Source organism: Laceyella putida, from assembly GCF_042665195.1.
Taxonomy (GTDB): domain Bacteria; phylum Bacillota; class Bacilli; order Thermoactinomycetales; family Thermoactinomycetaceae; genus Laceyella; species Laceyella putida.
The window spans coordinates 1-56744 of the sequence record NZ_JBHTBW010000045.1 but is presented as its reverse complement, the minus strand read 5'-3'; the positions used below and the strand labels follow the sequence as shown (position 1 = coordinate 56744).

General features: G+C 45.4%; 59 protein-coding genes, 7 pseudogenes and 1 riboswitch (1 of these 67 running past the window's edge). Of the genes and pseudogenes, 39 read left to right on the top strand and 27 right to left on the bottom strand.

Annotated features, from left to right (window positions below):
• The 8 genes and pseudogenes from ACFQNG_RS13435 to ACFQNG_RS13400 all read left to right on the top strand — a co-directional run.
• Positions 1-396: the 3' portion of an acyl-CoA dehydrogenase family protein gene (locus ACFQNG_RS13435; RefSeq protein ID WP_379865739.1), read on the top strand. It extends 786 nt beyond the left edge of the window; only the last 396 of its 1182 coding nucleotides appear in the window; its start codon lies beyond the left edge, outside the window; the stop codon is at positions 394-396.
• 398 nt (positions 397-794) lie between these two features.
• Positions 795-1619: a MetQ/NlpA family ABC transporter substrate-binding protein gene (locus tag ACFQNG_RS13430; protein WP_379865738.1), complete on the top strand. Its 825-nt coding sequence runs from the start codon at positions 795-797 to the stop codon at positions 1617-1619.
• 343 nt (positions 1620-1962) lie between these two features.
• Positions 1963-3012 carry a methionine ABC transporter ATP-binding protein gene (locus ACFQNG_RS13425; protein WP_379865737.1) on the top strand — a complete coding sequence of 350 codons (1050 nt, stop codon included), beginning with the start codon at positions 1963-1965 and terminating at the stop codon, positions 3010-3012.
• Positions 3009-3665, top strand: a complete 657-nt coding sequence (locus tag ACFQNG_RS13420; protein WP_379865736.1) for a methionine ABC transporter permease — start codon at positions 3009-3011, stop codon at positions 3663-3665. The genes ACFQNG_RS13425 and ACFQNG_RS13420 overlap by 4 nt, the downstream gene beginning before the upstream one ends.
• 431 nt (positions 3666-4096) lie before the next feature.
• On the top strand, positions 4097-4987 hold the full coding sequence (locus ACFQNG_RS13415; protein ID WP_379865735.1) for an ROK family protein: 891 nt from the start codon (positions 4097-4099) through the stop codon (positions 4985-4987).
• A 19-nt stretch (positions 4988-5006) separates the two neighbouring features.
• Positions 5007-5150 (top strand): annotated as a pseudogene (locus ACFQNG_RS13410) (ADP-ribosylglycohydrolase family protein); the annotation flags it as partial.
• A gap of 47 nt (positions 5151-5197) precedes the next feature.
• A complete protein-coding gene (locus tag ACFQNG_RS13405; RefSeq protein WP_379865733.1) occupies positions 5198-6142 on the top strand; it encodes an ADP-ribosylglycohydrolase family protein in 945 nt (314 codons plus the stop codon).
• A 42-nt stretch (positions 6143-6184) separates the two neighbouring features.
• Positions 6185-6954: pseudogene (locus tag ACFQNG_RS13400) on the top strand (tRNA(His) guanylyltransferase Thg1 family protein).
• A gap of 46 nt (positions 6955-7000) precedes the next feature.
• Here ACFQNG_RS13400 and ACFQNG_RS13395 read toward each other — a convergent pair.
• A complete protein-coding gene (locus ACFQNG_RS13395) occupies positions 7001-7459 on the bottom strand; it encodes a hypothetical protein (protein ID WP_379865732.1) in 459 nt (152 codons plus the stop codon).
• A gap of 725 nt (positions 7460-8184) precedes the next feature.
• On the opposite strand from ACFQNG_RS13395, the gene ACFQNG_RS13390 reads away from it, so the two are divergent.
• From ACFQNG_RS13390 to ACFQNG_RS13370, 5 genes are all read left to right on the top strand, one after another.
• Complete coding sequence (locus ACFQNG_RS13390) at positions 8185-9042, top strand: cupredoxin domain-containing protein (RefSeq protein WP_379865731.1); 858 nt, start codon at positions 8185-8187, stop codon at positions 9040-9042.
• A gap of 285 nt (positions 9043-9327) precedes the next feature.
• Positions 9328-10197 (top strand): 3-methyl-2-oxobutanoate hydroxymethyltransferase, encoded by an 870-nt coding sequence (gene panB, locus ACFQNG_RS13385; RefSeq protein WP_379865730.1) that lies wholly within the window; start codon positions 9328-9330, stop codon positions 10195-10197.
• The gene (gene panC, locus ACFQNG_RS13380) at positions 10194-11066 is read left to right on the top strand and encodes a pantoate--beta-alanine ligase (protein WP_379865729.1); all 873 of its coding nucleotides are present in this window, start codon (positions 10194-10196) and stop codon (positions 11064-11066) included. The genes panB and panC overlap by 4 nt, the downstream gene beginning before the upstream one ends.
• Positions 11051-11437 (top strand): aspartate 1-decarboxylase, encoded by a 387-nt coding sequence (panD, locus tag ACFQNG_RS13375; RefSeq protein WP_379865726.1) that lies wholly within the window; start codon positions 11051-11053, stop codon positions 11435-11437. Before panC ends, panD begins: the two co-directional genes overlap by 16 nt.
• A gap of 112 nt (positions 11438-11549) precedes the next feature.
• The gene (locus ACFQNG_RS13370; RefSeq protein ID WP_379865724.1) at positions 11550-12920 is read left to right on the top strand and encodes a tetratricopeptide repeat protein; all 1371 of its coding nucleotides are present in this window, start codon (positions 11550-11552) and stop codon (positions 12918-12920) included.
• Between the two features lie 291 nt (positions 12921-13211).
• On the opposite strand, the gene ACFQNG_RS13365 is transcribed toward ACFQNG_RS13370, so the two are convergent.
• Entirely contained in the window at positions 13212-13580 is a 369-nt protein-coding gene (locus ACFQNG_RS13365) for a hypothetical protein (RefSeq protein WP_379865722.1), read from the bottom strand.
• Between the two features lie 107 nt (positions 13581-13687).
• Between ACFQNG_RS13365 and ACFQNG_RS13360 the strand changes: the two genes are divergently transcribed.
• Complete coding sequence (locus ACFQNG_RS13360) at positions 13688-13975, top strand: Mpo1-like protein (RefSeq protein WP_379865720.1); 288 nt, start codon at positions 13688-13690, stop codon at positions 13973-13975.
• Positions 13976-14166: 191 nt separating this feature from the next.
• Positions 14167-14253 (top strand): annotated as a pseudogene (locus tag ACFQNG_RS13355) (hypothetical protein); the annotation flags it as partial.
• Positions 14254-14480: 227 nt separating this feature from the next.
• Here the strand turns inward: ACFQNG_RS13355 and ACFQNG_RS13350 are convergent.
• Positions 14481-15130 (bottom strand): annotated as a pseudogene (locus tag ACFQNG_RS13350) (ArsR/SmtB family transcription factor).
• Between ACFQNG_RS13350 and ACFQNG_RS13345 the strand changes: the two are divergent.
• Positions 15036-15596, top strand: a complete 561-nt coding sequence (locus ACFQNG_RS13345; RefSeq protein ID WP_379865883.1) for a tetratricopeptide repeat protein — start codon at positions 15036-15038, stop codon at positions 15594-15596. The pseudogene ACFQNG_RS13350 and the gene ACFQNG_RS13345 sit on opposite strands and share 95 nt — an antisense overlap.
• Before the next feature lie 369 nt (positions 15597-15965).
• On the opposite strand, the gene ACFQNG_RS13340 is transcribed toward ACFQNG_RS13345, so the two are convergent.
• Positions 15966-16163, bottom strand: a complete 198-nt coding sequence (locus tag ACFQNG_RS13340) for a CDGSH iron-sulfur domain-containing protein (protein ID WP_379865718.1) — start codon at positions 16161-16163, stop codon at positions 15966-15968.
• A gap of 237 nt (positions 16164-16400) precedes the next feature.
• Between ACFQNG_RS13340 and ACFQNG_RS13335 the strand changes: the two genes are divergently transcribed.
• Positions 16401-16904, top strand: a complete 504-nt coding sequence (locus ACFQNG_RS13335) for a PCYCGC motif-containing (lipo)protein (protein WP_379865716.1) — start codon at positions 16401-16403, stop codon at positions 16902-16904.
• Between the two features lie 236 nt (positions 16905-17140).
• Positions 17141-17500, top strand: a complete 360-nt coding sequence (locus ACFQNG_RS13330) for a hypothetical protein (protein ID WP_379865714.1) — start codon at positions 17141-17143, stop codon at positions 17498-17500.
• 66 nt (positions 17501-17566) lie between these two features.
• On the opposite strand, the gene ACFQNG_RS13325 is transcribed toward ACFQNG_RS13330, so the two are convergent.
• The 3 genes from ACFQNG_RS13325 to ACFQNG_RS13315 form a co-directional block, all read right to left on the bottom strand.
• On the bottom strand, positions 17567-18748 hold the full coding sequence (locus tag ACFQNG_RS13325) for an aminotransferase class I/II-fold pyridoxal phosphate-dependent enzyme (protein WP_379865712.1): 1182 nt from the start codon (positions 18746-18748) through the stop codon (positions 17567-17569).
• Between the two features lie 138 nt (positions 18749-18886).
• Positions 18887-20257 carry an MATE family efflux transporter gene (locus ACFQNG_RS13320; RefSeq protein WP_379865711.1) on the bottom strand — a complete coding sequence of 457 codons (1371 nt, stop codon included), beginning with the start codon at positions 20255-20257 and terminating at the stop codon, positions 18887-18889.
• Positions 20258-20677: 420 nt separating this feature from the next.
• Positions 20678-21154: a glutathione peroxidase gene (locus tag ACFQNG_RS13315; protein ID WP_379865709.1), complete on the bottom strand. Its 477-nt coding sequence runs from the start codon at positions 21152-21154 to the stop codon at positions 20678-20680.
• Positions 21155-21320: 166 nt separating this feature from the next.
• Positions 21321-21510: riboswitch (cobalamin riboswitch) on the top strand.
• A 145-nt stretch (positions 21511-21655) separates the two neighbouring features.
• Here ACFQNG_RS13315 and metE point away from each other — a divergent pair.
• Positions 21656-23926: a 5-methyltetrahydropteroyltriglutamate--homocysteine S-methyltransferase gene (gene metE / locus ACFQNG_RS13310; RefSeq protein WP_379865707.1), complete on the top strand. Its 2271-nt coding sequence runs from the start codon at positions 21656-21658 to the stop codon at positions 23924-23926.
• 122 nt (positions 23927-24048) lie between these two features.
• Here metE and ACFQNG_RS13305 read toward each other — a convergent pair whose 3' ends face one another.
• The 3 genes from ACFQNG_RS13305 to ACFQNG_RS13295 are packed head-to-tail and all read right to left on the bottom strand — an operon-like array spanning position 24049 to position 27144.
• Positions 24049-24867 carry a carbohydrate ABC transporter permease gene (locus ACFQNG_RS13305; RefSeq protein WP_379865706.1) on the bottom strand — a complete coding sequence of 273 codons (819 nt, stop codon included), beginning with the start codon at positions 24865-24867 and terminating at the stop codon, positions 24049-24051.
• Positions 24864-25685, bottom strand: coding sequence for a carbohydrate ABC transporter permease (locus tag ACFQNG_RS13300; protein WP_379865871.1), 822 nt, complete (start codon positions 25683-25685; stop codon positions 24864-24866). Before ACFQNG_RS13300 ends, ACFQNG_RS13305 begins: the two co-directional genes overlap by 4 nt.
• Complete coding sequence (locus ACFQNG_RS13295; RefSeq protein ID WP_379865704.1) at positions 25579-27144, bottom strand: ABC transporter substrate-binding protein; 1566 nt, start codon at positions 27142-27144, stop codon at positions 25579-25581. The genes ACFQNG_RS13300 and ACFQNG_RS13295 overlap by 107 nt, the downstream gene beginning before the upstream one ends.
• A gap of 153 nt (positions 27145-27297) precedes the next feature.
• Here ACFQNG_RS13295 and ACFQNG_RS13290 point away from each other — a divergent pair, with 153 nt between their 5' ends.
• The 4 genes from ACFQNG_RS13290 (at position 27298) to ACFQNG_RS13275 (ending at position 31875) form a co-directional block, all read left to right on the top strand.
• Positions 27298-29028 carry a sensor histidine kinase gene (locus ACFQNG_RS13290; RefSeq protein WP_379865702.1) on the top strand — a complete coding sequence of 577 codons (1731 nt, stop codon included), beginning with the start codon at positions 27298-27300 and terminating at the stop codon, positions 29026-29028.
• On the top strand, positions 29025-30530 hold the full coding sequence (locus ACFQNG_RS13285; RefSeq protein WP_379865700.1) for a response regulator transcription factor: 1506 nt from the start codon (positions 29025-29027) through the stop codon (positions 30528-30530). The genes ACFQNG_RS13290 and ACFQNG_RS13285 overlap by 4 nt, the downstream gene beginning before the upstream one ends.
• Before the next feature lie 261 nt (positions 30531-30791).
• Positions 30792-31253: a GntR family transcriptional regulator gene (locus ACFQNG_RS13280; protein WP_379865699.1), complete on the top strand. Its 462-nt coding sequence runs from the start codon at positions 30792-30794 to the stop codon at positions 31251-31253.
• A 232-nt stretch (positions 31254-31485) separates the two neighbouring features.
• Positions 31486-31875 (top strand): hypothetical protein, encoded by a 390-nt coding sequence (locus ACFQNG_RS13275; RefSeq protein ID WP_379865698.1) that lies wholly within the window; start codon positions 31486-31488, stop codon positions 31873-31875.
• A gap of 2 nt (positions 31876-31877) precedes the next feature.
• Here ACFQNG_RS13275 and ACFQNG_RS13270 read toward each other — a convergent pair whose 3' ends face one another.
• The gene (locus ACFQNG_RS13270) at positions 31878-32579 is read right to left on the bottom strand and encodes an N-acetylmuramoyl-L-alanine amidase family protein (protein WP_379865697.1); all 702 of its coding nucleotides are present in this window, start codon (positions 32577-32579) and stop codon (positions 31878-31880) included.
• 553 nt (positions 32580-33132) lie between these two features.
• On the opposite strand from ACFQNG_RS13270, the gene ACFQNG_RS13265 reads away from it, so the two are divergent.
• From ACFQNG_RS13265 to ACFQNG_RS13245, 5 genes are all read left to right on the top strand, one after another.
• Positions 33133-33408, top strand: coding sequence for a hypothetical protein (locus ACFQNG_RS13265; protein WP_379865696.1), 276 nt, complete (start codon positions 33133-33135; stop codon positions 33406-33408).
• Between the two features lie 302 nt (positions 33409-33710).
• Positions 33711-33944, top strand: coding sequence for a hypothetical protein (locus ACFQNG_RS13260; RefSeq protein ID WP_379865694.1), 234 nt, complete (start codon positions 33711-33713; stop codon positions 33942-33944).
• Positions 33945-34235: 291 nt separating this feature from the next.
• Entirely contained in the window at positions 34236-34514 is a 279-nt protein-coding gene (locus ACFQNG_RS13255; RefSeq protein WP_379865692.1) for a hypothetical protein, read from the top strand.
• Positions 34515-34563: 49 nt separating this feature from the next.
• Positions 34564-35268, top strand: a complete 705-nt coding sequence (locus tag ACFQNG_RS13250; RefSeq protein ID WP_379865691.1) for a hypothetical protein — start codon at positions 34564-34566, stop codon at positions 35266-35268.
• A 304-nt stretch (positions 35269-35572) separates the two neighbouring features.
• The gene (locus tag ACFQNG_RS13245) at positions 35573-36424 is read left to right on the top strand and encodes an ATP-dependent DNA ligase (protein WP_379865689.1); all 852 of its coding nucleotides are present in this window, start codon (positions 35573-35575) and stop codon (positions 36422-36424) included.
• A gap of 42 nt (positions 36425-36466) precedes the next feature.
• Here ACFQNG_RS13245 and ACFQNG_RS13240 read toward each other — a convergent pair whose 3' ends face one another.
• The gene (locus ACFQNG_RS13240) at positions 36467-36871 is read right to left on the bottom strand and encodes a hypothetical protein (RefSeq protein WP_379865688.1); all 405 of its coding nucleotides are present in this window, start codon (positions 36869-36871) and stop codon (positions 36467-36469) included.
• 132 nt (positions 36872-37003) lie between these two features.
• Here ACFQNG_RS13240 and ACFQNG_RS13235 point away from each other — a divergent pair, with 132 nt between their 5' ends.
• The 4 genes from ACFQNG_RS13235 to cas6 all read left to right on the top strand — a co-directional run bounded on the left by ACFQNG_RS13235 (position 37004) and on the right by cas6 (position 40389).
• Entirely contained in the window at positions 37004-37624 is a 621-nt protein-coding gene (locus tag ACFQNG_RS13235) for a TetR/AcrR family transcriptional regulator (protein ID WP_379865687.1), read from the top strand.
• Between the two features lie 85 nt (positions 37625-37709).
• Positions 37710-38609, top strand: a complete 900-nt coding sequence (locus ACFQNG_RS13230; RefSeq protein WP_379865686.1) for a hypothetical protein — start codon at positions 37710-37712, stop codon at positions 38607-38609.
• 66 nt (positions 38610-38675) lie between these two features.
• On the top strand, positions 38676-39011 hold the full coding sequence (locus tag ACFQNG_RS13225; protein ID WP_465261216.1) for a YhjD family protein: 336 nt from the start codon (positions 38676-38678) through the stop codon (positions 39009-39011).
• A 634-nt stretch (positions 39012-39645) separates the two neighbouring features.
• Positions 39646-40389 (top strand): CRISPR-associated endoribonuclease Cas6, encoded by a 744-nt coding sequence (gene cas6, locus ACFQNG_RS13220; protein WP_379865682.1) that lies wholly within the window; start codon positions 39646-39648, stop codon positions 40387-40389.
• A 442-nt stretch (positions 40390-40831) separates the two neighbouring features.
• On the opposite strand, the gene ACFQNG_RS13215 is transcribed toward cas6, so the two are convergent.
• A complete protein-coding gene (locus ACFQNG_RS13215; protein WP_379865680.1) occupies positions 40832-41224 on the bottom strand; it encodes a tyrosine-type recombinase/integrase in 393 nt (130 codons plus the stop codon).
• 59 nt (positions 41225-41283) lie between these two features.
• Here ACFQNG_RS13215 and ACFQNG_RS13210 point away from each other — a divergent pair, with 59 nt between their 5' ends.
• The 3 genes from ACFQNG_RS13210 (at position 41284) to ACFQNG_RS13200 (ending at position 42887) form a co-directional block, all read left to right on the top strand.
• Positions 41284-41637, top strand: coding sequence for a hypothetical protein (locus ACFQNG_RS13210; RefSeq protein ID WP_379865678.1), 354 nt, complete (start codon positions 41284-41286; stop codon positions 41635-41637).
• Between the two features lie 394 nt (positions 41638-42031).
• Positions 42032-42310: an ArsR/SmtB family transcription factor gene (locus ACFQNG_RS13205; RefSeq protein WP_379865676.1), complete on the top strand. Its 279-nt coding sequence runs from the start codon at positions 42032-42034 to the stop codon at positions 42308-42310.
• Between the two features lie 193 nt (positions 42311-42503).
• Complete coding sequence (locus ACFQNG_RS13200) at positions 42504-42887, top strand: VOC family protein (RefSeq protein ID WP_379865674.1); 384 nt, start codon at positions 42504-42506, stop codon at positions 42885-42887.
• Positions 42888-42978: 91 nt separating this feature from the next.
• On the opposite strand, the gene ACFQNG_RS13195 is transcribed toward ACFQNG_RS13200, so the two are convergent.
• The 8 genes and pseudogenes from ACFQNG_RS13195 to ACFQNG_RS13160 all read right to left on the bottom strand — a co-directional run bounded on the left by ACFQNG_RS13195 (position 42979) and on the right by ACFQNG_RS13160 (position 48398).
• Positions 42979-43221 (bottom strand): hypothetical protein, encoded by a 243-nt coding sequence (locus ACFQNG_RS13195; protein WP_188649211.1) that lies wholly within the window; start codon positions 43219-43221, stop codon positions 42979-42981.
• A 67-nt stretch (positions 43222-43288) separates the two neighbouring features.
• Positions 43289-43917: pseudogene (locus ACFQNG_RS13190) on the bottom strand (HNH endonuclease family protein).
• Positions 43918-44754: 837 nt separating this feature from the next.
• Entirely contained in the window at positions 44755-45378 is a 624-nt protein-coding gene (locus tag ACFQNG_RS13185) for a LysE family transporter (protein WP_379865671.1), read from the bottom strand.
• Positions 45379-45443: 65 nt separating this feature from the next.
• A pseudogene (locus tag ACFQNG_RS13180) lies at positions 45444-45722 on the bottom strand (Tn3 family transposase); the annotation flags it as partial.
• Between the two features lie 96 nt (positions 45723-45818).
• Entirely contained in the window at positions 45819-46238 is a 420-nt protein-coding gene (locus ACFQNG_RS13175) for a tyrosine-type recombinase/integrase (protein ID WP_379865669.1), read from the bottom strand.
• 51 nt (positions 46239-46289) lie between these two features.
• The gene (locus tag ACFQNG_RS13170; RefSeq protein WP_285957657.1) at positions 46290-46997 is read right to left on the bottom strand and encodes a B3/B4 domain-containing protein; all 708 of its coding nucleotides are present in this window, start codon (positions 46995-46997) and stop codon (positions 46290-46292) included.
• Positions 46998-47074: 77 nt separating this feature from the next.
• Positions 47075-47710 (bottom strand): LysE family translocator, encoded by a 636-nt coding sequence (locus ACFQNG_RS13165; RefSeq protein WP_379865667.1) that lies wholly within the window; start codon positions 47708-47710, stop codon positions 47075-47077.
• Positions 47711-47780: 70 nt separating this feature from the next.
• A complete protein-coding gene (locus ACFQNG_RS13160; protein ID WP_285957655.1) occupies positions 47781-48398 on the bottom strand; it encodes an FMN-binding negative transcriptional regulator in 618 nt (205 codons plus the stop codon).
• Positions 48399-48599: 201 nt separating this feature from the next.
• Between ACFQNG_RS13160 and pdxR the strand changes: the two genes are divergently transcribed.
• Entirely contained in the window at positions 48600-49979 is a 1380-nt protein-coding gene (gene pdxR, locus ACFQNG_RS13155; protein ID WP_379865666.1) for a MocR-like pyridoxine biosynthesis transcription factor PdxR, read from the top strand.
• A gap of 129 nt (positions 49980-50108) precedes the next feature.
• Here pdxR and ACFQNG_RS13150 read toward each other — a convergent pair whose 3' ends face one another.
• Positions 50109-50318 carry a hypothetical protein gene (locus tag ACFQNG_RS13150; RefSeq protein WP_379865665.1) on the bottom strand — a complete coding sequence of 70 codons (210 nt, stop codon included), beginning with the start codon at positions 50316-50318 and terminating at the stop codon, positions 50109-50111.
• A complete protein-coding gene (locus ACFQNG_RS13145) occupies positions 50293-50607 on the bottom strand; it encodes a tyrosine-type recombinase/integrase (protein ID WP_379865663.1) in 315 nt (104 codons plus the stop codon). Before ACFQNG_RS13145 ends, ACFQNG_RS13150 begins: the two co-directional genes overlap by 26 nt.
• A gap of 370 nt (positions 50608-50977) precedes the next feature.
• Here ACFQNG_RS13145 and ACFQNG_RS13140 point away from each other — a divergent pair, with 370 nt between their 5' ends.
• On the top strand, positions 50978-51223 hold the full coding sequence (locus ACFQNG_RS13140; RefSeq protein ID WP_379865661.1) for a DUF4158 domain-containing protein: 246 nt from the start codon (positions 50978-50980) through the stop codon (positions 51221-51223).
• 81 nt (positions 51224-51304) lie between these two features.
• Here ACFQNG_RS13140 and ppsA read toward each other — a convergent pair whose 3' ends face one another.
• The 4 genes and pseudogenes from ppsA to ACFQNG_RS13120 all read right to left on the bottom strand — a co-directional run bounded on the left by ppsA (position 51305) and on the right by ACFQNG_RS13120 (position 54968).
• Positions 51305-53920 (bottom strand): phosphoenolpyruvate synthase, encoded by a 2616-nt coding sequence (ppsA, locus tag ACFQNG_RS13135; RefSeq protein ID WP_379865660.1) that lies wholly within the window; start codon positions 53918-53920, stop codon positions 51305-51307.
• A gap of 19 nt (positions 53921-53939) precedes the next feature.
• Positions 53940-54191 carry a hypothetical protein gene (locus tag ACFQNG_RS13130; RefSeq protein ID WP_379865658.1) on the bottom strand — a complete coding sequence of 84 codons (252 nt, stop codon included), beginning with the start codon at positions 54189-54191 and terminating at the stop codon, positions 53940-53942.
• 357 nt (positions 54192-54548) lie between these two features.
• Positions 54549-54707, bottom strand: a pseudogene (locus ACFQNG_RS13125) (Tn3 family transposase); the annotation flags it as partial.
• A 75-nt stretch (positions 54708-54782) separates the two neighbouring features.
• The gene (locus ACFQNG_RS13120; RefSeq protein WP_379865655.1) at positions 54783-54968 is read right to left on the bottom strand and encodes a Tn3 family transposase; all 186 of its coding nucleotides are present in this window, start codon (positions 54966-54968) and stop codon (positions 54783-54785) included.
• Positions 54969-55004: 36 nt separating this feature from the next.
• Here ACFQNG_RS13120 and ACFQNG_RS13115 point away from each other — a divergent pair, with 36 nt between their 5' ends.
• Together ACFQNG_RS13115 and ACFQNG_RS13110 are read left to right on the top strand one after the other, a co-directional pair.
• Positions 55005-55292 (top strand): hypothetical protein, encoded by a 288-nt coding sequence (locus ACFQNG_RS13115; RefSeq protein ID WP_379865654.1) that lies wholly within the window; start codon positions 55005-55007, stop codon positions 55290-55292.
• A 388-nt stretch (positions 55293-55680) separates the two neighbouring features.
• Positions 55681-56247 (top strand): ATP-dependent DNA ligase, encoded by a 567-nt coding sequence (locus ACFQNG_RS13110; RefSeq protein WP_379865652.1) that lies wholly within the window; start codon positions 55681-55683, stop codon positions 56245-56247.
• Positions 56248-56744 lie beyond the last annotated feature (497 nt).

The window sequence follows — 56744 nt, the reverse complement described above, 5'->3', positions numbered from 1 at the left end:
TCGGGTGTGGAAAAAGCGTCTCAGGATCCATCAACTCTACGCCAGTATGGTGAGTTTTGGGTCGAAATTGAATCAGCTGTTAGCCTCGTTGAGAAAGCTGCAGATAAAGTTGATCAAGTTTGGGAAAAGGAATACAACCTATCGGAAGAGGAGCGGGGAGAGTGCGCTGTTCTAGTCGCTGCGGCAAATGTTCTGGGCGGGAAAGTAGGTCTAGACATCAGTAACAGAATTTTCGAAGTGATGGGTGCGCGGTCTACCGCATCTAAATATGGATTTGATCGTTTCTGGCGTAATATCCGTACTCATACGCTTCATAATCCAGTTGAATATAAACTGCGTAATATTGGAAACTGGGTACTAAATAATGAATTCCCTAAACCGGGTTTTTATTCATAAGAGACACAGTAAAACATTTATCGCTTGATTATGAAAGGAAGAGGAAAAACTTTTACTATGTGAAGTTTGTATCCATTCTAGGGCGTGTCGGGCAAATCAGGTTGATCATTGGGAGAAGGCGGAAAACCCTTTTCCCGATGAGCGCCTCGTCATGCGTGAAGCGAATGGGAAAACGGTAATGGAGCCGCCGACATATTTATCAGACACGCACAGGTAGTGGAAGGACACCCCCAGCAAAACCAACATTAGAATCACTATTGAGAGTCTATGCTTAATTCATACAATGTACTTATGTGGTAGGCAGTTCTATATAGCTTGTTGCATTTTAAGCTCACTAACCCAGAATAAACCTAGGTAAAACAGCCTCTCTATAAATAAAACTATTGGAGTGAGTAAAAATGAAGAAAAAAATGATAGGAATTTTACTTGCCACTACTTTACTGGCGTTACTTGTGAGTTGCAGTAGCCAAGAAACTACACATGAAAATAAGGAAAAGACGATTATTGTTGGTGTAACGTCAGGACCGTTTGAGAAAATTGCCAACAAAGTAAAAGAAGTTGCAAAAAAGGAGGGAATTCATATTAAGGTTGTGCCATTTAATGATTATATTGTGCCGAACCAAGCTCTGGATAAAGGAAAAATTGATGTAAACGTATACCAAACGATTCAATTCTTAAATCAATATAATAAAGATCGTAAAACGAATATTGTTCCGATTGGAAAAGTGTATACCAGTTCTCAGGGGATTTATTCCAAAAAATATAAGAAAATTGAAGAGATTCCGGATGGAGCTACCTTAGGTATCCCAAACGATCCTATCAATCTGTGGAGGGGAATTCTTATTTATCAGGATGCGGGGCTCATTAAATTAAAACCCGGTTCAGAAAATAAGGCAACCTTGCAGGATATCAAAGAAAATCCAAAACACTTTAAATTGAAAGAGTTAGAAGCAGGAATGTTGGCACCTACACTGAACAGTCTTGATGCATCAATCATTCCGAGTAATTATGCTTTGCAGAACGGCTATAACCCCAAAAAGGATGCACTGTTTTTAGAGGACAATGAAAGGTTCGCAATTTATGTGGCAACAAACGAAAAAAATAAAGATAATCCGGATTATAAAAAGTTGGTTGAATTGTACTCTTCTGACGAAGTGAAGAAGTTTATCCAAGAAAATTACGAAGGAGTATATAAACCTGTTGAAGACCCTTTCCGAAATTAAAAGATTATTTTCTGTAATAGAAGAAATTCGAGATTTGACAAAAAAATTCCCCTTGGTGTGAAACGTGGTGTCCGAAGCTTACACTTATGAATCCTTGATCAGAACCAAGGGAGGACGCCAAATGAATGATACACAAAATCTGATTGCAGGTGTCGATATCGCAAAATATAGACATGTAACGTGCCGCCCAGGACGCTGGAAGATACGATCGGCAAAGCTTTGACCTTCGAAAAACACATTGCAGGGTTGTCAAACTTTATGAATTGGATGCAGCCTTTCTTGCACAAATACTATATTTCGCGAAGAAAATGTAGGAGTGAGGACTCAAGGGGAGGGTGGGGAAATGATCCAACTTACCAATATTCACAAAACATTCAAAGTAGGCAAGAGAGAAGTAGAGGCGTTAAAAGGCGTGACCATCCATGTAAAAAAGGGAGAAATTTTCGGGGTGATTGGTTCTAGCGGAGCAGGAAAAAGCACCCTACTCCGCATAGTTAATCTTCTTGAAAAGCCGATAAGTGGTACTGTTATTGTCAACGGGAAAAACCTTTTGCAATTAAATGAGAAACAGTTAAGAATCTCAAGAAAGAAGATCGGTATAATATTCCGACATTTCAATCTTCTTTCTTCCTATAATGTGTTTGACAACGTTGCAGAGATTCTTCGCATGACTCATGTACCTAAACAGGAAATAAAAAAGAAAGTCGAAGGGCTACTGAGACTTGTCGGATTGGCAGACAAAGCAGGGGAATATCCTTCACAATTATCAGGCGGACAGAAACAGCGGGTAGGGATTGCTCGCGCGTTAGCCATGGAGCCAGAAATTCTGTTATGCGATGAAGCAACCTCTGCACTTGATCCCCAGACTACGGAGTCCATTCTGGAGTTGCTACTTAATATTAATGAAAAATTGGGTTTAACGATCTTGCTCATAACGCATGAGATGGAGGTCATTAAAAAAATTTGTGACCGTGTGGCAGTTATGGAAAAAGGGGAAGTGATTGAACAAGGAAGTGTTCTTGATATTTTTAGTACACCAAAACATCCGACAACGAAAAATTTTATACGTACCGTTTTTGATGACGCCATTCCAAAGGACATGATAGAGAAAATAGCGGTATCTAGTCCTTGCTCGAAAATTCTACGAGTGTCCTTTCGCGGGGATGCTGCTCTTGATCCAGTCATCAGTACCCTTGCTACCCGGTACCGTGTTACGTCGAATGTGCTTTTTGGTTCCATTAACTATATTAAAGGGACCCCTCTGGGGATTTTATTCCTTCAAATATCCGGTGAAAGAGAAGGAGTAGCTCAGGCTATAACCTATCTTAAACAGGTAGTATACCATGTGGATATAAGATCAGAGTACGATGCTGAAGAGGTGGTTGCAAAATGACACAAAGGCTTTTTGAATTGACCCCGCTGTTCACGCAATCTTTATATGAAACGATTATGATGGTCATGATTTCGCTTATTATCTCTACCATCATCGGAATTCCGCTTGGTGTTATGTTAGTCATTACGCGACCGAATCATCTTGCGCCGAATAAATGGCTGTTTCTTATCCTAAATACGATCATTAATATTGTTCGTTCCCTTCCATTCATTATATTAATGGTAGCTATTATTCCTTTTACTGAATTCATTGTTGGCACGACGATCGGAATTGAGGGGGCTATTGTCCCGCTTATTGTTTACACTGCTCCGTACATTGCACGGCTCATGGAAACGGCACTGCTTGAGGTAGACCGCGGTGTCATTGAGGCATACTGGGCCATGGGCGCATCGCGGGCACAAATTGTCTTTCGGATTATGGTGCGGGAGGCAAGACCAGGTATTTTGCTATGCCTAACCATCTCCACCATTGGTTTGATCGGTGCCACGGCAATGGCAGGCGCGATTGGCGCAGGAGGATTGGGTGATCTTGCCTTACGCTACGGTTACCAGCAATGGGATTTACCCGTTATGATCGTCACGGTGATTATTTTGATTTGCCTGGTACAAATGATTCAATCCTTAGGTAACTGGGCGGCAAGGAAATTAAAGTAAAACGTATGAAAGTCGGAATGTTGAAATTTACTTGGAGGTGACTATGAAGTATAAAGCGAGAATATTATAGATAAGAAGAGAATGTCCCGAAAATTGGATTTTGGGACGCTTTTTTTTGACTACAAGAATTGATGAGTTACAGTGTACTCAAGGAGGTAATTAATCCGGTCCGTTAAGGCGATCGACGGGTTAAACCCTGATCTAAGCGCATACTGGTGATTTTACCGGATCTCAAGATAGGAGAAACCGGATTCCTTAGCCAGTTCCTTCTTGAGGTGTCCCAGGATCTCCCCGGCAAATTCGCTGTGCTACCTGATTCTTTCCCAATATGACAAAGGATGATAGCGCTTACCTTGTTTATGCGGTATTCTATCAATGTATTCATTTATGAAAGATTATTTTAACTATGAACAATTGTGTGGGTGATAAAGATGAAAGTGGCGCTGGGTGTGGATATAGGCGGCACGAAAACCGCGATCGGATTGGTGGACCAAGTGGGAAACATCCTGCATAAAGAGGTGATTCCCACCGAAATCGATTGGAAGCCGGAGCGGATGTGTGACAAGATCATGGAAACGATTCGCATGCTGATCGCCGAAGCTGAAGTGAACATCGATACCCTAGTGGGAATCGGGTTTGGCGTGCCGGGCCCGATTGACAGGGAGCGAGGAACCATCGTGTGTCCTCCCAATTTACCCACCTGGCATGGATTTCAGATGCGGTCTTATTTGGCAAAAAAGCTTTCGCTCTCCATTCTGATTGAGAATGATGCCAATGTGGCCACGCTTGCCGAGAAATGGTTGGGAGCGGGCAAGGAGAATGACAGTTTTGTCTACCTTACCATCAGCACGGGAGTGGGTGGAGGCTTCTATATCAATGGCGATGTCCTCTGGGGGAAATACGGCAACGCGGCAGAAGTTGGATTTATGGTGATGAATGCGGCGGGTGAGACGATTGAAGATCTGGCTTCAGGCACAGCGATAGTGAAACGGGCGTCCGCCTTGACTGGGGAAACGCTAACGACGGCGGAGGTGTTTCGCCGTTACCAGCAGGGCGATGCGGTGATGGTTCCCCTGGTTGAAGAGACATTTCGTCATCTTGGCATATTTTGCACCAACTTGATCGCTTTTGCCGAACCGGAGAAAATCATTATCGGCGGTGGGGTTTCCAATGTGGGGGAGCCGTTGTTTCAAGCTCTGCGCAACCATGTGCAACAACATGCGTGTACGCCGTTTGGGAAAAAGACGGAGATTGTGCCAGCCAGCTTACGTTCTGATACCGGTTTGATCGGCGCCGCGGCTTTGTTTTTGCTGGAACGATAAACCTTCCACCGCCTGAAATATGTTAAAAAGGAGACAAGAGGAGATGAAAACGCGGATACGAGGGGTATTGCTCGGTTTGGCTTGGGGAGATGTGCTCGGCTGTCCCGTGGAGGGATGGCGGAAGCGGGAAATCGCCGAAGTATACGGCGATTATAAGGAACTGCCGACAGCTTATCCATTGGAGAGGATTGATGAAAAAAACACCGCCGCTTGCGACCGCTCGGTTTGCACTCAGATGACACACAGCAAGCGTTGGCGCTCGCGCAGATCTGTTTGGCGGAGTCCGGTTGGGACAAAGATGCTTGGAAAAGCTTGCTTGTGCAAGGGATGCGGCAGGGCGTTTGGCGTGGGGTGGGACGTTTCTTCACGGATGCCTTGCACCGCATGCGCAAAGGGGCTCCCATTGAAAAAGCGGGCAGCCCATCAGCCGGCATGGGCGCGGCCATGCGTGTAGGGCCGCTGGGAGCTTTGTATTGTCAACCGGAACAGGTGGATCTCCTGTGGCAAGTGGCGCTGGAATCCAGTTTGGCTACCCATGCGGATGCGAGGGCGGCGGGTTTTGCGGCCGTGTTGGCCCAGGCGATCGCTTTGTTGTTGCAAGGGAAGGCAGCCAATGAGGTGCTCCTTGTTCTGCCTGAGCTCGCCCGGCAAGGCGAAGAGAGAGTGAACGAGATGTCGGGACAGGGCTGGCAGGTGGAGGAGGCTCATTCTTCCATTGTGCGTGAGGCGTTGGAACATGCCCACGCTTGGGTTCAGCTGCCGGTCGGCGAGATGAGGCAACGATTGTCCGATTGGGCGCGCCCCCATTTGAAAGAAGGCTTTACCCGGGCTCATCCCAATCAAGGGTTTGTCTTGCTTGGGGGTTTTCATGCCCTGCTCATGGCCTGCCGCGATGATTTGGAACCGATGGATGCTCTGCGTTCGATCATTAGGGAAGGCTTTGATACGGATACCGTGGCGGCGATCGCCGGTGCCGTGTTGGGTGCGCGGCATGGCGATGAATGGATTCCCGCCGAACAGTTTTATGATCGCAAGCGGCTGGAGTCTTATGCGGAAGCGATGACAAGCCATGTCTTGCCGGAGACACGCGATCAGTTTTTACAGCGGGAAACGGAGTTAACCCGGATAGAGAAAGCATTCCAGTTATGGAAGTAGGGGGGAACCGCTCCCCATTTTTGAGGAAGGGATGAGACAAGCATGGACCGTTTAGGGGATCGCATGAAAGAATATGAATTTCATTCGCGTCACACCTTGCCGAAACGGGTGCCGCTCATGATCCGCATTGATGGGAAATCATTTCACACATATACGCGTGAAATGAACAAACCATTTGATGAGCGTTTGCAACGGGCGTTGTGGGAGACAAGCGCATTTTTGGCCAGTCAAATCATCGGTTGTCGCTTGGCATATCAGCAGAGTGACGAAATCTCGCTTTTGCTGATAAACTATGAACAACCCGATTCCGAAGCGTGGTTCAATAACCAATTGCAAAAAATCGTGAGTGTCTCCGCCAGCATGGCCACTGCGAAATTCAATGCGCTGATGAGGGAGCATCGGCCCGAGCAACCGCTCGCGTTTTTTGTGCCAGGGCGTGGATTTTGCCTAAAGAGGAAGTGGCCAACTATTTCATCTGGCGGCAACAAGATGCCACTAAAAATAGCATTTCGATGGTGGCCAGGGCGCATTTTTCGCATAAAGAAGTGGATGGATTAAAATCGAATCAGTTGCAAGACAAATTAATGCTGGAAAAGAACTTGAATTGGAACGACTTGCCGGTATGGCAGAAGCGTGGGGTATGTGTGGTCAAGAAAACGGTGTCGCATGAGGTGATTCATCAAGGTCAATTGGTCCGGGTACAACGAAATTAGTGGATGGTTGATGAGAACATCCCCATCTTTACCCAAGACCGCGCCTATATAGAACAATATGTCTATCCGAATCGGGACGATCCGAAACGGGAAACTTAGACAAAATACCGCGACCAGTGTGTTGGTCGCGTTTTCTGTATCACAATCAATCGATTTCAATGTAATCCACTTTTTCCGTGTAAACGGCGTCTACGCTGAGAATATCCCTTTTAACAATGTAACGGATCATTTCTTCAGGAAATGCAATGGATTCGCCGCGATGATAGCGCAAAAAGAGTTCGGCCCATTCGACTCGATTTCGAAACCACTCTTTCACTTTTTTTTCACATAATTGATAGGTGGTTGGTTGTTCTTCAGTAGCGGTTCGTTCTACAAATTGCTCCGCAAACACAAAATCTGCCGCCTCGCTAAATCGGGTCAGATAGTATCCGCGGTTGTGCTTCAGCTCTGCAGTGATGGATTGTTCAATAAAATAACGGCGAGCACTGTCCGCATCGGTCGCCATGCAATACAACCCCTCCTGTCCAAGCAAAGATTGGGAATGACTAAACACCCTGTAGAGCTGTTTTTCAACCAACTCCATCGTGTTGACAACCTCCTCCATGTGAAGCTATCCCCCCTGATACCCATCTAGAGAAACGCGACATGCCCTGTCAAAGAAAAAAGCCCCCCTACTGAATCGAAGGGCTTGATCAATGGGTCCCATGACTTTGCCGTTCAAGCAGCCGTAAGATCGCAATTGTTGGAGTTTTTTAAAAATATTTAACGATAGATGTGTTTTTAAAACGTTTAGGCTGCTTATGTAGGACTGTGATGTTCATCGCTCACGCTTCAGGTGGCTCGCCCACTTGTAAGTTGCGGATCATGGTGGTCACCTCCTCTCGTTATATTGTTGTTTTTCAACAAATTAAGGGAATTCCCTTCTTTAATTCCGCTAAAATCGATAAATTATTTTAAATATATCCCTACTATCTCCTCCCAGTTTGCAGAGGGGTTTTATATAATTGGTTGGAAATCTCCCTGTTTCCATAAAATAACCAGCTTTTTGTTATTGGTGGTTCAATATTTGTTATTTTTATCATTAGAACACGAAAATTATATTTCAATAAGAATGGTGTTATATAGCGATGAATAGGGGCTGCCTGGAATTGGTGTGAAGTATTGAAAAATATTAAGATGGTCAAGGGTGAAGTCATTCGCATCTATGATAAAATGAATTTGGGAAGCGTTTGCGTCTGGTTCGGGGGGGGTTATTCGGCTAATAGATCGAACATTCTGAATGATAAGAGGCGGAAGAGTCCGCTTAGAGATCTCGAAAGGAGGCTGCGCATGTTTGCGGTGCTGGGTGGGATGGTGTTGGGACTCGGTTGTGGCTATCTCCTTTTCATCACTTATCGCTATCGACGGCAACTTTCAAACCATGTCGGGATGATGGTGGCGATGGGGGGTGCGACGATGGTGGGGCTGCTCTCGGGAACGATCTTGGGCACCCTGTTTGGGGGAGGGATGTTTTTGCCGACGGAGATCGCCATGGTCTTCAGTTTGTCGATGGGTTATCTATTGGGTAAGCCATTCAGTTTATTGGCGGCCATCGACGGAATCGTGGCCGGGATCATGGGAGGCATGATGGGGGTGATGTTGGGCGTGATGGTGCTAGAGGAGGCACCCGATCTCACCATTGGGTTGATGGCCACGCTTTTTGTTGCCGTTTCCTTGTTGCTGGGCCAATTAATGGGGCGAGAGGCGAAGAGGATGGGTGACGGGGGAATGGAGAGCTGGATCCTTTGGGGGTTCGCCATCCTCATGGTCACCGCGCTGGTCTGGAAACAGGCGGGTCTCTTATCGCAAGCGGAGACACCGCCAAATCATGCCCATCCACACCAACATTCCCAAGATCCGGCGCGCACGGTGTCTGCCGTACAGAAAACCGATCATCAAGTGGCCCAAATGCATGTCACGGCAACGGGATGGAGTCCGGACATGATCCAAGCGAAAGCGGGCATTCCCCTGCAGTTGCAAGTAACGGCGGAGTCGGAGTCGGCTTGTGGAAGGAGCCTCCTGATTGAGGAATTTCAGATTGAAAAGCCTGTGGTGAAAGGGACGACCACGGTTGAGTTCACTCCCGTCCACGAGGGGACGTATCCGGTGCGCTGCGGGACAAGGATGGGTTGGCTTTTGATAGAATGATTTTGGTTGTTTAAAGAAAATCATTGCATTGTGTTTTGATTTTGGTTAACCTAAAGCTGGGGATAAGGCGGCATCTAAAATCAGAGCTGCACTGAAACCCGATTTTTTACACTTTTGCTGTTTGGAACAAAATATGTGAAGAAGCCATTTTCTGCTTCGAGCCTTTGGGACGGAGACAGAGCAAGCGGTGAAAGATGCGTGCGCCCTTTTAGTCCCTTTGTGTGGCTGATCGTGGCGTTTTCTATTTCTCTGCCCCAAGGGCCCTACTAAAAGGAGGGTACCTTGTTGAGCACGGTAAAAAGACGAGTGACAACCCGAACATTGGTGAAGATGAAACAAGAACATGAACCGATCGCCATGATCACAGCTTATGATTATCCAGCGGCGAAGATGGCCGAGGCGGCCGGGGCGGATATGATTTTGGTTGGCGATTCGCTTGGCATGGTTGTGTTGGGGTATGATTCGACCATTCCCGTTACGCTGGAGGACATGTTGCATCATACCAAAGCGGTTACCCGTGGCGCCAAAAGAGCCATGGTAATTGCGGATTTGCCTTTTATGATGGCGCATTTGTCGCGTGATGAAGTCTTAAAAGCAGCCGCACGCCTCATGCAAGAGGGGGGCGCGTATGGTGTGAAGTTGGAAGGCGGTCGTGAGATTATAGAGAATGTCCGAGCGTTGACCCAAGCTGGGATTCCGGTGGTGGGGCATCTTGGTTTGACTCCGCAGTCGGTTAACCAATTGGGCGGTTACATGATCCAAGGCAAAGAGCTGGCCGCTGCCGAACGGCTGATCGAGGAGGCGCAAAGCTTGGAGGAAGCCGGCATCTGCGCCTTGGTGCTGGAATGCGTGCCGGAAGAGTTGGCCCGCCTGATCAGTGAGAAGCTGCATGTGCCGACGATTGGCATTGGTGCCGGGCGGTATTGCGATGGGCAAGTGTTGGTTTATCATGATGTGCTTGCGCTTTCCGGCGAATGGCATCCCTCTTTTGTCAAGGTGTACCGCAAAGCGGGCCAGATGATGACGGAGGGGATTGCAGAGTATGTGCAAGAAGTGAAAAATCGCCAGTTTCCACAAGCTGAACATGTGACGCATCTGGAGGATGAAACGGCGGGGCGATTGTATGGAGCAAAAGAAGGAGTAACAACCACATGAAAATCATCGAAACTGTCAAGGAACTGAGAAACGAGCTCAAACCGCACCGTCAAGGGACGATTGGTTTTGTCCCGACGATGGGATATTTGCATCAAGGGCATCTCAGCCTGGTGGAACGGGCCAAGCAAGAATGCGACACAGTGGTGATGTCCATTTTCGTCAATCCGTTGCAATTTGGCCCAAATGAAGATTTGGACCGATATCCGCGCGATTTGGAGCGGGATGCCGCACTTGCCGAGGCGGCAGGGGTGGATTATCTGTTCCATCCTTCTGTCAGTGAAATGTATCCGACCGAGATCCTCACCCAGGTTCATGTGGAGAAAGTGACTGAGCGCTTGTGCGGAGCTTCAAGGCCGGGGCATTTTGCGGGCGTGACGACGGTGGTGACGAAATTGTTCCATATCGTCGAGCCGCAGCGGGCCTATTTCGGCATGAAAGACGCCCAGCAAGTGGCCGTGATTGAGCAGATGGTGACGGATCTGCATTTTCCGGTGACCATTGTACCGTGTCCGACGGTCAGGGAAGCCGATGGGTTGGCGCTCAGTTCCCGCAACGTGTATCTTTCTCCGGAGGAAAGGGAACAAGCGTTGATCCTCAACCAATCCTTGCGGGAAGCCAAAGAAAAATGGGTGCAGGGGTGTTTCTCCCATGCCGATGAGATCACTGAATACGTGCGTAAGCGCATACAAACAAAACCGCTGGCCGATATCGACTATGTTGAAACATTGAGTTATCCCCGATTGGAGCCGCTCGGCGAACGCATGGGAGAACGCATGATCGTGGCTGTCGCCGTGCGGTTTGGAAAAACGCGGTTGATCGATAACGTACTGTTGGATGGAAGAGGGGAAGAGACATGTTCCGTACGATGATGAAGGCGAAAATCCACCGTGCGACGGTGACCGAAGCCAATTTGAACTATGTGGGCAGCATCACCATCGATGAGGAGATCCTGGAGAAAGTGGATATCTTGCCCAATGAAAAAGTGCAAATCGTGAATAACAACAATGGCGCCCGCTTTGAAACCTATGTGATTCCCGGTGCACGCGGGAGCAAGGTTATTTGTTTGAATGGGGCGGCGGCGCGTTTGGTGCAGCCGGGAGATCGTGTCATCATCATTTCCTATGCGCTGATGGAAGATCAAGCGGCCAAAAGGCATCAACCTGTGGTGGCCGTGCTCGATGAAGAAAACAACATAGTGGAAATGTTAGGTGAAGAAGTGCACGGCACGGTTATGGTATGACCCATTTCAGATTCCGCCCTCATGGAGCCATGAGGGCTTTTTTGTACATTGATTGGCCATCATCCGGGCATACTTCCCCCTAAACGACCGGACCGAAGAGGGGGGAAGAAGGATGTATCATCAGCAATGGCTGGAGTTGGTGCAACAAGCGTTGAGTGAGATAGAGACGCAATATGCCCAAAGTCCAGTGTCCGAAAAGCCCAAGTGGCGCAATCGCTTTCGTGAAATCAAAAAATCGTGTGACCAGATGTTGGAGAGCTGGGCTGTCATCGCGGAACAATTGGCGGAACTGATGGAGAAATATCCTGATTTAAACGAAGAGGAAAAAGAGATCGAAGAAGAAGTGTGGCTCCATGAATCGGCTGTGCGTTCCTTTCGGCAGGGGCAAGGTTATTATGGGTTGACAATGTTTAAGGAAGCGAAGCAATTGTTTGAGGAAGTGGTTGAGCATGAACCCGACTTCCTTTTGGGAAGGATATATTTGGGATTGAGCCAGTTTCATGAAGGGGAGCTACATGAAGCTGAGCGCCACTTCCAGTTGGTGACCAACACGGCTTCCCACGACTCGTTTGTAGGATTTGCCCATCATATGCTCGGTTGCATCGCCGTCAAGCGGGGAGATGACCGTAAAGCGATTAAGCAATTCTCCAAGGTGACGTCCTTGTTGCCCGATCATGAAGATGCGTGGTTTAACTTGGGGGCGTGCCATTTTCGGTTGGGAGAGTACCATGAAGCGGTCCCTTACTTCTACCATGCCCTCTCCGTCAATGAAGACGATTGGGAGGCCATGTATTATTTATCCCATTGTTACCGGCATTGCCAAGAGTGGAATAGCGTCTCTTTTTGGCGCTTGGCTTCGTACGAGAAGACCCATCATCCCCGGATTCTGGAATCCATCGCCCATGATTATGAGGAAATGGGGGATCACGAGCAGGCGCTGGAGTGGTACCAACGTTTACTGGCGTCCGATCCGAAGCGGACTGGCGCTTATCATGGGATGGCTTGGAATTTATGGGCCCTGAAGCGCACGGATGAAGCGATCATGTGGCTGAAAAAGGGATTGACCCTGTTTCGGGATGATCAACCCTTGTTATTTGCTTATGTATGGATGTCGATGGCCAGTGGCCAGATGAGGAAAGCGGTACATGCGCTGGACTTGTTGCCGCTTGAACAGGTCGAGCAGCCGATGTGGCTGGCCATGCGTTCACGCCTCTCTTCACAACAGGGCGATTACCAAGAAGCGAGCCGCTTGGCGGAACAATTGATGGAGCAAGAAATCCCCACGTTAAAGGCGATGGGCCATTATCAGAAAGGCCGCATCTTTCTTGAGCAGAAAAACGTGGATGAGGCGATACGCCATTTCAAGGAGGCGCGCCAATTGGCGAAAGACTGGAAAGATCCGCTGTTCTTCGAAGGGGTGTGCCATCTGATGAACGGATGTCCGGACCACACTCGTTCTTGCTGGAGTGAAATTGTCACGTAACCGGAGGCGGACGGAAGCGTCACAGGCCAGAAAAAAGCCACTTCAAGATGGGGGTGAAGTGGCTCAGGTTCATGATAAACATTAGAGGAGGGAGATTTTTGAAAGCGGAGTGACTGGGAGCTGTTTATCGAGCGAAGTGCCGAACGAAGGAGGAAAGCGGGCAACCCTGAGAACGACAGTGACTTTGCCCGCGCCTGAGTTCGGCGACGGAGCTTCTTCCCGATAAGGCGACCAAGGAACGAAGACTCAAAAATCGACTCCGGGGGTACTTAGCCAGCAAACTAAGCCACTTCATGATGGGGTTGAAGTGGCTTTTCCTTGTGGTTGAAAGTAGCGCAAATAAGAGTGCTCTTTGGTGGGACTCTTAAACAAGAGCCGACCATTCTGATCATAATGATATTCGTATTGGAGATAATGTTCCACAATCCAACGGCCAGCCGTGGAAGGGAGATCTTGCGCCGAAGCCGTGGTCGTTTCCACCAACTCCATCCCATACTCGATCCGCTCGCTCGGACCCTTCGGTGTCTTGGCCAGAGAAGGGACGGCTTCTTCAATGGCAATGCTCTCCTTACCGGCAATGAGCGCAAGAAACATCAGATTGATCCCCGCCAACGTGCCAATGGTGATCTGTTTCCAAGTTGGATGCTTCTCTTCCTTCAAATGTCTCACCTCCCCATTCATCACATGTATGTATATGTGGCAAACAGGGAGGTTAGTCCGATATACTAGAAGATGAGGGAAAGACACCAAGAAAGAGAGGGATCGCATTGGATTTGAATGAATTTTTCAAAAAGTACCACGAAGATCATCAACATCCGATCAACCGGTTGCTTCATGCCATCGGGATTCCGCTGATCATCTTTTCGCTCATCTGGTTTTTCGTTGATTGGAGTATCGCGCTCACCTGTTTCATACTCGGTTGGGTGTTCCAATTTGTCGGCCACTGGTTTGAGGGGAAGAAACCCTCGTTTTTCTCCAATCCGGCCTTTTTGCTGGTCGGTCCGGTTTATTTCTTGAAGAAGTTATTCGCGAAAAAGGAGAAGGGAAAGGATTGATTGTTCGGCCTTCGACCATGCATCCATGTTCAGACGAGGGTTATCTTTGAAGCGTGATGAATTCAAGGGAATGTCAGCAGGGGATTGGTGAATGTTCCTGTTCTCCCTTTACCCCGCATCCTGCTTGGTTTTACAGATTTTTGCTGGCTGAAAGCCCACAGTTTCAATCGTGGGATGAAAGACGGCGTTGCTCGGTGTTTGGAGAATATGCTTACCGGATTCCCATCACAGCGAACAAATCCATGATCGGACATATGTTGGGAGCGGTCGGCGGGGTGGGGATATAGTTGCCCGGGCAAGGCATCGCGGGAAATGAAAGAGAAAGAAAAAAGCCGATTTTTCCTTAATGCAGAAGAATCGGCTTTTTTTGATGGATAAAATCCTTTCATGAAATTGAAACGGAACGAATGGCAGCGATCCCTCGAGTGGATCGCCAAATCCGCTGACACGGAGTTTGAATGCACGATGCCTGCTTGCTTGATCGGGTGCAAAAACGCAAAATAGCCTAAAGACGGATCGAAAACAGCCTCACCAATTCCGCCTTGCCCTTGTCTGTCACATGTGCCGCCCGATGGCGCGGGTTTCTCTCAATCCACCCGTATTCAAACAGTTTCTCCAACAAGGCGTTCCCCAATGAACCCGCCAAATGGTAACGCCGTTCACTCCAGTCCAGGCACTTCCGGCAGAATATGCGCCTTTTTTTCTTTGCCGAAGGCAGATCAAAGCCGAGTTCGGTGAAGAATTGCTCCCCGTAACGGGTCAATGCGAAATCGCCATCGGCATCATGAATGGCTCCCATGCGCATCAACGAATCCGTGACGGAAACGCCGACATGTCCCGCCAGATGATCATAACAAGTTCGCGCAAAGCGGATCGCTTTCATTTCATCATGCTCCCTCAATGTCGCACGGGGCCGGGCGGGGCCATGACAAGCAACGATTCCAGGATTTGCGCCACCTGTGGATCGACGATTTTGTAATAACGGTGCCTGCCGTACTTTTCCCTGCTGACCCATCCCTGATCGGCCAGTTTGGCGAGATGAAAACTGGCTGTTTAAGGCTTGACGCCGGCATGGTTGGCCAACTCGCCCGCGAACAATTTGGCGAGAATGGCTGAACGGGAAGGGTCACTGATCAGGGCGGCGATTTGGGACATTGGATTCTTTTTTTGCGACACTCTGATCAAACAAAGGCTGCATCTGAACCCGAAGAAGGCTTTGGGGCAACTGCATAAGTTGCCGGATGAGTATCAGGGGCCGGCCTTAACCTATTTGAAGGGGATGTGTTATTACAAACTGAGGCAGTATGACCAAGCGGTTGAATTTTTTGAGCAGACGATCCGTGACCTCGACAAGATGCCGGATTTGGAAAAAACCAATTTAAGGGCGAGTTGTCTGCATCATCTCGGCCAAGCCCTGCTATTAATGGCGGAAACGTTACTTGCTGACTCCCACTATGAGGAAGCGCTTTCCCATTATTTAGAGGTGCACAAACTTAATGTCGAGGATAAAGAAATTCAAAGTAAGGCATTAAAAGGATTGGCCTATACTTATTTATTGATGGATGATGAGGATAACTACCGTGTTTACTCGAAATTGTACTTCAAATCATTCGGGGTGTAACATCTGGGAGGGGAAACTATGCGCGAAGTGTTCCTGCATAACAGAGGAAACGACGATCCTGAGCCAAGAGAATAAACCCATACGGTCTGTGGACAAATGGACAAGCCATGTCTGACTCGAGATGCAGTAAGACATGGCTTGCCTCATGACATGCAGTCGTTTTTCAATTGTTCTGAAAATCAGACGGATGGACGGCTAAGCGTCCAGCCTCCGGCCGTGCATCTCTTCCCATACGGCCCAGTCGATCACTTGGTTCCCCGACTCGGGGCGCGGGGCATCCGGCAACAACCCTTCGATCATCGTCTTCCCTTCTTTCTCATCGAAGTCGCTCCCCGTTCACCGTCGGCGGGAACAGGAAAGGGGTGTGGCTCATTCCGCCCGGGCGCAGTCCTCAAATTGACCTTTGTGCGTGCCATCGCAGAAGGGTTTGTTGCTGGACAAGCCGCAACGGCACAGGGAAATGACCTTTTTGTGGGTGAACGCGTTGCCCTCGGCATCAACGAGTTCAACTTCACCTTTGACAACCAGCGGCCCATTGTCCAACACTTGAATTTTGGTTTTATCCATGGCTTGTTTCCCCCTTGTGAAAGAAAAACATTGTTTTCATATGCACCATTCTCTTTTTTCTTCGATATTCCTGTTTGATCATGGAACGAAAAAAACGCTTGTTACCCGGCTTTTTTCATGTTTCGTTTGTCGATTCGCTACAGGGGAGGTCATGGCGGGGTGTTTTTTTGTGGTATCATGGAGAAAAGATCAGTGATAGACCAGATGATTTGCTTGTGCAACGGTAGGAGGAGAAACATGATTCGCAAAAAGTTAATCTTGTCCATGGGGACAGTCATGATCGTTGGCGGCTTGGCCGGTTGCGGTGCGCAGGAAGAGGCGCAACCCCACCATCCCGCCGATCATGCCAATGAACAGCAGATGATGGGCGATGCCCGCGAAACGACGGCGGGAGTGAAAACGTTGCCGTCGTTTGTGAACGGGCTGGACCCCAAGGTGGCCCAAATCTACCAAATCGCCGCGCTGAACGCGGATGTGCTGAAATGGATTCCATGCTATTGCGGATGCGGGGAAAGCGCCGGTCATGAGAGCAACCTGGATTGCTTTATCCATGAGATCAAACAAGACGGGCAGATCGTCTGGGACTCGCATGGGACGAAATGCGGCACCTGCATGGACATTGCGGTGGAGTCAGCCAAGTTGAAACAAGAGGGGAAATCGGTGAAAGAGATCCGGCAATACATTGATCAAAAGTACAGGGATGGATACGCCAAACCGACACCGACCCCCATGCCTTCGTAAAAAACAAGCTACCCCGACCAAGGGTAGCTTTTGTTGTTCCAAGGGTAATCGTTTGGGAAGGTGTCACTTATTTATTCGTAAACTTTCCTCTATTTGTGTCCTTGGTGCATGAGAAAAAAGCGAAGTTGGATTCGAATGAACGTTGTGGGGGAGAGCGATCGTGGTCTCTTTACTCTTATACTGTTCTGATATAATATAATTCATGCTATATTCTATATAATGAGGTGCAAGAATGAATGAATACGATTTCTGTAGATATGGAACAGGGCAGGGTTTGGAGCGAATGTCTTGAACAATTCCGCCGTGAAATTCGAAATTTATCGTCTTACATGACAGAAGAGGAAACAGCAAAGCGATTATATTCAAGGCCTTTTTTCAGAAAAGTCCCGACCATTGACCTCGAACTCAACGCATCCATGCAGGTTGAAGAACAATTAAGACGAGGAAAGTTAGACAAAGATAAACTGATTGAACTGAACAAAAAAATTGGCGAATTCCAAATAAACTACGGGCACATCGCTGCGATTGCCGTCACGATTTCCGCCCTCATCAGCGGCCTTAACGATTTGGTGGAACTTGTTCAAAAACTCAATTAGTTTTACATAAACTCGCTATTATTAAAAGCCCACTTCCGATAAGAGAAGTGGGCTTTGTCATATCGTTTACAGAGCCGAGGGTGCTTGGGCCAGAAAAGTCCCGATGCGGGCAGCGGCTTCGCGTAGGCGTGCTTCGGGTTGGACCAGCGAGATCCGCACATAGCCTTCCCCGTTTTCCCCAAAAGCTTGCCCGGGTGTAAGGACGACACCCGCCTCCTCCAGTAAGCGAAACGCAAATTCCCGCGACGGTCGGTTGCCTGGCGTTTGGGCCCAGACAAACATGGTGGCGGGCGGGGACGTGACGCGCCAACCGGACGCATGGAGCTCGGCGACGAGGGCATCCCGCCGCTTAAGATAAGTGAGATTCATCTCCCTGATATATGCTTCACCCTCAGTCAAGGCTACTTCGGCAGCTTTTTGAATGGGCTGGAAAATCCCATAGTGCGTATTGGAATGGACCGTCGCCAAGATCCGGATCACTTGCGGATGACCCACCATATAAGCGATGCGGCACCCGGCCATGCTGAATGTCTTGGACAAGGAGTTAAACTCCACTCCCACTTCTTTCGCTCCCGGAACCGACAGGAAGCTGGGGGAATGATGATTGTCAAAGGTCAACTCCGAATAGGCATAATCATGAACGACCAGAATGTGATGCTTTTTGGCGAATCGCACCACTTCTTTAAAGAAATCGAGGGTGGCAACTGCGGTGACGGGATTGGCGGGATAATTGAGAAACATCAGCTTGGCCCGTTCGGCAATCTCGGATGGAATCAAGTCCAACCGCGGGAAATAGCCATTTTCTTCACAAAGCGGCATGGGAACGAGCTGACCGCCGGCCAAACGAATGCCTGCTTCATAGGCGGGGTAACCGGGGTCCGGAGCGAGCACCACATCGCCCGGGTTGATCAGGGCCGCGGGCAAATGGGTCAATCCTTCTTGGGAACCGATCAACTGCAACACTTCGGTTTCCGGTTGCAAAGAGACACCGTAACGCCGCTCATACAGGGAGGCCACCGCATGATGAAAGCTGGGGAGGGCTCCCAACGTATAGCCATACGCATCATCTTGCTTCGCATAATGGATGAGGGCCTCCTTGATGAAATCGGGTGGGGGCAGATCGGGGCTGCCGACGCTCAAGTCGATCAGATCCTTCCCCAGGACAGCCAGACGGCGTTTCGTTTGGGTCAGTTCATTGAAGATGCCTAGTTTTAATGATTGAATGTGCTGGGATGCGGTAACATTCATACTTATTCCTCCATTGTGAAAAAGATGGGTGAGACGGGATACGGCATGGTTCTACATTAATCCGCATTGGCGAAGTGCGGGGTTGTCAAAGCCAAAGCAACCCGGGCTTCATCGTGTCGCTTTGGCTTGGGATGATGGTTAATGCCGTTGGTTGGTCGTAACCGCTGAGGAATGGTGCCGTTGAATTCGCAATAACCGCCCCAATAGAAACATCGCGCCAAAGGCCAACCCGGAGATCAAGCCGATCCAGTAGCCGAATGCGCCCAAAGCCATGAATTTTGCCAGCGCATACCCGATCGGCAAGCCCAGGACCCAGTATGAGATGAGAGCCACCAAAAAGGTGGCGTTGACATCTTTGTAACCGCGCAACGCCCCTTGGATGGGAGCGGCAATCGCATCGGACAGCTGAAAGAAAATGGCGTAGAGCAAAAATTGCTTGGTCAATTCGAATACGGTGGGGTCGGTGGTGTACAAGCCGGCCACTTGCTCTTTGAAGACGAGCAGCCCGACCGCGCAAACGATCGCCATCATGACGGCTATGCCGATACCCAAGAAGCTGTATTGACGGGCATCTTTTCCCCTTCTGGCCCCGATTTCAAAACCGACGGCAATCGTCAGGGCCATGGCGATGCTCAAGGGCACCATATAGAGAAAAGAGGCGAAGTTTAACGCCGCTTGGTGGGCCGCGATGGTGGCTGTGTCATATTCACTCATGAGCAGGGTGACGGCGGCAAAAATGCTGGTCTCAAAGAATATTGAGAAGCCGATCGGCACCCCTATTTTCAATTGTTCTTTCCATGCGGATAGGGCGATGCCAAACCATCGCCCAAATACGCGGTACTCAGCAAAGGGCATGACCCGGGTGATCACCAAAAAGCTGATAAAGGCAATGCACCAATAGGTGATGGCCGTCGCATATCCTGCTCCCACCCCGCCCAAGCGGGGAAAGCCGAATTTGCCAAAGATGAGCAAATAATTTAATCCGACGTTGATGGGCAGGGAGAGGAGCGTGATAACCATCGTGATCCGTGTCTGACCCAACGCATCCATGAAACAGCGCAGAACCGTATAGACAAACAGCGGCACAATGCCAAAGGTCAGCGCAATCAGATAGTCGTGCGCGATGGTGCGGACTTGCGCATCCAGGTTCATTCCGTCCAAGACGGGATCAAGCAAAAGGGCTCCACCCAGAATGACGGTGACGGCGATCGCCAAAGCCAAGTAAACGCCTTGGATTACCTTAAACGGCACTTGCTCTTTTCGCTCTGCCCCGATCAACTGGGCCACGATGGGGGTCAAGGAAAGCAGAATCCCGCTTAACCCGGTGAAAATCGGGCTCCAAAGGCTGGACCCGATCGCCACGCCGGCCAAATCATTGGGGCCGGCATGGCCGGACATGACCGTATCAAAGAAATTCATCCCAAACAGAGCCAGTTGCGTGACAAGGATGGGCACTAAAATGATGAGAAACTGGCGTATTTTTTGTTTCAGTGAATGAGTTTGTTTCATTGTTTTCATCTCTCTTATTTTGAAAAATTCACCTTTTGTTGACAAAGGACGGTTGGGCATGGGACTCAGATCCGCCGCCAATGGACCACCTCAATCCAAGCTAGCAGATATGGAGTGGCGATTCAATCCTTTTTTTGAGAATATATCTTGCGGATGGCAGCGATAGGCACTGAGAAACAAAAAATGGCATGCCATGGGGCATGCCAAGAGGGAGGAATGGGCATTTAAATCATCTGTTTCTTGTCCGTTGAGGTTCCGTTGAAGCGAATGGGAAAACGGTTTTGGAGCCGCCGATATATTTATCAGACACGCCCTAGTGCAGTGATAAATCGGGTGGGGTAATATACGATTCCGTCGGAAAAAACGCGGCAAGGAAATAACCTTAGCATGAATCAGGGCATCAGAACGTAAATTGCGCCATTATTCAACATCATTGAGCAATTGCTTGATATCGTTCTCTATTTTTTCCGGGGCTGTGGTTGGCGCATAGCGTTTCACTATTTTTCCATGACGGTCAATGAGAAATTTGGTAAAGTTCCATTTGATCTCCTTGTTCAAAAAACCCGGGGCATTGTCGGTTAAATATCGGAACAGTGGATGCGCATTTGGCCCGTTCACCTCTATCTTTGAGAACAAAGGGAAAGTCACACCGAAATTCAGTTCGCAAAAACTTTGAATCTCTTCATCCGTACCCGGCTCTTGATTGTTGAATTGGTTGCATGGCACTTCAAACCCAAACTCCTTATGGCGGTCGTATAAAGCTTGCAAACCTTTATACTGCGGAGTGAATCCGCATCGGCTGGCTGTGTTGACGATCAACAACACTTTGCCTTTGTAATCGGCCAATGATTTTTGTTCCCCTCTGGTTGTTGTCACGGAAAATGTGTAAATACTCATGGTTGTCTCCTTCCTTCTATTGATTTATCTATATTAAATTGTACTAAATTAAATTTATCTCTATCCGTTTGGTTTGTCAAGGTTGGCAGAAGGTTGTTTCAATTCGAATTAAAATGGTTGTGTAATTGCGAAAAAATAAATATAATAGGATTCAAGCTTTCAATAATCTCATATTGTGGGAACAGGTTCCTTGCGTTGGGCAAGGATGAAAAGGGAAGTTCGGTGCAAATCCGACACGGTCCCGCCACTGTGATAGGGGAGTTGGTTGCCATGGAAGCCACTGGTGCGATGCCGGGAAGGCCGGCAACTGATGCGGATCCTTAAGTCAGGAGACCTGCCTGTTCTGGCAACACTGCTTGACCTACGGAAGATAGGGAGGTGTTAGAACATGGCTGCTTTCACAGGAGGAGTTCTCTTTGGTGAACCTTAGCTAGGCATTTCTAACCTTCGCATGTTAGAAATGCCTATTTTTATTATGAACATCCAGAGGAGGCCAAAGGGATGAAGAGCAGCAACTTGGGATATCCGCGCATCGGCGTCAATCGGGAATGGAAAAAAGCCCTTGAAGCGTATTGGGCGGGTAAGTTGGAAGAAGAAGCGTTTTTGTCTCAGATGGAAGCGTTGCGACTTGAGCATATACGAAAACAAAAAGAGAAAGGGATCGAGCTGATCCCCGTCGGCGACTTCACCTATTATGATCATGTGCTGGATATGGCGGTGATGTTTGGCCTCGTGCCTGAGCGCTTCGGTTATGAAGGGGGAAAGGTGTCACTGGCGCAGTATTTCGCCATGGCAAGGGGAAGCGATTCTGCCGTCGCTTGTGAGATGACGAAGTGGTTTAACACCAATTATCATTATATTGTGCCGGAGTGGAATGAAGATCGGCTCGCCCTGACCGAGAACCGACCGTTGGCGCATTATCTTGAAGCGCGGGAAAAGTGCGGTGTCAAAGGCAAGCTGGTTATGGTTGGACCTTATACCTTCGCCAAGTTGTGCAAAGGGATCGATGAAGCGCAGTTAGCCCGCGTCTGGGACAAATTGCTTCCCTTGTATGAACAAGTGCTGCGGGAGTTGGAAGCGGCGGGGGTGGAGTGGGTCCAATTGGATGAACCCATTCTCGTCACTTCCCTTGACCAGGAAGAGATGAACGCCGTCGCCGCCATTTACCGCCGTTTGCATCAAGCCGCGCCACAGCTGTCGATCATGTTGCAAACATATTTCGATTCCGTTACCCATTATGAAGCCTTGCTGCAACTCCCCGTGCAAGGGATTGGATTGGACTTCGTTCATGGGGAGCGAGTGCATCTGCAGGCCTTGGCGACGGCGGGGTTCCCGGCGGATAAAGTGTTGGGTGTCGGGATCGTTGATGGGCGGAGCGTGTGGCGCGCATCGTTGCGGGAAAAACGGCAAGTGCTGGAACAAGTGTTGACGGTGGTGCCGCCGGAGCGCATTTGGCTTCAGCCCGCTTGCAGCTTATTGCATGTGCCCGTGACGACAAGCAAGGAAGAGAAGTTGCCGCCGGAGTTGAAAGCGGCTCTGGCCTTTGCGGACGAGAAATTGGATGAAGTGGTGTGGCTCACGACCAGCTTTAACGAAGGGGCCGAAACGGTGGCGGATGTGTTTGCCGAGAATGAAGCGCGTTTGCGAGGATTGGGCAAGTTGCGCGATCGTCTCCCTTCCGCCGGATCGGTGCCTGCGGCTGGGACGGCGCAACCTCCGCGTTCGCCCTTTGCCATACGCCAAGCGGCGCAACGGGAAGAGCTTGACCTGCCGCTCCTGCCCACGACGACGATTGGCAGCTTCCCCCAGACGCGGGAAGTGCGGCAAGCGCGGCAACGCTGGAGAAAAGGCGAGTGGACGGATTCCCAGTTTGAGCAGTTCATCCAAGCGGAAATCAAGCAGTGGATCGAATGGCAAGAAGAGCTGGGACTCGATGTGCTGGTGCATGGCGAATTTGAGCGGACCGATATGGTGGAATACTTTGGGGAGAAATTGGCCGGGTTCGCCTTTACCCGCAATGGATGGGTGCAATCGTACGGTTCGCGTTGCGTCAAGCCGCCGATTATCTATGGGGATGTTTCCTTTGTGGAGCCGATGACGGTCAAGGAAACCGAGTATGCACAGTCGTTGACGGCCAAACCGGTAAAAGGTATGTTGACCGGACCGGTCACCATTCTCCATTGGTCCTTTGTGCGGGATGACCTTCCGCAGCAAGAGGTGGCGGCTCAACTGGCCAGAGCGCTTCGGCAAGAGGTGGCGGCGTTGGAAGAGCGGGGAATTCGCATCATCCAAGTGGACGAACCCGCCTTGTTTGAGGGCTTGCCGCTAAAACGTGAAGAATGGCAGGCGTATTTCAACTGGGCCGTTCAGGCGTTTCGTCTCACGACGTCGGTTGTTGCCGATGCGACGCAGATTCACACCCATATGTGCTATTGTGAATTCCATCATCACATCGACGTGATCAGCCAGCTGGATGCGGATGTGATTTCGTTGGAGACTTCGCGAAGCCATGGTGAGTTAATCCATGCCTTCACCGAGGAATCTTATGACAAAGGGATCGGATTGGGGGTCTATGACATTCACAGCCCACGGGTACCGGCAGTGGAAGAGATGGCGGATATCATCCGCAAAGGGCTGTCTGTCATTCAACCTGAGTTATTCTGGGTGAATCCCGATTGCGGCTTGAAAACGAGAGGAACGGAAGAAACGCTGGCCGCACTGAAACACATGGTGCAAGCGGCTGAACAGGCGCGGGCGGAACCTGGGGAATAAAGGTTTGCGCAAAGAACCACGGCGAAACGGGCTGTGGTTCTTTGTTTTGGACAGAGTGCATGGCAAAAGCGAAGGCCCGTCCCATTGATGCGCGTCGCATGATGGTTCGGGCCACTCAATTTTTATTTGACCGCTCCCGCTGACATGCCTTCAATAAAGTATTTTTGCAAAAAGAGATAAAGAATCGTGACCGGCAACATGCCCAGCAAGGAACCGGCGGCCACCCAGCCGATGTTGTTGTTGAACATGGAGAAGAATGTTGACAGTGCCACGGTAATCGTCGCCATCTCGCTGTTTTGCAGGAAGAATACCGAGAATTGGTAGTCATTCCAGATTGTCACCCCGGTCAAAATGATGACCGTCACCGTAACCGGTTGCAACAAGGGCAAAATGATTCGGAAGAAAAGCCCGATTCTAGAGGCGCCGTCAATCATCGCCGCCTCGTCCAATTCGCGCGGGATGGTATTGATAAATCCGGTGTAAAGAAAGATGGTTATCGGCAAGTTAAACGTGACATGCAGGGCGATGATCGCCCAGTATGAATTCAATCCGCCCAACTCGACGATAAATTGGTATAACGGAACAAGAATCGTTAACGGCGGCACAATCAGGGCTGAGATAAACAACACGTACATGAATTTGTTTAATTTTGTTTGAAATCTGGCCAGCGGATAAGAAGCGAGCGCCCCGATGACCAGCACAAGCGACAAGGCAATGACAGTAATCAAGAAATTGTTGACAAACGCCGTCCCAAGATTGGCATTTTCCCAAGCATTTTTGAAATTGTCGAGATACAAATAATCAGGAAACACCCATTTTGAACTGAGGTCACTGTCCTTCTTAAACGAGGTGCTGGCCAGCAAATACAGTGGGACGATGTGGAAGACGCTGATGAACACCGCCGCCGCCAGCAGCCACTTTTTTTGTTTTTTTCCATTCATCGCACGATCTCCTTTCTTCTTAAATAGAGGAGAGAGACCAAACTGATGACGCTGATGAGCACAAACATCAGGTTGCCCAAGGAAGCGGCATATCCCGCGTCCTGGCGGGCAAAGTACATCTGGTACATCATCGTTGACAGCGATTGTGACGCATAACCCGGGCCCCCGTTGGTCATCGCCACAATCACATCAAACAGTTTCATGCCACCGATCACATTTAAGACGATATTAATCGTGATGGAAGGGGCGAGCATCGGCAGGGTGATGTGCCAGAAACGGCCCCACTGCGAAGCGCCGTCCAGATCGGCCGCTTCATAGTAATCTTTGGGAATCGATTGCAGGCCCGCCAGATAGATGAACATCGCAATCCCCAAGTACTGGTAAGTGTTGACAAAGGTAATGATCCACACGTTTTTTTCCGGATCAGCCAATAGATTAATCGGTTCATCACGGAACGGCAGGATGATGTCATTAAGCGCACCGCCATGAAGTTGGAAAATGAAATACCAAATATACCCCATAATGAGCGGGCTGATAACAACCGGCAAATAAACGATCGTTCGGGTCAGTCCCCTTATTTTAATGCTCCGGTTTAACAAGAGTGCGTACAAGAGTCCAATCAGGTTCTGAAAAAACGTGCTTCCGAGTCCGTAGATGAACGTATTTTTGACGACCGTGCCGATGTTCGGGTCATCGAACATTCTTTTGTAATTATCCAGGCCGACCCAGATGGAGGCTTGTGAATAGCCGTCCCAGTTTGTAAATGAGATCATGATCCCTTTTAAAAACGGATAAAAAATAAATACGCAAAACAGCAATAATGCCGGTACGTACATGAAATTGATCCAGAAGGTCGATGTTAATGTTCTCCTTTTTTTGAGCGGTTTTGCCATTGGCGCATCTGGCATGATGGCCGTGTTCACGTTCCTGGCAGCCCCATTTTGCATGTCTTACCCTCCTTGGCTTGGATGGTAAAGGGGGTTGGTTTCTCCCCCCTTTTGGAAAAAACAGCTTATTTTTTTGTTGGCTGGTCAACCGGTTGACTTCTTCCTTCATTTTTGCGGAGAATTGGTCCGGTGTAATGTTTCCGGCAATCAGCTCTTGGCCAAGTGTGCACATGACATCCCACATGCCGTTTGGAAGATACACCCGGTCAAAGTATGGAAAGACCCTTGTATCTTGATATTGATCATAATACTCAGCAAATTCCCCGCCGGCTTTCACCTGTTTGAATGGAGCGGGTGCGAGGGTGGAATCTGACAGTTTTTTGATGTTCTCTTCTTTCGACACGAACTCAAGAAATTGTTTCGCTTCTTTCATATGCTTTGTGTCTTTCCAAATGCCCAATGTGTTTCGTTCTCCTCCGACAAAGGTGGGTTCATCCCCTTTTTTGATGGAGGGAATCGGGAAAACGCCGATTTTGGCATGGGGATTGATTTTCTTCACATCCGCCACGGATGCCGGCGCATGAAAAGCAAAGGCCAATTTGTTTTCAGCGAATAATCTTGCTTCATCTGCGTATTTGGCCGTCAACATGTCTTTGTTGATGAAGCCTTTGTCATACATGTTCTTGAAATGATTGGGGAGGAATGTCCAGTTGGACCAATCAAATCGGTTATTCAGCAAGGCATCGGCGTGATTTTCCTTCGGACTGATTAATAAGGGTGTCGCAAAGTAATCAAAGTACTGGCCGATCGTCCAAGAATCGAGGGCGGCGAAATAAAAAGGCGTCACTTCGCCTTTGCTTTCAGTTTTGATTTTTTCCGCTGCAGCCATCAATTGATCATACGTTTTGGGAATCCTAATATGGTATTTCTCCAAGATTTCGATGTTGTAGAGGACCCCCTCTTTCGCTTCATTAAGGGGCATGACATAGACTTTTCCCTCTTTATCGGTAATCACCGGTTTGATCGAGTCAGACAGATTGGCAACCCACTTTTCCCCTCGTAAATCCGCCAAAAAGTCACCATAACGCTTGATGGCCCAGCCGTGCGTATCGAACAAATCAGGAAGCTCATTCGAAGCCATTTTCATTTTTAAAATATTTTCATAGTTCGACCCGGGAAATTGCAGATCGATATCAATATTCGGATGTTGCTTTTCAAAATCGTTAACCACATCCTGAAAAACGATTTTCATTCCTTGGTCTGACGTACTTGACATGACCGTCAGTTTGACTTTCCCGCCTGACGTCGAATCACTTGATCCGCCAATGGAACAGCCGATCAATCCCATACAGAGTAAAAAGATGAGAGAGAGCATCGCAATCTTTTTCATCCCATTTCCCCCTTCGTTCTGTTACCTTAAAGAATACCAATTGTGTATCCGTTTTCACATGCCCCGATTCTACATTTTGCGCGCTCATTTCTATGATTGACGAAATTCGACTTAATTCGTTATCTTCTAATTAGATAAAGGAGAAAAATGTTCATGAAAGCGTATACGCTGAAGGGGAAACTGACCATATTCTACGGATTGACCATTTTGATCCCGATTGTGATCATTTCCATTATTATGCCTTATACCTTTCAATATTTAATTGAAAAGGAAACACAAACCTTAACGGAAACAACCTTGCAGACGTTAAGCCACAATATCGAAATGTATCTTGACGATTTGGAAAGGATTACAATCATTCCTTATTTTAACGATCCTTTGATGAGGGCGCTCCAGTTAAAAGTGTTCGGATATGACGAAGCCGATTTATCAACAGAGGTGTTTGTGGAGAGAACGCTCGCCAACTCCTTGTCCACTTATTTCCATAATCTGCGGGCTGATATTGTCGGAACCATTATCCTGCCAGCCGATGGATCGGTCTATGTTACCACGAACGGAATTTCAAAATCGATAGACGATTTCCCTTACAAGAATCAAGAGTGGTATAGAAAAGCCATTGCCGCAAACGGAAAAGCGATCTTTATCAGCGCCCATGCACAGGATTATTTGGACAACCCTCCCGCAGACGAGGTGTTTTCGGTGGCCCGGCTCATTAAAGATCCCGAATCCTTGAGACCGCTGGGGGTCATCATCGCGGATGCGGACACTTCGGCGCTTAAACGCATGATGGGAAATATCCAATTCAATGTTGCATCAAAACGGGCCATATTTAATGAAAATGGCGAATTGTTTTACGCTAGTTCTCCTGTATCCGACGAAATGATCAAGCAAATAAAGGATAAAAAGACGACGATTCAAGACGAACATGATTCCTATGTTGTCGTTTCACAGGAAATCCAGCCAGCCAATTGGAAAATCGTTGTTCTGCTTTCCAAATCTGAACTTAACGCGAAGCTCAAGTGGATGTTCCTGGCGGGGATTATGTTTGCCATTGGCGGTTTGGTGTTAACGTACCTGCTGTTTTCCGCTCTTTCCAAATGGATTGTGAACCCGTTTCAACATGCGATACGGGTGATGAAAAGAGTGCAACATGGAGATTTGCAAGTTCGGCTGGAGACGCGGGGGAATGACGAAATCGCCCAGCTGGGACATTCATTCAACCTGATGATCGAAAAAATAAACGAATTGATTGACCGTGAGTATAAAGCGGTGTTAAATCAACGAAATGCCGAATATCGCGCACTCCAGTCCCAGATCCAACCGCATTTTATTTTTAACACGTTAAACGGTTTTATCGCTTTGAATCGGATGGGTGATCGCAAAACACTGGAACATGCGATCTTGTCTCTTGGTTCAATGCTTCGATATATTTTAGACAAAGAGGAATGGACAACCATCAAAGATGCGTTTCGATTCATCGAGCAATATTGTGGACTCCAACGGCTACGTTTTCAAGATCGAATGGAAGTGGAGATCCATTATGGCGAGGTGCTCGGCAACTGCCGGATCTTGAAACTGTTGCTCCAGCCCCTCATTGAAAATGCGATCATTCATGGAATTGAACCGTCAGACAATCCATGCAAACTGGTCATTTCCGCAACAATCAAAGAGATCGGGGACGAGCCGTACTTAGTCATCAACATTCATGATAATGGGGTCGGGTTTGACGCAAACAACATGACGAATAACCGGAGCATCGGTATTTCCAACGTACGGGAACGTTTAATGATAACCTATCCCGAATCGACATTTTCCATAGAAAGTAAGGAAGGCTCAGGTACGAGTGTCACCATTCAAATACCGGAAAAGGATGTGAGAGCATGAGGGTGTTCATAGCGGATGATGAAAGCCTGGTCCGTTTGAGCTTAAGAAGCATGCTGGAAGAATTGGATTCTTTTCCGGTGCGGATTGTCGAGGAAGCGGCCAACGGGGAAGAGATGATCGAACGATTAAAAGAGTGTCAACCCGATATCGCCTTTGTTGATGTCAGAATGCCGAAATGTAATGGGCTGGAGGCGATCAAAACCGGTAAAACAATCTCACCGCGTACCCAATGGGTGATTCTCACCGGTTTTTCCGAATTTAGTTATGCCCAGGAGGCCATTCGGCTCGGCGCCGCCAATTATTTGCTGAAACCGGCAAGCCCTGAAGAATTGGAAAAGGTGTTGCATGATTTATATCTTAGTTATCAAGATCAATTAAAAAGACAGAACAAAGCGTTTGCAAACGAGATGATGGCGCTTTTTCACGGACTTAGCGCTGTTGAAGAGATTAACGGTGATGGTCTGCCTTCAAACAGCCGCTTTCTCGGCGCTGTGTTCTATGTGGACAGCCATCTTCCAGAGAAAACCATAGCGGAGCGGTTAAGAAAATCCGCGTTTGAGATACAGCGTATCATCACAAAGTTTTTGTCCCCGGACTCCAGAATCGCCCTGTTTCCATTGCCAAACGGGGAATGGATGACGATTGGCTGCTGGGGATTCACAAACGGAAGCGAGGGAAAGAAACGGATCAACCTGTATTTCGATGAGATTAAGGCCGGATTTACGCGGTTTTCGGCTGAAGACCTGTCAATAACGATGATCCATGGGAAGGAATGCCATTCTATAGACAGCCTTTACAGACAAGCCAGCCTGATTCAGGAACATTCACCTTGCCGCACGGTTGTGGGGATGAATCGATGTTGGCGGTTTGAGGATCTTCAGATTCACCATAAAGACTCCATGATGAGAGGGCTAAGCGAGCTTCTTATAAGCATATCCAAGTTCTATAAGGAAAAGAGATATTTGGAATTCATGAAAACGTTGACAAAACTTGAAAAATACCGATACCCGTTGAATGACGACGAGAAGTTGTGGGATCATGCGCAGAAATTCCTCAAGGTTTCCACAGGGTGCGAATGGACGGGCGGTAAAGATTTCAACACTTGGCTGAATAAGTTGCAAGCTCATGGCGAAAATCTGTTGACTCATAACCAAAAAGATGAAAATCGTCAGCACGATGCCGTGGACCAGGTCATTGCTTTTATTGATCAACATTACATGAATGATATAGGGATTGGGCAAATTGCGGAAACGTTGGGCGTCACCCCCAACTACCTGAGCACCCTTTTTCGCAAAAAGACGGGAACCACATTTATGAAATATTTGACAAGGATCCGGATGTTAAAAGCAAAAGAACTATTAACTAAATCCGATATCCAAGTCCAGCAAGTCGCTGAACAGGTCGGCTATTACAGCGTAAGACACTTTACCAAGCTGTTTACGGAATTTGCGGGCTGCTATCCTTCAGAATACCGTAAACAGCAAAAACATATAGCCAAATAATGAATGGCCTAGATAACGAATGGGTCATGTATCAATCTTTATGAACAACTTCGGGACAGAATCACGGCTGGAACTTATCCGCCAGGTAGCGAATTTTCAACCAATATCGAACTAATCAAAGAGTTTGAAGTGTCTTCCTAAACAATTCAATCTGCGGTGAATGCGCTCATCCGTGATGGTTTGGTTTTTTCTTCGGGGTCAAATCCTAACCGGCGGAGGGTTCGTCCCCTGCCTTATCGGTCCAGTCGGAAAGGGGACTTCTTGGAGGAACACGGTGATCCAGGCAACCATACACGCCAATATCGTGATGACATCCTGATTGCGTCAACTCGTTCATATATTCCGAATGGTGTTGACCTAAAAGCGCTGAGAGCAATGCTGAAGGAAGAGGAAGCCATGATATATGGCTGTCTCAAGCAACTCGGTGCTGATCCCGTTGACTGTCAGGAAAATTTGATTTCATCCTTACCGAATGATACGGAAAGAGATCTTAATCTCCCGCAGGATGCAAGCATCTCGATCGTCCGGATTGTCCGAAAGGCGTTTGAGCCAGATGGACGATGCGTCCAAGTATGCTATATGGTTGACCGTGCGGATTGCTACGAATTTGAATACAGTTCCCGCTGTTTTAAGCGCTTGGTTTTTGGCCAGGTGCTTTTTTATTTGATTTGCTCAAAGAAGGACTGGAACAGCATTACCGCCAACTTGGGGCGAAGAATGTAGAAATCGAGTTCAAGCGATAGGGTTACAAAGCCACTATTTTGTACCCCTCTCGTTGATTTGGGAGGGGGGTTATTTTTGACTAGTCGGGCGATGTGTGTTATCTTAATATTATGTACATTTACACTCAGACCTCGTATTTAGCTACAAACCCCCCGTGTTTTTCGGGTAGAATCAGTTTGTAGCTAACGGAATTATGCGGGTTTTGAGCGTTGAGAATCTCCAGAAGCCAATAATGGCGGAGAGTTTCATTGAATCCATTTTGGAATTAGAACATAGACAGGCAATTCTTGTGGAGGCGGAAGACATCCAAATGCTCACTTGTACCTTTGAATCCACTTTGGACTTAAACAAACAACCTCCTCTGATGCATTCACGGGAGGTTGTTCGCGTTTTACTAGAAATACCCGCCGCCCCTCACTCGGGAGGGGTTTTGCTTTGCACAAGAAAAGGCCGCTTTGATCAAGAGCAGCCTTTTCTTCACACTTTGACCGAATGGGCGTCATTTGACGCCTGGCAAAGGTGTATGTTTATATGTGTGAAAAATTATGTGCATACGGAAGTGATGACACAGAAGAAGCTCCAAACAATGTTTGAACTCTATAAACAAGAGGGATTGTTTTAAGATTAGGTTCCGCGCTTTTTGATTATGACTTCATCTGCTTGGTCAAGCACCGCTTTTTCCACCTTCTCTTTAATAATGGCTGAGTAAGCAGTATCCACCACAAAAACGCCATTAACAGTGACGCGGTACATCGGCTTTGGGTTGATGTCCTTCTTTCTCAACCCAAGGGCTTCCGCAATTCCTTCGACAATGGATTTCGCCAGCCCGTCCAAGAAATCAGTGTCCTGCAATAGTTGGTTTTCTCTTTCATTAGTAATGAACAAGTTTTCGAGCAAGATAGCTGGCATGGTGGTCTCTCGAAGAACAGCAAAGTTTGCCCGCTTTTTGCCTCGATCCTGAATGTTGTGTTGCGATAAGTATTTCATTACATAGGAATGCACGATCCCTTGATGACCTACAGTCGCTGAAGTTGCGTCTGGGTGGATATATGATTCAAACCCGTTCGCTGATGGACTGGCCGAATTATTGTGAATGGAAACGAACAAGTCACAATCTCGCTTGTTCGCAAAGTCGGCCCGCTCATTCAGTTCCAAAAATCGGTCGTCCCAACGCGTTAAGGAAACTGTCGCATCATCGTATTCGCCAAAGAGATCATTCATCCGCTTGGCAAGGTTCAGCACAACATCCTTTTCTAGTAAACCGAATCCTACGGCGCCGCTATCTTTCCCTCCATGACCGGGATCTATGATGATATATTTACTCATTGCTTACCTTCCCCTTTCTGGTCAAATGGTTGAAGCTGAAAATGCCCAAGGCTACCACTAAGTCCATTGCTCAGATTTGGTATGGTAATAAGAATATATTTGATATATAAGTACTCATTTCCTATTTAATCGAAAGGTTAACCTATTAGTAAGTAAAAGGAGGGAATTAGGAAAGGTTGTTATCGTAAGTAGAAATATAATATATCCCTTTTCTGTTATTAGAAAATAATGATAATTTATAATGTAGAGGTGAGGCGATTGAAAATTAATGTGGTTTTTCAAGACCCGTCTGTAAAAGCTCGAGAAAATGCCTTTTGGCTGGCTATATTGAGCTATGTAGAGCCCTTTTTCTTATGGTTTATGATGGCCAAGATGTATGATTACTCATTGTCTGGCTTTGGTTCGATACCATTGCTCATTGCGTTGGTTGTGGTCCGCTTCATGTATACTGTCAGGACGTTTCTGTATCCAATCGGTTGGGGAATATTCCTTTATGCATTTACCTCTGGCCAGCTCCTGCCTTAGTGGACCGATTTGTTAGGTATTCTGATCGTTGTGGGTGGACGTTTTTGGCTGCTGTTTTCAAGAGGAAGATAATTTGCATTTTGTTTTTAAACTATTTACAACTTATAATAAAATGTATGAGGATCAAACAGAGGTGATATTTGTGGATAACTTGAAGTCTGGTTGGACTGAGGCGAAACAAGGTGAAAATATCTTGAAGAACAATTGGCAAAACCATGAGAACGAGAAGCCATTTGAAACATTGGCTAAACAAGAGAAAGTTACACTTTCCAGCTTTTTTACGCCAGGCCCGAAGAAGTGGTAAAAGTAGCATGAATCGATTTTCCTCTTGGTGCGGACCAGGAGGTTTTTTCATTGCTTAAAGAGTCCATTTTAAAAGAGATGAGATCAGGAAAATGAAAATCCGATGGTTCGCAAATACGGCCTGACTTGGAACGGCGCAGGGTGCGGGGTGGTTAGGAAGGGCCAGAAGCCTTGCAGATATTTCAACGCCAATACAGGCGAATGCGAAATGAGGAATAAGGAGCATTGGCGCATCAAGAACGGCGAGCATGATCCACGATTCGATGCATGCGGGTTATATCAACCAAATAAGGAGTGAGCAGCATGTCGATGTCAGCCAAGGTGAAGCGCGACCCAAGATTCCGGCGGGTACAAATGCCAAAGAACGCCACAGTCAGGGCGCTGATAACCACATTCAAAAACTTCATCGATCAATTCGATGTGGAAGATTACGACAGGCCGGTAGATGTTCCAGGGATAGAGGAGTTGCGGGCTGTTTTCAGAGATGAGGAGGCGGGGAACGGTGCGGGTTCTCTCCAAGGCGATGAAACGGCGTAGGCGGTGGCGGCATCTCAGACGAAAAGCAAAAAGCCCCTTTGGTGCTGGCACACCACGGGGGCTCTCGAAAAACAACGATACGATCATTTTACCACAGAGAGAGGGCGAAGAAATGAAATGGGGCTGGTGCGTACGATTCTGGATTCTATTAAAGGGGGTAAGATAGAGGCGAAATAGATGGAGAATTCGATGAGAGCTTGGTTAAAAAAGAACAGTAAATATGTGTTGTTGGGATTTGTGGTGGCTACGGTTTTATAGTCGGAGTGCCAGCCCTACTCAAGTGGATCATCAATGGGCCCTGTGGTGGATTCTGGCCACATCAGAAAACCAGTGCGGACTGCTCTATTATCCTTTAGAGAAAAATGTTTTATGCGGATTCAAATAGAGTTTGAGGATATATATGATAGTGATCTAAGCGACCATGAACTAGAACCATATATCATGCCAATATCCAGTATAATTAGTATTGAATTAAGTATGGAACAATTAAACAGCGATATGGACAGTTTATTAAATCCATTGAGGCTTTCTGAATTAGAAAAAATAGCTACAGTATGTAATTCCCTTTAAAAAGAGGGATTAGTAAAAATTTGTTTTGAAAGTAAAAGGATGGGCAGTAATGAATCAAGAGAAAAAAGCGAACTGGGTTAAAAGTGTTGTTTTTTGTTTATTAGGTCTTCTTTTCTTGGTGCTTATTTTTGGTGTATATGTGCTACCGATGTTACCGAAAGAATGGGTCGGTGATTCAAATGATCCCGATACTGTTGCCAACCAAATCGCAAGCATGAGTTTTCTCCTAACCTTTATTTCCACGATCGGAGCCGTTGGTGGAATTGGGTTTACCATCTTTGGTTACTTCCAGTCAACACGTATTCCTGAAATGGTGGAAAAAGAAGTAGATAAGAGGTACAAAGAGATTGATAAAGAGAGAAGATTAAATGATGAACGCCATCAGAAGGAGATTGAGCATTTAAAAAAGGTAAATGAAGAATTAAATAGTAAGTGGGATGAATTAAGTCGAGAGATTATGTTACTAAGAAGATTAGATGAACATTATTTACTATATGCTTATCAATACTTTTTAGATGAAATTAATTCGGGTAAAATCAAACCCGGACAAGCATTTTTTTTCGAGAATCCTTCAAACGCGGAGAATAGTTTATTAACTATTGGCCGGAGGGAAGGCTTTATAATATCAAAACAGGAAGAGAATGAATTTGGACATAATTGGTACTTTACAGAAGAACCGGTATTTTCGGAGTGGAAGGTTAGTAGGGAACAATGGGTAAGAGATAGAAAGAGGGCCTTAAATCGCCCCCTCTAACTCCTTCTCTTCCAACAGTCTTGAGATTCGTTCGTGTTCTTGTGCAAGCACGCTATATTTAAACTTGAGGCAGTGGATCATGAGCGCGGAAGAAGTTTGGGTGCAACCATCAGAAGAAATAAAAAATCCCCTTCAGTGTCACTTACACTGAGGGGGGAATTTTAGGCAAAATGAGGTTGTTTGCTTAATTATTCTACCATATTCAAAGAGCGCCGGCCTAGTCGCACCGGTGTTCTTTTTTGTCCATCCATTCCCAATGATCGATCAAATGGAGATTGATACAATGATAATAGGTGATTTATCAATGTTATCTCCAATGTTACTGCATAAAGCGACTGAGCCAATCAGTCATTCATCATATATTGCGGAACTCAAATTAGACGGTATCCGCCTCATCCTCTCGACAGTGAGTGGCCAGATACAATGTTGGACCCGACACGGTACCCCGTGTACTGACCGGTTCCCTGAGTTGGCCACATTAAATTTGCCGCCAGGTGTTGTGTTGGATGGCGAGTTAATTGTCACGGATGAGCAGTCTCACCCCGATTTTGAAGCCATCCTAACCAGGTTTCAGACGACGAATGAGCATAAGATTCGGACGCTGATGAAGAGTGACCCTGTCCAGTTCTGTGTGTTCGATGTCTTAATGATCGGTGGCCAAGACGTGACCAGGCTGCCATTGCATGAACGGAAAACCATTCTGCAAGACAAGATCAATGAGCAGACGCATTTATCCTTGGTTCGATCCATACCCGGTGAAAAGGCTGGAGCCTTCTTTGACCTGGTCAGTCAGCAGAACCTTGAAGGCATTGTGATGAAAAAGGTTAACTCCATCTATCAAGTGGGGAAGCGATCGCATGATTGGTTGAAGGTGATCGCCTATCATCACCATGATGTGCTGTTGACTGCGATTCGGAAAGAGGAGTTCGGCTGGCTCATTGGCCTAGAAGAAGAGGGATGGGTGCGTCTGGCAGGTATCATTGAGTTTCCACCGCCACCCGATGCACGAAAAGCCGTTTGGTCGATTGTGAATCAGGCCAAGGTTGATGAGGATAAAGAGTTTATTTACCTGGAGCCGGCCATAACCATGAAGGTGAAGTCGAGAGGGCTAACCAAGCGAGGAATGATACGTACGCCAGTGTTTCAGTCTTTTTAAGCATAGAAAAAGCGCGGATCACGTCCGCACTTTCAAATAGATTTAATATACAAGATATCCCCCTTCACCATAATAGAAGTAACTGCTTTGATCATCGGTAATGACAATCGTATAATCGCCAGCCTTCATATCTGTAAAATAAACAATCGCATCTCCGTCAAGCGGTTTAGCAACTGTACAGTTACCTGTTGCTACATTACAAAGTTTTGCAGCCAGATGGTCAGAATTATCAGTAGCAATTGAATCGTGTGTACTTACATGTTGGCGATACCAATAGTTAACGAGATATACTTTTACGTCGGCACCAGATGAAAGGTTTGTAATTTTATGTTCTGGACCAGTTCGAGTATCCCAATCAAAATAAGTATCAGCAAATGCACTCTGTGGAGCAAAAATCATTAAACCAACAGCAAACAAACTAGCTAGCGTTGTACCCATTTTCTTCATACAGCTACACTCCTTTTTTAAACGTTGATATCAAACCGAATGTTTGGTACGATTTAATTATAATATGTATATAAGTTTAAATCAACATAATTTTCTAAATTATTAAGAGTATAACAAAAGGGGTAGTTGCTTTTGAAATACTCCACAGGTATTGAAACCAAACGAAAAATCATCGATGCTACATTCCAACTCATGGCTGATAAAGGATTCGACGCGTTAAGTATTGACGATATTATGACCAGCATAGGAAGAACCAAAGGGTCCTTTTATGTTCACTTCAAAAGCAAAGAAGAACTGTTATATGAAGTGATGCGAACACGCTTGGATCGGGGTCATGGTCAGATGGCAGAAGAGATTCTTGAAGAACTGTCAAAAGACTCTTGTAATGTTCGATCCATTCTTGAAAAAGTGGTAGCTGAAATCTATGCAAACTCAGGAGAAGATCGCTTGACCTGGGCATTTGCTTATTATCATCTCTTAATCCATTCCCGTAAGAATGAATTTGTTCGTGAATGGTTGGAAACCAATGCGGATCAGTGGTCAACCTTTCTAAACATGATCGTGAAAAGAGGTCAGGAGTTAGGACAAATCCGAACAGATGTGGATACGCAAACCATCACCAATATTTGTATGGGCATCGTGGTAGGGTATGATATTCTTTTCATGCTTAGACCCCAAATTGATTTTAGCGAGGTCAATCATATTCACGATTGGATGTTTATTAATGACGATAAATCCTCTGAAAAAGAATAGTATTAAGGGAATGGTCTAATGGTCGTAAATGTAGAAAAGCGAAAGGGAGAAGAATATGTTTCATCCAGTAGCAAGAAGGAGAAGAATGAAGCAAAGACAAATGGCGCTAACGGTAAAGAATGTAGTAGGGCAAGGCAATCAGCAAGCACAGCAGGAGAATGTGAGTGGGTTGCAAGGATGGACGTGGTGGCAGCAGTTGATTGGGGTTGAGATGCTGATTGGTGGAATGATTGTTTTTTGGTATTACTGTGTTGAGGTTTATTACGAAGCTAAATTTGGACAATACAATATTCCTTTGGACTATGTGGATTTTTCATTTAATTCGATAATTGAACCAAGCAAATACCTAACGCAATATATTGTGGTTGCTGTTTTGTGTATTTTTATGGGGGCAGACATAAGAAATAAACCAATTTATTATGTGAATGCGTTCTTGTTATGTTCAGCAATAATGCTTACAAATATTACATTTCTAGGTTTAAGTAAAGCTACAATTATTTTTGCATCAAATATTATATTTTTTGGTGCAAGTATTTTAGTGGTGACAAGATTCTATACTATAATTTTTATGCAAAAAACAGAGATTCTCGATAAGTTTGTAATAAGAACGTCGAAAGGATTCGTAATTTTTATTTATTTAATCAGTTCTATTATGTGTTTAATTTTCATTCCCTTTGTTATGACTATTTCAGGTTTACTAAGTTCAACCAATTCTAAGTTCTATATTATTGAACAAAATAAACAACCGAAAGTTGTTCTTGATACCTATAAAGATTACTACATCACCGCTCCAGTCAATATCAAAAACAAAACCTTCAAACCTGAATTCGAACTCATACCCATGCACAAAGACGACAATGATCCACCTGTTAAAGTCGTCAAAGACACCAAAGAGTTGAACCAGGCAGAGAAGCAAGAAGAGAAGATCGTGCTGAAATATATGGAAATCGGTCCTTTGAGGTCGGAGACGCCTTCTAAACCTTGATCAAAGTGGTATCATGGATATAGGTGATGGAAGATGCTGTATGACGAAGACCACCTAGATTTTTAAATCAAACTAAAGCGATATGTCCACCTTGAAGTGCTACTCGAAGCATTGAACCGCGATAAGAAACAGCTTGGCCACCTCAAGATGGCGGAGGCATACGAAGACTACATCGATCACATCATCGATCAAATATTGAAAAATATGGCCGAACTTCGCCGCTACTTCCGCCAATCCCAAGGCGAGATCATCCAAGTTGTTCAATTGGTGGGTGAGCGGATGGTGGAATACAACTACCGGGGCTACAGACTCAATGTCAAATATCTGAATGAGTTTATGCGGGTGGAGTGTGGCGAGATCCTGAAACAATATATGAAATTGAAACGAAGTGACCTTTTTTGAGCGCGTGAAGGCGCTCGAAGAGAAGAAGTGAGAAAGCGATGCTTACCCGTTGGGTAGGCTTTTTTGGTGCTATAAATCAGATGTCATAATCATCAGGACATATGTCTCCGCAAAGCTGTTTGTAGTACATACTTCGATTCAATATTCAGTCATGAAAAAAACGCCTCAGTAGGGTGGATGTAGCGAACGTCGATTTTGGTATCATCTGCTCAAGAAATGGAATTCTATGGTGATCCCCAAAACAAAAAGTCTGTGAACCCCCCAGGTTTTTGGAAGCGCTGGAGGTTGACAGACTTTTTGGAAACGTAGTAAAATCAAGGTGTTTGAGGGGATTGGAAAAAATGGCATCTCCCAAAACCCTTGAAAAACCAAGGGTTTTAATTGCACCCATTTTGGAATGGAAACTAATACGCTGCTCCTTTCATCGTAGACAAAGCACGAGCAGAATACGCGGCGTTTTAATTGCACCCATTTTGATATCTTTATTCCGTCTTAAAGTAAACCAATGATAAGGGTGGAGTTTTAATTGCATCCATAGTGGAAAACGTATCTAAATTAAAAAGTCTGTCAACCTCAAGTGAGAGTCAAAAGCTGGGAGGTTGACAGACTTTTCGTCTATCTGGAGGGATGAAACATGCGGATTGAAGTAACCTATGAACAGGTGCAACCTTTGGCGCTGCCGTATGATTTGAACTATGCCTTGACCAGTTATCTTTATTATTGCTTGGCCCAGATCGATGAAGGGCAAGCGAAGTGGTTGCATGATGAAGGGATCACATTTGCCGGGAGATCGTATAAGCCGTTGGTGACATCGCGCTTGCAGTTCCAGTCCCTGCAAACGCATCGCACCCATATGATGATCCAGGGGGAGGTCAAATGGCGATTGGATTCGATTCAACCAGAGTTAATACAGAACCTGATTCAAGGCATCTGGAGTGTGGAGTGCCTGCGCCTGCCTAAAGCACGGATTCCTCTCCGGGATGTGCGCATCCTGGAGCAGCCCACCTTTACGGAAACAATGCAGTACGAACCACTCAGCCCGATCGTCGTCCCCGTCCAACAAGGGGAACGTCTTCACTATTGCCATCCGTTGGAAAGTCAGTTTTATGATAGCCTGCGCCAATCGATCAGCCAATGGTACCAGATGAAATGGGGCGAACCAATGGGGGATCAGTCCATCCATGTCTCCGTGCTGGAACCCGCCCGTTCTAAGTTATCCACCACGGCTGTTTTGACGACATTTAAGCGGAAGAAATTAAAAGGATACCTACTACCCTTGGAAATTCAAGCTGATCCCAACGTGCAACAAGTGATCTATGAATCAGGTTTGGGAAGTTATGGTTTTCAAGGGTTCGGGATGATGGAAGTGAGGAAGTAGAAGGGGAGGATGTTATGCAACGAGAGATTGACCCGAAAGTCTGTGAACCCTCCAGAGTTTTCGATGTCGAGGAGGTTGACAGACTTTTTGGAAACGTAGTAAAATCAAGGTGTTTGAGGGGATTGGAAAAAATGGCATCTCCCAAACCCCTTGAAAAACCAAGGGTTTTAATTGCACCCATAGTGGAATGGAAACTACAACGCCAACGCCTCATGCGCCTCTTGGCTTAACGCTCCATACGACAGTTTCAATTGCACCCATAGTGGAATGAAACAAACGCTAATTAACAACAAAAAGTCTGTCAACCTCCCATTGATGAAAAACGGGTAAAGGTCGACAGACTTTTTGTTTTAGGGGTAAAACGACGTGCGTATAATGGGTGTCGGGTAGGGCGGGCTCCTTTCGTGAGCGAATGAAAAGCCGCCTCATATCGTGTGGCAATTTACCCAAAAACCTTCGATACGGCTTCCTCCAATTCTCTTTCGGTTGGTTTCGCATATCTCCTCGTCACATTAATATCTGCATGGCCCATCAATTCGGCGACCGTGGCGATGTCCACCCCATTTGCAACCAGCTCCCTGCCATAGGTATGGCGCAGCATGTGAGGATGGATGTTGAATTTCTTGGCTAACATGTCTTGGACACTTCTCTCGCTGATCCGTTTTTGATAATTGGAAATGAACAAGGGCGGTAAATCCAATGTTCCTTTCTCCGCTCTTTCCTCCAGATACCGTCTAAGATGGAAACGAGCCTCGGCCGGTAACGGGACCCGACGCGAAACACTTCCCTTCCCTTCTCTGACCAGCACACTTCCTGATCGTTCACCGATCGTCACATCGTCTTGGCCTGACCCTGATCATCACTGCTTACTTCAACCGTCAGACCCAAAAAGCCATGCTTGAACAATCCCGGGCTAATCTGAAGGAAAAAGTCATTGAAGTTCGATTAGAGTTCTACCCTCAGTTAGAGCAGTCTTTGCGTGAGATTGGTGAACTCTTTCCAAAACATATACGAGATGAGCAATGGACAGACGCAACAAATAAACTGAAACAGATTTTTGACGATAAAAAATACTATATTTCCAGAGAATTGAGAGTGAAAGTCCGAGATCTCTTGAGCTATATCAATTACGTTGAAAAGCGTACAGAAATAGAGAAAGATGATCAAATACTAGATAAACTCATCGAAAAATGCCTAGAAGACATCGAAAAGTCCATGGATCTCTCTTCCTTCGTTGATTTAGATTAATGTTCCAATGATCGTAGAGATCGCAATAGTAAGGATGAAATGGCGGCTACAGGCTAAACCCTCCGGATCGTGGAGGGCTTCTTCTTAAATGGCGTAGAACTAGCCGCGTCGCGCAGATCAGTAAGGGTGATTGTGATTGACACTGATTGATGACGAGTATTCCCATTTCATTGAACTGGTGAAAAGGTTGGTACATCTAGAAGTGCTGCTTCGTGTGGTTAAACTAGAGGGGGTAGTACCAGCGAAGCTGCCACTACCCGTAATAAGGAATAAAACTAAAAATCAAGAGGGTATTCTATTTCTGATTGCCTTTCTTCGATTGGAATTCGTTCAACATGCAACTATACAGTTACTTATTATTGACTGCAACCGTAGAGTTGCTTATACTTGATATATGAATTGGGACAAAGACGCTATATTCAAAGCACTTAGTGACTCGACTCGGCGGCTTATATTAGACGAACTATCCGAACGCAACGAGATGACGTTGTATGAACTTACGGCACGTCTCATTATGAAGCACGACCTTTCCATTTCGCGACAGGCGATCGCTAAACATCTTACTACATTGGAAGATGCAGGGCTCGTAAAATCACTACGAAAGGGAAAATATCGAGTACTTATGTTTAACAAGGAACCACTTAAAAACTTACTGAAAGGATGGATAGAGTAATTTTATAAATCGGAACAGGACTTTCTGACGAATGTGTGGGTTGTTTTGCGTGCAACCTGATTGTGTGGCAGAACCCGCCCCACCACTCCACTGAAGGAGGTGATGCGATACGACCGCGACGATGATTCACCTGGGGTCTGGGTCCGTTAGCATAGCACCATGCGTCACAAATAACAAGGGAGGCAACAACAGTATGAAAATCGTTGTTACCAGTATATTCGTACAAGATCAAGACAAGGCACTGGAGTTTTATACAGAAAAGCTGGGGTTTGTAAAAAAGGAGGACGTTCCCGTCGGAAAATTTAGATGGATAACACTTGTTTCTCCCGATGATCAGGACGGTACCGAGCTTTTACTCGAACCGAATGACCATCCTGCCGCCAAAGAGTATCAAAAGAAGATATTTGCCGATGGCATCCCAGCAACAATGTTTGGCGTTGCAGATATTCATAAAGAGTACAAACGATTAATGGAAAAAGGCGTGAAGTTTACTATGGAGCCGACAAAAATGGGCGAAGTCACAATAGCTGTCTTTGACGATACATGCGGCAACCTTATTCAGATAGTGCAGAAGTAACTTCATGACATGGAAAATGAACCGATCCAAAGAGAAATCGGTTCATTTCTTTTATTTCGGGAACTATTTGGGAGCGCGAGGTGAGTCTATCTCAAGGGCGCTCTAGCACTGTGGCGAGAATGCGGTGAACGACCTCGTGGTCACGCGGATCGTGCAGGCGGTAGTCCTCACCCGGCAGTGTGTACCACTCCTCGGCGCCGACATACGTGATGGCGAGCGTGAGGGCGCCGTCGTCATCACAGGTGGTGCGCAGTTCGAGCTCCCCGCTGATCACGCCGACCTCAGCGGTCATCACACCGTGGGTTGCGGTGAAGATTGACGACTTCACTTCCATACGAGTGACTCCCTTCTCGGGTTGGATGGTTGCGCTGCAAGTACTACCAGCAGACGCACTAACGAACTCAGTAGGAGCAGGTGTTGAGCATGCTCTGCAGCGCGGACTTCTCCGACGACTGTAGGTGCAGGCCCCAGCGGTACTTGGTGTGGATCCACCACTTCGCATACGCGCAGCGGGCGCCGGAACGCGGCGGCTGCCACGTCGACGGATCCTGGTCGCCCTTGGACCGGTTGACGCTGGCGGTCACCGCGATCAGCTGCGGTCCGTCGAGGTCGTTGGCGAAGTTCTGGCGCTTCTCCGTGGTCCAGCTGCTGGCGCCGGAACGCCACGCCTCGGCCAGCGGCACGATGTGATCGATGTCGATTTCGGACGGCGAGTACACGGTGACGCCGTCGTAGTAGCTGTACCACTTGCCGGACGTGACGGGGCAGTTCCCGCTGTAGTAATCGGCGTCGCGCTTGAGCACCACCTGGCGGGTGTCGCAGCCACCTCCTTGGTCGATCCAGTGCGGGAACTTGTCGCGCGAGAGCCAGTCATTGATCCTTCGGGCTGCACGGTCAGCGAGTTCAGCTCGGCTTGGGCGGTGGACTTGGACGGTGTTCCGGGCGGAAGCGCCCATGCCGTTGGCATGTCATATGCCAACGACAGAACCAACGCAAAAACAATCGACCACAACATCGATTTCTTCAGCATGGAAATGCCTCCTGTATGTTATTATTTCTAACCATCTTTATATTCTAACATCTATGTTCATTTTTAGTGAATGAGGGGTATATTCGAGATACGCACAAAAGCGTCACGATAGATTGTAAAAAATGTAAAACACAGCAACGCCAAGGGGTTGCAAGCTGTGTTCAATAAGATAGGAGTTTTTGAACAAGAGTAATTTACTTCCATACTTAACTCTTTTTAACAACAAAAAAACATGTTCATTTACCCTGTTCAAGATTCTATGACCAATTAATCGACCTCTATCTTTTTTCTGAACACAACAGATTTACATTATTTGTAACCTATAAAAAAATGGAATTCTATGGTGATCCCCAAAACAAAAAGTCTGTGAACCCCCCGGGTTTTTGGAAACGCTGGAGGTTGACAGACTTTTTGGAAACGTAGTAAAATCAAGGTGTTTGAGGGGATTGGAAAAAATGGCATCTCCCAAAACCCTTGAAAAACCAAGGGTTTCAATTGCACCCATAGTGGAATGGAAACTATTACTGGCAGGGGATTTTTCCAATCGAGCGGAGGATGTTTGGCTGGAGTTTCAATTGCACCCATAGTGGAATGGAACAAACGCTAATTAACAACAAAAAGTCTGTCAACCTCCCATTGATGAAAAACGGGTAAAGGTCGACAGACTTTTTGTTTTAGGGGTAAAACGACGTGCGTATAAGGGGTCACCGTATCATTTTGGGTAAAACGTACGTTTAGACACATTTTGGACACAAAATAACCGACACCCCGTACGCTAAAGGTACAGGAGCCGGTTATTTTTCATTTATCCCTTCTTTGAGTTGAGATAGTTCGTGGTTAATGCTCGTTTTTTGAAATGAACAGACGAATACCTAATCCGATCAATATGGCTCCAGTAATTCGTTCAACCCAATGGGAAACGGACATAAATCCTTTGCGAATCCAATGATGGTTAAGGAAAAATACCATAAGTGAATACCATATTATTTCGATCTCTAATACTGTTATTCCATATAAAAACTGAATAACTAATGGCGTCTCGGAATGGATCACCTGTGTGAAGAGAGCAAGATAAAACAAAGTGGCTTTTGGGTTCAGAAGATCAGTTAAGAAGCCATTATAGAAGGCTACCCAAGAAGTTAATTCTTTTTTTCCAGTGGTGATCCATTCTCTATTGTTTTTTTTAGAGAACAGAGATTTTACTCCAATGTAAATCAAATAAATGGCTCCCGCCCATTTGATTAGATTGAACAGTAAGATGGATTGAGAAACGAGTACCCCAATTCCGATTAAACAATAGGATATGTGGATTAACGTACCGGCAGCCATGCCAAAAACAGTAGCAAGGCCGGTCCGCTTCGAGTAAATACCATTTTTGATCGTTACAGCCCAGTTCGGTCCCGGTGAAAGAACGACTAAAACTCCTAATGTAAGAACAGTTATCCAAGTACCTATGTTCATAATAAAGTCTCCCTTATAGGATATTTTGACTGTGAAGGTGATTACGCATCAAAGCTTTATAAAAACTATCGTTTGGCTACAGAGTTCTTTAGCAGCACTATCTTTTCTCGCAGTGGGCGCAGGTTGTTGATGTCGCCTCGCTGTTTGAGGTTCCAAACATAGTCTCCAGTCAAGGTGATGTGTTCCCATCCCAGTGGAGAGAGGTGTTGCAAGTACTCTTCAGGGATTTCCATTCCTTGTGATCGGAGTGTGTCAACTGCACGAGATAGGTAAACCGTGTTCCACAGCACAATTGCTGCCACGATTAGATGAAGGCCGCTGGCCCGGTAAAGTTGATCTTCATAGGGGTAGAAGGAGCATCCGTCGATTTTGGTGCCATCTCTCCATTAAATGGAAAATGACTTGAGTTACTACATATGTAGTCTCAAGTCATTTTGCGTTTATATTGGAAACTCAGGGATGACACGTTCATATTCTTCCTGAGCATCGGTTATAGCCAATTTAGAATAAACTTCAAGCGATTTACGGCTTGCATGTCCAGAATAAGGCTGAATGAGTGCATCGTCAATGCCTTGTTTCTTGAGCCATGTCAGGAGGAAGTGCCGTAACTTATACGGCGAAATAGATTGAACCATGCCGGCCTGATCGGAATACTTCTTTAGGATTTTCCGAATGCCACGGTCGGTGTATTTTTTCTTCCAGAGCGATTCAAATAGGTAGACAGTACCCTTTTTTTCCGCGCTATCTGCATGCATGGCCAACAGTTCTTTGAAGGTAGTCAGGAACGGCACAATCCGGTCTTTCTTGCCTTTGCCCTGGTTCACCCTGATCTGGCAACGCTGAAAATCAATGTCGGTCAACTTGATGTTAATCAGTTCGGCTCACGCGAACGCCCGTATAGAGTAGGGTCTTTATGAGATTGTAATTTCCCTATTATTAATATCTAACACTTCAATCTTCACAATACCACCAAGATTCTGTGACACTAAATCAGACAATTCTTTAAGTGCCATATGAAACTCATCGCTTCTTGTTTCATCTATTAATTCGATACAGAGGAATGCATTTTTTGTATTTTCTGTTAACATCGTCCTCTTAGCTTCACGCCAATTCCAGCATCTGCATATTGCACCGGCATCATCTTTATAAACAATTTCACCTTCATATGGTGAAGCATTTTCATCACTTCCCAATGGGATAAACGGTTCGTTACCATTTGCCCGGGTTAGCCGAATATCTCCTACAAAAGTGTCGATATCTTCTCCACCACACGGAAGCCCATAACGCAATGAAATTGAATTATAGATGTCAACAAGCGGGTTTATTGTTCCGATATGATTGCCATTTTTCACTCTTTTTAATAAAGCTTCAATGGAACACCTTGCCCCTTTTTTTGTCTTGAATTTCCGAAAAGCTTCTCGCCAAACGAATATGACTGGATTACTACTGAAGTCCTCCAGACTGAGAAATTTATGTGCTTCTTTCTCTGCCTCCTGCAGCAGCTTCTCGTAGATTTCAACGTCCCTTATTGAATTATCAATCCCCTGGGAAATAACGGTGCCTATTTTTGCATGAGGGAATAACGACCAAAAATCATCTTCAATGATAAATCTAGGCATAACATATCTCTCCATTTCATTTTACTTATTGTCTTGGTAGAATCGCTATTTGTTGTGTCACGACACGATAAATTTCATCATGTTTTGGAGTTGGAGGGGCTCGCAAAGGCGGAGAATACCCCTAGAACAATATATAAATAACCAGTTATCCGATTCTGTAACTTTGAACTCACTTTAATCCGTTTTCTAATACTTGCTGCAAGAACTGCATACAGACCATCACTAATAAAAGCTAGGATAATAAATATAGTTCCTAAAAGCAAAAATTGTACTGTGACTGATCCAGCAGAAGGTGATATGAATTGCGGAAAGAAGGCTAAAAAAAAGAGTGCTGTCTTAGGATTCATTACTTCTACGAGCGCTGATTGGTAAAAAATCTTTAATAATTTTTTGCGAGGGGCTTTTGAAATTTCTGAAGTCGTTCTATCAGATGTAGAAAATAAAGTCTTACACCCCAGATAGATAAGATAAGCAGCACCCAAGTATTTAACAATATTAAAGGCTGTTGCTGATGTCATAAGGATCGCAGAAACTCCAATTGCTCCAGCTAAAACGTGAACAGAACCACCAAGAGATACACCAAGAACTGATACCAGGCCCGCTTTCTTCCCTTCATCTATACTTCTTGCCATAATATATAACACAGCTGGTCCAGGTATTATTAACAATGTTGCAGCAGCAATTACAAATAGCCAAATAGTTGAAAACTCCATAAAATGCAACTCCTTGTTGTATTTTTGCACATGATTTAATTGGGCTCCTCCTTGATTGGTGAAAGCAACGTTACACTTTATTTTTAAGGTTCGCTTTCATCAATGAGGCAATTTGTTGCTCGTTTGGAAATGGAATCTGTTCCAACTGTTTTATAATGAGCTCTTGTCTGTGTAAGGAATGGTTTTGACTTACCTTTGCTTTCCCTTCAATCCTATCGATTTTTATTTTGAATCCTTGAACGCCTTTGTTCATACCAACGAGAAATTCAGCATCTACATCCTGCAATCTGTAAGAACTGTCAGGAGCTTCATACTTCAATACCATATCATTCAAGGAACTCATTAACTCGTGTTCATCCTCGATTAGCTCAACTTCTCCGTAAACATGAACGGTCACATAATTCCACGTTGGCACTGCTTTATTGGTCTCATACCAAGAGGGAGAGATATAACAATGAGGACCATGGAAAACGGCTAAGACTGTCTGATTTTGAATATCCTTCCACTGCGGGTTCGGACGGGCAAAATGACCGTACAAATAGGTTTTCTCCTTATTCAACATCAGAGGTAAATGTGTAGCGAAGGGCATTCCTTTATGAATGGAAAACAATGTTGCAAAACTGTTCTCCTTTATGACATTGTAGGCAGCAGTTACATCTTTCATCGTAAAATGCTCTGGGATATACATTTGAAATCTCCTCAATCCTATTTTTGACATAAAACAGATATCATTTACACGGTATGATATAATTCAAACTGACATTTAAAAAGGTACAATACTGAAAAAATGCACATGTCAGTGAGATTTCCGAAAGAGAATAGTATTATACAAACTGGCATAAAAAAATATACAATAACAAACAAATATACATGTCAGGGGGGAATGCAAATGAAAAATACCATTTTTACCTTCGAAGATAACTCTCCTAAATACAAACAAATCTACGAGAAATTTAAATCATTTATTGAGCAAGGCGACTTAAAGGCGAATGAGCCATTGCCCTCCATTCGTCAACTTGCAGATTCCTTACATGTAAGCCGTAATACAACATTAATGGCATATGAACAACTTGTTGCTGAAGGGTATATTCGTGGAGAGAGCCGAAAAGGTTATTTTGTAAATGAGTTAGAACCCCTTTTATTTCAAGAAGCTCACAGCTCTTCTAATCACAAGCAAACAGAGCCGATACCACCTGTTCGCATTGATTTCCGCGCAGACGTGGTCGATCAATCGCATTTCCCTTTAAAAACGTGGAGGAGGATCTCAAATCAAGTATTAACGGTAAAGGACAGCTTTCGATACGGGGAACCTTTTGGCGAATTGTGCCTACGCGAACAAATCGCAGCATATTTACTCCAGTCTCGTGGGGTGAGAACAGATCCAAATGCAATCATTATCGGAAGTAGTACCCAACAAATGCTTGTATACCTTGGGCATATACTGAAGGATGAGTTCCAGAGTATTATAGTTGAAGACCCTGGTTACGACGGTGCTAGGGAAGCTTTTCAATTCCATCGTTTTATGTTTGAAACTTTGCCGGTTTATGAAACAGGTGCTGATCTTTCACAATTAGAACAAATGAAATCACGATTAATCTATGTAACCCCTTCTCATCAAAGTCCAATTGGAGTAAGCATGTCTATTCAACAACGGCAAATGCTTATTCATTGGGTTAACAAGATGCGTGGATATATTATCGAAGACGATTATGATAGTGAATTCCGCTATACACAAAAACCATTTCCTGCTCTTGCCTCCATTGATTCAGCAAGAGTCATTTATTTAGGGAATTTCTCAAAATCATTTCTTCCGGGAATCCGTTTAAGTTATATGGTGTTGCCGCAGCCCCTTTTAGATCGTTATAAACATCAATTCCTACATTTCGAAAGTACCACTTCAATTCTTAGCCAACTCACCATGGCTAAATTTATGGAAGATGGAGAATGGAATCGCCACATTAAACGCATGCGTCTTGTTTATAAACGAAAAATGCAGCACTTAGTATCAGTATTAAGAAAAGAATTTGAGCAAAATATATCCATTATTGGTGAGCAGTCTGGTTTATACTTATTAGTCAAAGTACACTTGAAGCGTTCAGAAGAATGGCTAATCGAGCGTGCTTCCTCTTATGGTGTTAAAGTGTATCCCACCTCACGCTACTTCGTTAAAAACAATCCTGATAAACCAATTATTAAACTTGGTTTTAGTAATCTTTCTTTTGATGAAATTCAGCTTGGTGTGGAGCTCTTAAAAAAAGCTTGGTTATAAAAAAACTCAGGATATCAAGAAAAGTTTTTTCTCATACAAACTCTACTTTTAGGGGTGGAGGTAGCATCCGTCGATTTTGGGGTCATTTTCCCAATAAATGGAAAAAATGACTTGAACAGCCACTGGGCCTCAAGTCATTTCGTGTTTATACAGGGAACTCGGGAATGACACGCTCATATTCATCCTGAGCTTCAGTAATAGCCAATTTCGAATACACCTCAAGCGATTTACAGCTTGCATGTCCAGAATAAGGCTGATGAGTGCATCGTCAATGCCTTGTTTCTTGAGCCATGTCAACAGGAAGTGACGCAACTTATGCGGCGAAATAGATTGGACCATGCCAGCCTGATCGGAATACTTCTTGAGGATTTTCCGAATGGCCACGATCGGTGTATTTTTTCTTCCAGGACGATTCAAACAGGTAGACAGCACCCTTTTTCTCCGCTCTATCGGCATGCATGGCCAACAGTTCTTTGAAGGTGGCTGGAAACGGCACGATCCGGTCTTTCTTGCCTTTGCCTTCGTTCACTCTGATTTGGCAACGCTGAAAATCAATGTCGGCCAGCTTGATGTTAATGAGTTCGCTCACGCGAACGCCAGTATACAACAGGGTCTTTATGATCATCATGTCTTGGAAATTCTTCGCCTTCCAGACGGCCTCATAATACGTTTAATCTCGTCTTCTGTGGGCACGTAAGGTAATTTTTTATTTGCCTTGGCACATCGACTTCCAACTCGGCACGCAGGTGCCGGAATACGCTTTTTAAGTAATCATAATCCGGTCGTTCTTCACGAAGATATTTGGCCAGCTCCCTTGCCTTCTTTTTTGGTGGGGTTCGTTGTTTAATGGCGATCGCCTCCTATATGGCCCAGTGACAGGGTTCCTACCATAGACCGCAAAGTAACATCATGATGTAAATGATTCTCCTAATTCGAATGATCTCTTTTCTGAGAAGTCCATTAGAATCAAAACAGTTATTCGATTGGGGGAAGAACCTTTGAAGCGAAATTGGAATCACGATGAGTTACTAAAACATTTTGGATTGGTTCCAGTTGAAAAACAACTTATTGGAAATAAAACGGGAGCAAGTCGATTAGGGTTTACTGTTTTACTGAAGTATTTTCAACAAGAAGCTAGATTCCCCATTAATGCTGGGGCAACCGATGTCATCCGTACCTATAGGCCATTGCTCGAAGCACTGGGAGTGGACCTATTGGAAGGTGAAGAGATTTCGGCGAAGTAAAAAATCAGATAGGGATGATAAGACACCGCTCTGGTAACCACTGGAGCGGTGCTACTAATTAAATCTGGACGTATTCAGCAATCACAATATTTCAATATAGCCATCTGTTCCATTTACTCGAATACGTTGCCCATCTTTTATCAACTTGGTGGCATTTTCAACACCGACAACGGCTGGCAAGCCATATTCACGTGCAATAACCGCTCCATGGGTCATCAGTCCGCCAACTTCGGTGACGAGACCTTTTATGGATACAAACAATGGTGTCCAGCTAGGGTCAGTAAAAGCAGTGACTAAGATATCTCCATCTTCTAGATTTGCTTCTTCTATTTTTAAGATGACGCGTGCTCTGCCCTCTATAACTCCGGAAGAAACAGGTAGACCTACAATAGCTTCAGCTGGGAGATTTTCTCGTTTGTATTTACCTACAATGATTTCACCATCAGACGTGATAACACGTGGGGGGGTTAGTTTTTCATATAGTTTGTACTCATCTTTTCGTTTGCTGATGATCTGGTAATCCAGTTTATTTGTGCGTACGACTTCGCGAAGTTCTTCAAAAGTGAGATAGTATATGTCTTCTTTTTCTCGTATTACGTTGGCTTGTACAAATTGTTCGGCTTCTTTCATCAAAGCCTGCTTATAGACGAAGTAGCGATTAATAATGCCGTATTTTGGATACTCCCGATAACCGATGAAATTCCGGATCAGGCTGATCATTCGTTTTGTCATTTTGGCTTTTCGTTTACCACCCGGTAATTGCTTCAATCGATCTAATAATTCTTGTTCTTTTTTCAAAGCTTCCTGTCGCCCTTGCTCAAATTTTCGCTTACTAGCACCAGGCTCAAAGTTTTTGATGTTACTGAGAATCATAGGGATGAGTGTAGTTGGTTTTTCGCTCCAACGAGTTCTAGTAATATCAATTTCTCCGGTACATCGCATTCCGTATTTGTTGAGATAAGCATAGATAGCAGCTTGGACTTCCTTTCCACCTTCGAACTTTACCAGTTCATCTAGAAAGTTGTCATCTTTTACATTTTGTAAATAATCAATTACTTCGGGATAAGGACGAATCACATCGGCGACATCCAATAGCGCCAGCCCCATTTCCGAAGTAATATTGTTTGGCACAGATTGAGAAAGCGTGTCTGCTACGTTTTTTTCACCTAACCACTTGTTCATTTTTTCATTGATCCATAATGAAGCATTCATAGCAACTTTAATCACACCCGAACTTTGTGGATCAAATAAAATCTTCTTTAATTGCTGGATATCTTCTAGAATAAAATCAAATAAATCCGGTCCTGATTTCGTTTGGATGTTATGCTTTAACTCTTCTATCGATGTTTGACTACGCTTAATCAAATCAGAAACGATTGTCGGATCGTTTTCGATTGGTGCTTGAAAACCTGCAGACAACATACCTTTATTGCTTTTACCGGGACTCTGTTCTTTTTTATCATTTGGTAACGATTTTATAAAATCTCCTCGCTCTATTATGGTCATAAGTGCGTCTTTTATGAGGGGATCGTGATGTCCCAGGGTATCTAATAAAATTTTTCTGCTAACAGGTGAGGCCAGATTATGTGTGATATCAACAAACAACCTTCCACCAGCTTTACGCATGGGTGCACGAGTCGTTAACAGGAAAAAAGACAATCCCAATGGTTTCATGGGGTCGGTCATCATTTGTTGGTGACCGACAGATACATAAACGTGATTTTCCTGATCATTTGCTTCAGGGATGGGGTATAAAGTAGTGATTGGCCGACTCTGGACAATATAAAATGTATCATCAACCAAACACCATTCGATATCTTGTGGGCAACCAAAATAAGCTTCGATCTGTCTTCCGATGCGTGCCAGTTGTAAAATTTGTTGTTCAGTAAGCGTTTGAGTCTTTTGCTGATCAGGATCGATCTGCTTTGTCTCTGTTCCGCCTTCTTTTCGTGCATAGATAGCCAATTTTTTGGTTGCTATCATCTTATCGACGATTTTATCTTCTTGCACCTTATAGCAATCGGCAGATACCAAGCCGGAGACAAGAGCCTCTCCTAGTCCAAAGCTAGCATCGATAGATAGTAGCTTTCGATTGGAAGTAATCGGATCAGCAGTAAATAAAATTCCTGAAGCCTGTGGGAACACCATCCGTTGAATGATAACGGATAAATACACTTGGCTGTGGTCAAATCCGTTTTGCATACGGTAAATCACGGCACGATCCGTAAATAGGGAAGCCCAACATTTGCTGATGTGCCGCAAAATGGCTTCTTTTCCGATGATATTTAAATAGGTGTCTTGCTGACCGGCAAAAGAGGCATGTGGTAAATCTTCAGCAGTTGCACTGGAACGCACTGCATAAGCATGTTCATCGCCAAACTGGGAGAGATAGTGAGCAACAGCTTTCACAACATCGGAAGGAATCTCTACTTCCATAATGATTTTCCGAATCTTCCTGCTGATTTCACCAATTTGATCTCGATCCTCTACTTTTAGCAGTGTTAGTTGATTCAACAATGCGTGGAACGCTTCGTTTTGTTCGAGGGCTTTTTGATAGGCTTTTGTCGTTACACAAAATCCTTCTGGCACTTGTATTCCATGAATCTTCGATAGTTCCCCTAAATTCAACCCTTTTCCTCCGACGAGCAAAAGTTGCGTTTTATCTATCTCCTGAAAACTGACAACATAGGAACTCATTTCAAATTCTCCCCTTCTTTTAAACTTTATCTGCCGCAATTCCACCTTTGATGATTTGGAGCACATCTCTAATTTTTTGGAGTGTGTCTTCATTAGAGTTGGTTCGATAATAGTCCTTTGCAAGTTGCAAATCATATGCATAAATCAGATCAACGACTACATCTGAACTTATTTCTTGCTTAATCAGACCATGTTGTTGATCACGTTCGTTTGGAAGAGTGTTAGAGTGCTCACGTATTTTTGAAAGAAACTGGCTATCATCTGTTTCCATTAGCATTCCTATCCGATTATATTCTGGATGTGTTTATTCCATTCGAGAGAATCTACGCTCCGAAGAGTTGATTACAATATATGTATAAATTCTAGAACTTAGCTCTAAGAAAAAACAGTCTATATCTTATCCCATTTATATTTTATAATTAAAATGGGAGAGACATATTTATTTTCGTTTTCTAGGTTCTTACTGTTTAAGGAGAAGAGAAACTCTGCATCAATCTTTGGTACATATAAAAAAGACTTATGAGATTATGACTCATAAGTCTTTTTTTATGTTAAAACCATAAATAGAAAAATAAGGTGAATCCAGTATAGAGTTTTCAGTTTTAAAAACCCTTATATGTCACTGAGCCTATATCGGTAATCGCTTATCCAAATCGACGTTAAATTGCCCATATGGCGTGATATGGTTATAAATGAGCGGACTGAGTGCGCGCAAATCCTCGGTTGTCAGCTTGTTCAGCCATCCTTGCTCCTTGATGATATTTTGAATCTTGATGGTGTTGATATAGGCGTCAGTCGGAGATAAGTCCAAAAACGGCCATACAGATAGAAAAAAATGTAAAAGGGCACCAAAGGCCCTTTTTTAAGCGGTTTTCAACTCTAATTCCAGCTTCCCATCTAAAGGTTGGGGTGGTTCTTCTAAATCAATGACGTAATCGCCAAATCGCTTGATATGTTCCGTAAGATAGGGACTAAGTGCACTTAGATCATCAGGGTTTACATAATACCCTTCTCTCCTTAGTTGACGTATGACCGCGGTCAAATCCACAACTATATGGTTGTATTTAAAGGAGGAGGAATAAATATGAACAGAATAGTGATCATTGCTCTTTTTTTATCCATTACCTTGGTTGGTTGCACCTTTGCATTTAAAACGGAGAGCGGAACCATGACAATGAAAGTGGTTGAAAAAAAGAAAGAGGTTTACGAAGGAAAAACCGTTTTTAGAATAATAGGGGAAGGAAAAAAAGAGAGATTTCATATGTATAAAGACGACTGGGAAAAAATCAATGTTGGCAAAGTCTATTTGTTTAAATATGAAAAGAGGGACAATGAGCCAGTAGAAATATTAGGTTTTCAGGAGCCTCAATAAGAATAAGGCTCCTGATTTACGATCTATGAAATGCGTTTGCATCCACTACGCCCAACGAATAGACGAAATGACTTTGTTTTTGCCACCCTGTTTGTAGGGGATGCACCCAGAGAAGATGGTATGTCAGCAAAACAACTGTCTACCGCAAAGGTAAGAGAGTTGTTTGGGGATCAGCAAGATTGGGCTGAACTCTGTTTGCCGAGCGAGTACCATTTGTTGAGGTTAACTGAATATCGACACTACCGAGCCGCTAAAGCGGCTTTTTTTGCATCTATTGTGACTTAAAACAGCACAAGGAAAACCCTTGGCATTACTGGTGTTTACATTTTTTTCTATCTGTATGGCCGTTTTTGGACTTATCTCCGACTAACCCCAGATTCGGACGCTGATGAAGAGTGACCCTGTCCAGTTTTGTGTGTTCGATGTCTTAATGATCGGTGGCCAAGACGTGACTGCGCTGCCACTCCATGAACGGAAAGCCATCCTGCAAGAACACATCAAAGAGCAGCCGCATTTATCCTTGGTGAGATGTGTGCCAGGCGAACGGGCCGGGGCCTTCTTTGACCTGGTCAGCCAGCAGAATTTAGAGGGGATTGTATTAAAGAAAGTGAACTCTGCCTATCAAGTGGGGAAGAGATCGCACGATTGGTTAAAGGTGATCAACTATCATGTTCATGATGTGTGCTTAACTGCGATTCGGAAAAAGGAGTTTGGCTGGCTCATTGGTCTAGAGGAAGAGGGGCGGGTGCGTCCGGCTGGTATCATTGAGTTTCCACCGCCACCCGATGCACGAAAAGCCGTTTGGTCGATTGTGAATCAGGCCAAGGTTGATGAGGATAAGGAGTTTATTTATCTGAAGCCGGCAATCCGAATGAAGGTGAAGTCGAGAGGGCTAACCAAGCGAGGAATGATTAGATTGCCCATATATCATGAGTTTCTCTATAATATATCTTAGTTCCATAAAATAGTAATCAACAATAAAGCCGTGATCCCAAGTCAATGGGACGCGGCTTTGCTTTACTTACAAGCTATTGATTGACTTTAAACCGATCCAATACAAGACTGGTTTGATTGTTGCGATCGGTTCCATTACTACTCGGACCGTATTAGCCGTTGTCATTTGCTTAGCCTTTTCTGCCTACCTCTAATTTTTTTCAAGATTTCATCTTTATACCTCATTTGTTGTTCAGTACTTAACATTTCAGTCCAATTAAAAATTGTATCTTCTATGTTTATTAGATCTGGATGATGCTCCATCATTCGTTGAAAATAAGTTAATGCTCGTGTAGTTTGCTCTACTAATATTAATGATTTAATTAGATCAATCCAAGCTTCAATATGCTCTGGGTGGTCTACTACATACATTTGCATTAGATCAATGGAAATTTTATAATGACCCCATACGCTTCCAGACGAAAGATAAAGTATAATGGAAGGAAGCTAGAAAGGGGT

Coding starts and splice junctions, on each gene's coding strand:
- ACFQNG_RS13425 (WP_379865737.1), top strand. CDS start 1,963: ATGATCCAACTTACCAATATTCACAAAACATTCAAAGTAGGCAAGAGA.
- ACFQNG_RS13370 (WP_379865724.1), top strand. CDS start 11,550: ATGTATCATCAGCAATGGCTGGAGTTGGTGCAACAAGCGTTGAGTGAG.
- ACFQNG_RS13320 (WP_379865711.1), bottom strand. CDS start 20,257: ATGAAACAAACTCATTCACTGAAACAAAAAATACGCCAGTTTCTCATC.
- ACFQNG_RS13325 (WP_379865712.1), bottom strand. CDS start 18,748: ATGAATGTTACCGCATCCCAGCACATTCAATCATTAAAACTAGGCATC.
- ACFQNG_RS13250 (WP_379865691.1), top strand. CDS start 34,564: ATGAATCAAGAGAAAAAAGCGAACTGGGTTAAAAGTGTTGTTTTTTGT.
- ACFQNG_RS13340 (WP_379865718.1), bottom strand. CDS start 16,163: ATGGATAAAACCAAAATTCAAGTGTTGGACAATGGGCCGCTGGTTGTC.
- ACFQNG_RS13230 (WP_379865686.1), top strand. CDS start 37,710: ATGAAGCAAAGACAAATGGCGCTAACGGTAAAGAATGTAGTAGGGCAA.
- ACFQNG_RS13420 (WP_379865736.1), top strand. CDS start 3,009: ATGACACAAAGGCTTTTTGAATTGACCCCGCTGTTCACGCAATCTTTA.
- cas6 (WP_379865682.1), top strand. CDS start 39,646: ATGCGGATTGAAGTAACCTATGAACAGGTGCAACCTTTGGCGCTGCCG.
- ACFQNG_RS13275 (WP_379865698.1), top strand. CDS start 31,486: ATGGCGGAGAGTTTCATTGAATCCATTTTGGAATTAGAACATAGACAG.
- ACFQNG_RS13200 (WP_379865674.1), top strand. CDS start 42,504: ATGAAAATCGTTGTTACCAGTATATTCGTACAAGATCAAGACAAGGCA.
- ACFQNG_RS13270 (WP_379865697.1), bottom strand. CDS start 32,579: ATGAGTAAATATATCATCATAGATCCCGGTCATGGAGGGAAAGATAGC.
- panD (WP_379865726.1), top strand. CDS start 11,051: ATGTTCCGTACGATGATGAAGGCGAAAATCCACCGTGCGACGGTGACC.
- ACFQNG_RS13115 (WP_379865654.1), top strand. CDS start 55,005: ATGAACAGAATAGTGATCATTGCTCTTTTTTTATCCATTACCTTGGTT.
- ACFQNG_RS13255 (WP_379865692.1), top strand. CDS start 34,236: ATGGGCCCTGTGGTGGATTCTGGCCACATCAGAAAACCAGTGCGGACT.
- ACFQNG_RS13415 (WP_379865735.1), top strand. CDS start 4,097: ATGAAAGTGGCGCTGGGTGTGGATATAGGCGGCACGAAAACCGCGATC.
- ACFQNG_RS13395 (WP_379865732.1), bottom strand. CDS start 7,459: ATGGAGGAGGTTGTCAACACGATGGAGTTGGTTGAAAAACAGCTCTAC.
- ACFQNG_RS13330 (WP_379865714.1), top strand. CDS start 17,141: ATGAATACGATTTCTGTAGATATGGAACAGGGCAGGGTTTGGAGCGAA.
- ACFQNG_RS13205 (WP_379865676.1), top strand. CDS start 42,032: ATGAATTGGGACAAAGACGCTATATTCAAAGCACTTAGTGACTCGACT.
- ppsA (WP_379865660.1), bottom strand. CDS start 53,920: ATGAGTTCCTATGTTGTCAGTTTTCAGGAGATAGATAAAACGCAACTT.
- ACFQNG_RS13160 (WP_285957655.1), bottom strand. CDS start 48,398: ATGTATATCCCAGAGCATTTTACGATGAAAGATGTAACTGCTGCCTAC.
- ACFQNG_RS13430 (WP_379865738.1), top strand. CDS start 795: ATGAAGAAAAAAATGATAGGAATTTTACTTGCCACTACTTTACTGGCG.
- ACFQNG_RS13165 (WP_379865667.1), bottom strand. CDS start 47,710: ATGGAGTTTTCAACTATTTGGCTATTTGTAATTGCTGCTGCAACATTG.
- ACFQNG_RS13305 (WP_379865706.1), bottom strand. CDS start 24,867: ATGAATGGAAAAAAACAAAAAAAGTGGCTGCTGGCGGCGGCGGTGTTC.
- ACFQNG_RS13210 (WP_379865678.1), top strand. CDS start 41,284: ATGCTTGAACAATCCCGGGCTAATCTGAAGGAAAAAGTCATTGAAGTT.
- ACFQNG_RS13150 (WP_379865665.1), bottom strand. CDS start 50,318: ATGGTCCAATCTATTTCGCCGCATAAGTTGCGTCACTTCCTGTTGACA.
- ACFQNG_RS13390 (WP_379865731.1), top strand. CDS start 8,185: ATGTTTGCGGTGCTGGGTGGGATGGTGTTGGGACTCGGTTGTGGCTAT.
- pdxR (WP_379865666.1), top strand. CDS start 48,600: ATGAAAAATACCATTTTTACCTTCGAAGATAACTCTCCTAAATACAAA.
- ACFQNG_RS13145 (WP_379865663.1), bottom strand. CDS start 50,607: ATGATGATCATAAAGACCCTGTTGTATACTGGCGTTCGCGTGAGCGAA.
- ACFQNG_RS13335 (WP_379865716.1), top strand. CDS start 16,401: ATGATTCGCAAAAAGTTAATCTTGTCCATGGGGACAGTCATGATCGTT.
- ACFQNG_RS13260 (WP_379865694.1), top strand. CDS start 33,711: ATGTCGATGTCAGCCAAGGTGAAGCGCGACCCAAGATTCCGGCGGGTA.
- ACFQNG_RS13185 (WP_379865671.1), bottom strand. CDS start 45,378: ATGAACATAGGTACTTGGATAACTGTTCTTACATTAGGAGTTTTAGTC.
- panC (WP_379865729.1), top strand. CDS start 10,194: ATGAAAATCATCGAAACTGTCAAGGAACTGAGAAACGAGCTCAAACCG.
- ACFQNG_RS13315 (WP_379865709.1), bottom strand. CDS start 21,154: ATGAGTATTTACACATTTTCCGTGACAACAACCAGAGGGGAACAAAAA.
- metE (WP_379865707.1), top strand. CDS start 21,656: ATGAAGAGCAGCAACTTGGGATATCCGCGCATCGGCGTCAATCGGGAA.
- ACFQNG_RS13245 (WP_379865689.1), top strand. CDS start 35,573: ATGTTATCTCCAATGTTACTGCATAAAGCGACTGAGCCAATCAGTCAT.
- ACFQNG_RS13285 (WP_379865700.1), top strand. CDS start 29,025: ATGAGGGTGTTCATAGCGGATGATGAAAGCCTGGTCCGTTTGAGCTTA.
- ACFQNG_RS13295 (WP_379865704.1), bottom strand. CDS start 27,144: ATGAAAAAGATTGCGATGCTCTCTCTCATCTTTTTACTCTGTATGGGA.
- ACFQNG_RS13130 (WP_379865658.1), bottom strand. CDS start 54,191: ATGGAAACAGATGATAGCCAGTTTCTTTCAAAAATACGTGAGCACTCT.
- ACFQNG_RS13170 (WP_285957657.1), bottom strand. CDS start 46,997: ATGCCTAGATTTATCATTGAAGATGATTTTTGGTCGTTATTCCCTCAT.
- ACFQNG_RS13110 (WP_379865652.1), top strand. CDS start 55,681: ATGAAGAGTGACCCTGTCCAGTTTTGTGTGTTCGATGTCTTAATGATC.
- ACFQNG_RS13290 (WP_379865702.1), top strand. CDS start 27,298: ATGAAAGCGTATACGCTGAAGGGGAAACTGACCATATTCTACGGATTG.
- ACFQNG_RS13240 (WP_379865688.1), bottom strand. CDS start 36,871: ATGAAGAAAATGGGTACAACGCTAGCTAGTTTGTTTGCTGTTGGTTTA.
- ACFQNG_RS13195 (WP_188649211.1), bottom strand. CDS start 43,221: ATGGAAGTGAAGTCGTCAATCTTCACCGCAACCCACGGTGTGATGACC.